This window comes from Streptomyces sp. NPDC055955, from assembly GCF_042270245.1.
Taxonomy (GTDB): Bacteria; Actinomycetota; Actinomycetes; order Streptomycetales; family Streptomycetaceae; genus Streptomyces.
Genome location: NZ_JBHJYS010000004.1, coordinates 225,786 through 282,404, shown reverse-complemented (window position 1 = coordinate 282,404; position 56,619 = coordinate 225,786). Strand labels below are relative to the sequence as shown.

Here is a 56,619-nt window from a genome sequence, read left to right as displayed (position 1 = left end):
AGAGCAACCCCGTCATGATCCTCTACAACAAGAAGCTCTTCGAAAAGGCCGGTCTGGATCCGGAACACCCGAAGCTCGCGACGTACAAGGAGTTCCTCGACACGTCGCGCAAGCTCGTGCACAGCGGCGCCGCGAAGGCGGCGATCTGGCCGTCTCCCAGCAGCGACTTCTTCCAGCCCTGGTACGACTTCTACCCGGCCTTCGCCGCGCAGAGCGGCGGCAAGCAGCTGATCGAGAGCGGCAAGCCGCAGTTCGACTCGTCCGCGGGCCGTCAGGTCGCGGCGTTCTGGCGCACGCTCTACGCCGAGAAACTGGCGCCGCAGGAGGCGTACCCGGGCGATTCGCTCAACGACGGCAAGGCCGCGATGGCCACGGTCGGTCCCTGGGCGCTCGCCGCGTACAAGAACAGCGTGGACATCGGTGTCGCGCCGGTGCCGACCGCGGACGGCGGCTCGGACAAGCACTCGTTCAGCGACGAGAAGTCCGCGGCGATGTTCAGCTCCTGCAAGAACCGGGCCACGGCCTGGGACGTGCTCAAGTTCGCGAGCTCCGCCGGCCAGGACGGGAAGTTCCTCGAGACGACCGGACAGATGCCGATGCGCGAGCACCTGACCGAGAAATACGCCGGCTACTTCAAGGCGCACCCGACGTACAAGGCCTTCGCCGACCAGGCGGAGCGCGTCGTCGAGGTGCCCAACGTGCCGGGATCCATCGACATCTGGCAGACCTTCCGCGACGAGTGGACGAAGTCGGTCGTGTTCGGCCGGGAGTCCACGCGCGCGGGGCTGCGCAACGCCTCGTCCGAGATCACCGACCTGCTGAACGAGTACGGGGACCCGTCATGAGCGTGCATCTCCAGTCAGCTCCCGCCGCCGTCAGGGACGACGCTCCCGCCCGGCGGGAGGGCCCGCGCAAGGCCCGTGGCCTGTCCCGTGTCGGCGCGCTGTTCGTGTCGCCCTACGTGCTGTTCCTCGTGGTGGTCTTCGCCGTCCCGCTGGTCTACACGGTGTGGATCTCCTTCCACCGCTTCTACTTCACGGCTCCGGGCACCGACGTCGACTCGCCCTGGGTGGGCCTGTCGAACTACAAGGACGTCTTCACCGATCCCGTGGTCGGCCGGGCGTTCGTCAACATCGTGATCTTCCTGGTCATCAACGTGCCGCTCACCGTGGGCGTGTCGCTGGTCCTCGCCACGGCGCTGAACGCGAAGATACGGGGCCGCGCGTTCTTCCGCGCCGCGTTCTACCTCCCGTACGTGACCGCGAGCGTCGCGCTGGTCGCGGTGTGGCAGTTCCTGTTCGGCTCGGACGGATTCGTCAACCACCTGCTGGGCTCGCACGCCCCCGACCCGTCGTGGCTGGTGAACTCGCATCTCGCGATGCCGATGATCGCCGTCTTCGTGACGTGGAAGCAGCTCGGCTTCTTCGTGATGCTGTACCTGGCGTCGCTGCAGAACGTCGGCAAGGAGCTGTACGAGGCGTCCGCCATGGACGGCGCGGGCCGCGTGCGGCAGTTCTTCTCGGTGACCGTGCCCGGCGTGCGCCCTGCGACGACGCTCGTCGTGATCTACGCGATCATCACCGGCGCCAACCTGTTCAGCGAGCCCTATCTGCTGACCGGGGGCGGCGGTCCCGACCACGCCTCCACCTCGCCGGTGCTGCTGATGTACCAGAAGGGCATCGAGCAGGGTCACCCCGACTTCGCGGCCGCGCTCGGCGTCGTCCTCGTCGCGTTCGTCATGGTCGTCTCGCTCGCCGCCCGCAAGCTCACCGAGAGGGGCAACTGACATGAGTGACACCCTGGAGACCCGCCACCGCGGCGGGAGCGCGGTCCGCTACATCCTGCTGTCACTCGGTGCGGTCGCCTTCCTGTTCCCCTTCTACTACATGGTCGTCGGCTCGCTGCGCGGGACGACGGTCGGTGATCTGTCCGCCGCGATCCCGTCCGGGCTGACCGGCGCCAACTACACGGCCGTCAACGGCGCGATCTCGCTGGGCCGTTCCCTGCTCAACTCGGGGATCATGACCATCGGCGTCCTGGTCTGCACGCTCGTCTTCGGCGTACTCGCCGGATACGCGCTCGCCCAGCTGCGCTTCCGCGGCAAGGGCGCGGTCTTCGCCGCGTTGCTTCTCGTGCAGATGATCCCGTTCCAGCTGCTCACTCTGCCGCTGTACGTGCTCGTCGTCCGCGACTACGGGCTCGGCGACAACTACCTCGGCATGATCCTGCCGTTCGCGATCAACTCGACGGCGGTGTTCCTCTTCCGCCAGTTCTTCTCCCAGCTGCCTCAGTCCCTCTTCGAGGCGGCGCGGATCGACGGAGCGAGCGAGCTGCGGATCCTGTGGCAGATCGCGCTGCCGATGGCGCGTCCGGCGGTGCTGACCGCGCTGCTGCTGACGTTCATCGGGCCGTGGAACGAGTTCCTGTGGCCGTTCCTCGTCACGAAGAACGCCGACATGCAGCCGCTGGCCGTCTCGCTGGCCAGCTTCCTCTCCAACCTCCAGGGCACGGTCGCCAACCCGGCCGGTGCCCTGCTGGCCGGCGCATGCGTGCTGGCCGTCCCCGCGGTGGCCCTGTTCCTCCTGTTCCAGCGCCACTTCACCTCTACCGACATCGACTCCGGAGTAAAGGGCTGATCGCCATGAGCAACACCACCGCCGCCACCGACATCCCCTACCGCATGGTGCGCAAGGGCGTGGTCATGTCCCCGCTGGCCGGTGAGGCGAACGAGGTCGAGGGCGTCCTGAACCCCGCCTCCGGCCGCACCCCGGACGGCACGCTGCACCTGCTGCCGCGCCTGGTGGCCGAGGGCAACGTCTCCCGCGTCGGCCTCGCCGAGGTCACCTTCGACGAGGCGGGCGTGCCCAGCGCCGTCGAGCGCCGCGGCGTCGTCCTCTCCCCCGACGAGGGCTGGGAGCGCGGCAAGAACAACGCCGGCGTCGAGGACCCCCGCATCACCTGGGTCCCCTCGCTCGGCCGGCACGTCATGAGTTACGTCGCCTACGGCCCGCTCGGCCCGAAGCCGGCACTCGCCGTCTCCGAGAACCTCACCGACTGGACCCGCCTCGGGCCGATCCAGTTCCAGTACCAGGCCGACCTGGACACCGACCTCAACCTCTTCCCGAACAAGGACGTCGTCCACTTCCCCGAGCCCGTCCCGGGCCCGGACGGCGAGATGGCCTACGCGATGCTGCACCGCCCGATGTGGGACCTGGGCTGGTTCCGTCCGGGCGAGGGCGTGCACCTGCCCGCCGGTGTCACCGACGAGCGTCCCGGCATCTGGATCTCGTACGTTCCGGTCGCCGAGGTCGAGGCCGACATCCGCGCCCTGACCCGGCCGCGCGACCACCGTCTGCTGGCTCTGTCCGAGTTCCCGTGGGAGTCCCTGAAGATCGGCGGCGGTCCGGCCCCGATCCGCGTGCCCGAGGGCTGGCTGCTCATCCACCACGGTGTCTCCGGATCCATCGAGGACCCGTGGGCGCAGAACCAGAAGGTGTCGTACGCCGCCGGCGCGATGATCCTCGACCCGGCCGACCCGTCCAAGGTGCTCGCGCGCTCCGACAAGCCGCTCATGGCCCCGGAGACCGAGGAGGAGATCTCGGGCACCGTCCCCAACGTCGTCTTCCCGACGGCGATCGAGGAGATCGACGGTCAGCTCTACGTCTTCTACGGCATGGCCGACGCGCACATCGGCGTCGCCCTCCTGGAGCGCACGGCATGACCGGCGGCGCCCCGGGGCAGGCCCCGACACCTCTGGGAGTCGGCCTGGTCGGCTGCGGCGGATTCGCCGAGTTCGTTCTGGACGCCGTCGCGGGCCTGCCCGGCCTGCGCCTCGCGGCCGTCGCCGACCCCTCGCGCGAGCGCGCCGAGCGGCTCGGCGCGCGGCACGGCGTTCCGGCGCTCGCCTCCCTCGACGAGCTCCTCGAACGGGACGACGTGGCGGCCGTGCTGATCGCCACGCCGCCCGCCACCCATGCCGCGATGGCCATCACCGCGCTGCGTGCGGGGCGCCATGTCTTCTGCGAGAAGCCTCTCGCCACCACGACCGAGGACGCCTCGGCGGTCGCCCACGAGGCGCGGCTCGCCGGGCGGGTCCTGGTCGTGGACCACGTGCTGCGCTACAACCCGCTGCTGCGGGCTGTGCAGCACCTCACCGAACGGGGGCTGCTCGCGCCCCCGCGCCGGTTCCTGTTCGAGAACGACGCCTCCGACGAGGACCTGGGCCCCGACCACTGGTTCTGGGACCCGGCGCACAGCGGCGGCATCTTCGTCGAGCACGGCGTCCACTTCTTCGACGCCGCCCGCGCGCTCCTGGGCTCGGACCCGGTGAGTGTGCGGGCGACCGCCGTGGCGCGGCCAGGGGGCCCGGTCGACATGGTGAGCGCCGACGTCGTCCACCCCGGCGGCGTCCTCGCTTCCCACCTGCACTCCTTCACGCACGCCCACCGTGCCGAGCGTCAGCTCATGCGGCTGGACCACGGGTTCGCCGAGACGCGGATCAGCGGCTGGATCCCCGTACGGGCGGAGATCTCGGCGTGGGCCGACGAGGCGGAAGCTCTCCGCTGGGAACAACTACCGTACGAACTGGGCGAGTTGTCGTCCGTGGACGGCTTCCGGCCGCACGGCGAGGAGCGGATCACCGTCAGCGTGGAACGGGACGCCGGCGCCGCCGCCCCGGCCCGCGGGCGTGGCGAGCGGCGCACGGTCCCGCACCACGTCACCGCCGTCATCGACCTCGGCGGCGAGGCCCGTAAGCCGTACGTGTACGCGCAGAGCGTGCGCGCCGCCGTGGCCGATCTGGTCCGGGCCGTCCGTGAGGGCACGCCGCCGGTCGCGGACGCGGTCAGCGGTCTCGCCGCGGTCGCCGTCGCCGAGGCGGCCACCCTCGCGGCCTCCACGGGCACCGAACAACAGGTCCCCTCACCCGAGCGGGCCGTCTCCCAGGGAGCCTCCGCATGAGCTGGTGGCAGGACATGGTCTGCTACGAGGTCTACCCGCGCGCCTTCGCCGACTCGGACGGCGACGGGACCGGCGACCTGCCGGGCCTGACCGAACACCTCGATCACATCAAGGACCTGGGCGCGGACGCCGTGTGGTGCACCCCGTTCTACCCGTCACCGCTGGCCGACGGGGGCTACGACATCGCCGACCACACCGGTGTGGCCGCGGATCTGGGAACGGACGACGACGCCACCCGACTGACCGTCCGCGCACATGAGCTGGGCCTCAGATTCATCATCGACCTGGTGCCGAACCACACCTCCGACCGGCACCCCTGGTTCCAGGAGGCTCTTGTCGCGGGGCCCCGCTCGGCGGCGCGCGAGATGTACCTGTTCCGGCCCGGCCGGGGAGCGGGCGGCGAACTGCCGCCCAACGACTGGCAGTCGGCGTTCGGCGGCCCGGCCTGGACCCGGGTCGCGGACGGCGAGTGGTACTGCCACCTCCACGCGCCGGAGCAGCCCGACCTCAACTGGCGCAACCCCAAGGTGCAGAGCGCCTTCACCGAGGTCCTGCGGTACTGGCTCGACCGCGGCGTGGACGGCTTCCGCGTGGACGTCGCCCACGCCCTGTTCAAGGCGGAAGGGCTGCCCGACGCGGGCCCCGGCCAGCACACCGACCCGCTGCGCAACCACCTGATGCCGTACTACGACCAGGAGGAGCTGCACCCGCTCTACCGCGAGTGGCGGGCCCTGCTCGACACCCATCCCGCGCCCGCCGGCGCGGTGGCGCCCCAGGACCGGGTGATGGTCGCCGAGTCCGCCGTCTTCGACCCGGACCGCCTCAGCCGCTACATCCGGCCCGGCGAGATGCACCAGGCCTTCAACTTCGCCTTCCTGGAAGCACCTTGGGAGGCGGCCGAGCTGCGCCGGGTCGTCGACGGCTCGTTCGCCGTGCCGGGCAGCGCGGTCACCTGGCTGCTCTCCAGCCACGACGCGGTCCGCCCGGTCACCCGCTACGGCTCCCTGGCGCGCGCCCGTGCGGCCGCGCTGCTGATGCTGGCGCTGCCCGGCTCCGCGTACCTCTTTCAGGGCGAGGAACTGGGACTGCCACAGGCCGACGTGCCCCTCGACCGCATCCTCGACCCGCTGTGGGAACGCTCGGGCCACACGGAGCGCGGCCGGGACGGCGCGCGTGTGCCGCTGCCGTGGAACGGTGAGCACGCGCCGTACGGATTCAGCACCGTGACGCCCGACCGCACCTGGCTGCCCCAGCCGGACGACTGGTCGCACCTGACCGTCGCGGCACAGCGGCGCGACCCCGATTCGACGCTGGCGCTGTACCGGGCGGCGCTGCGGATCCGCCGTACCCATCCGGCACCGGACCCGGCGACCCCGCCGACCTGGCTGTCCGCACCCGACGCCCCCTACCTCGCCTTCCGCCGCGGCGCGCTGGTCTGCGTCGTCAACCTGGGCGCCGAACCACTGCGCCTGACCTCACTCGGTGTGCCCGGCCGACCGGCGCTCGGCAGCGGACCGTTCGACGGCGACACGTTGCCGCCCGACACCGCGCTGTGGCTCCTCGACCCGACCGCCCCCGCCCATCTCGCCGAAAGCGACACCGATGACACGCGCGACTGACGCCACGCACCACACCGATCTGTCCGGACTCGTCAAGGCGTACGACGTGCGGGGCGTGGTCCCCGACCAGTGGGACGAGACGACGGCGGAGCTCTTCGGCGCCGCGTTCGTCCAGGTCACCGGCGCGGACGCGATCGTGACGGGGCATGACATGCGTCCCTCCTCCCCCGGCCTGGCCCGCGCCTTCGCCCGCGGCGCGACCGCTCAGGGCGCCGACGTCACCGAGATCGGCCTCTGCTCGACGGACCAGCTGTACTACGCCTCCGGCTCCTTCGGCCTGCCCGGCGCGATGTTCACGGCCTCGCACAACCCGGCCCGGTACAACGGCATCAAGCTGTGCCGCAGCGGCGCCGAACCGGTCGGCCAGGACACGGGCCTCGCCGAGATCCGTGCCCTGGTCGAAGGGTGGACGGACAACGGCGCCCCGGCGAGGGCCGACCGAACGGGCGTCGTCGCGACCCGGGACACTCTCGCCGACTACGCGACGTACCTGCGCTCCCTCGTGGACCTGTCGGCGATCCGCCCGCTGAAGGTCGTGGTCGACGCCGGCAACGGCATGGGCGGGCACACCGTGCCGACGGTCCTCGCCGGTCTGCCGCTGCACATCGTCCCGATGTACTTCGAGCTGGACGGTACGTTCCCGAACCACGAGGCCAATCCGCTGGACCCCGCCAACATCGTCGACCTGCAGGCACGCGTGCGCGCCGAGGGCGCCGACATCGGCCTCGCCTTCGACGGCGACGCGGACCGCTGCTTCGTCGTCGACGAGCACGGCGACCCGGTCTCGCCCTCCGCCGTCACCGCGCTCGTCGCCTCACGCGAACTTGCCCGGCATCCCGGAGCCACCGTCATCCACAACCTCATCACCTCCCGCACGGTTCCGGAGGTGATCCGCGAGGCGGGCGGAACCCCGGTCCGCACCCGCGTCGGCCACTCCTTCATCAAGCGGGAGATGGCCCGCACCGGCGCCGTCTTCGGCGGCGAGCACTCCGCGCACTACTACTTCCGCGACTTCTGGAACGCCGACACCGGCATGCTCGCGGCCCTCCACGTTCTCACCGCCCTGGGCACACAGAGCGCCCCGCTGTCCGAGCTGACCAGCGGCTTCGAGCGCTACGCCGCCTCCGGTGAGGTCAACTCCGCCGTCGCCGACCCGAGTTCGCGCACCGCAGCGGTGCGGGCGGCGTGGGCCGACCGCCCGGACGTCACACTCGACGACCTCGACGGCCTGACCGTCGCCGGAACCGACTGGTGGTTCAACGTCCGCCCCTCGAACACCGAGCCGCTCCTGCGACTCAACGTCGAAGCCCCGACCGAGTCGGCGATGCGCGCCCTCCGCGACGAGGTACTGGCGACGATCCGCACCCAGGAATGAACGGCTGAACGGGATCACGGCAGCCCGTCCGGGCGTCGTCCCTGCTCACCCCATCCCATGGAGGAGCTGTACCCGCCTCAGCTCGAGCACCTGCCGCGACATTGATCGTGCAGACTCCCAGATCTCCTCCCACTGTCACGCGGGGTCGGCCGCCGGCCCGGGGGCAGGCACCTCAGACCCCTGCGCCGCGAGGCTGACCCCGCATGTCCTGCACAGCTGGTGAGGAGAAGTCGCGGTCAGGCGGGCTGCCACAGCTCGACCCGATTGCCCTCAGGATCGGTGACCCAGCCGAATCGACCGACACCCTCCATGTCCTGCGTCTCTTCGGCCACGTCGGCGCCCTTCGCGCGCAATTGCGCGAGCATCGCGTCCAGGTCGCGGACCCGGAAGTTGAGCATGGTCTGCTGGGCACGGGACCCGAAGTAGTCGGTCCCGGAGTCGAACGCCGCGAACACCGTGGGCCCGGTTCCCTGACGCCACAGTCCGTTCTCATCGGCGTCCAGGCCCAGACAGTCGCGATACCACGCGCTCTGGGCCGCCGGGTCGTCGGCCCGCAGAAAATACCCACCGATACCAAGCACACGTTCCATGCCGCCATCTTGCCAGGACGGCGATCGGGCGGGACGGCACCACACCCGTGCCCGCTTCACCGCCGGACGGGCCTCACCTCTGGTTCCCAGGGCTCCTGCTCAGCGTGGTGCACGACGTCGGAGGTTCGCCAGGGGTCGGCGCAGCGAGGCACCGGCGGTCGGCCCATGACGATCGTCACTCCGCCCAGTGACGTCCGGGACAGCGGAATGCGGAGTAAGGGCATACGGATTCCGCCCTGTTTCCGGGCCATCCTGGATTCAGTGAGCGGGGGGATCGCATTCACCGGGAAACAGACAAACGGAGATCCCATGCACGCGTCCAGCGACATCGCCATTCTGTCCCGACATCCTCGCGCAGCCGCCGAGGCCCGCACCGCGCTGCACGACATAGCCCCGACAGGTTCCTCCGGGGCGGACACGGCGGCCCTCCTGCTGACCGAGGTGGTCTCGAACGCCGTCCGCCACGGCAAGGGGGCGGCGATCGAGGTAGCCGTCGGCTTCGACCCCTTCACCGACGTCATCACGGGCGCTGTCTTCGACAGGGAGCCCGGGCTGGGCGACGGCGACCGAGCCGGCCTCGCCGACGAGGGCCAGGACATGGAGTCCGGACGCGGGCTCGACCTGCTGGACGCAGCCTCACAGTCGTGGGGCGTCGCGACGGCGGGCGACCGCGGCAAGTGGGTGTGGTTCCAGGTCCCCGCGGCGTGACGCCCCAGGGCTGCCCTCGACCACCTCCGTACCTCCCGGCGAGGCGGGGAGACCGTCGCGTCGGAGCCGTCACTCGGTGCCGGGCGGGGCGAGGGGCAGGTGGAGTTCCACCCGGAAGCCCTCGCCGTGCGGACCGGCGGTCAGTTCGCCTCCGAGCAAGGACGCCCGTTCGTTCAGTCCGAGCAGGCCGTTGCCGCCGCTGGGGAGTTCATCGGCGGGCGGACCGGAAGCCGGACCGTTGCTCACCGTGAGGTCCACCGTGTCAGGACCGCACCTCAGCTCGATGCCCACCTCCGCTCCCGGGGCGTACTTGGCGGCATTGGTGAGCGACTCGTCAACGACCCGGGGCTGAAAGGTCCCGGGCTTGCACAACGGGCGCCACTGGCTGTGGCGCTGCGTTTGCGTCCTGTCCCGCGCCCGGTTTTCGGGGGCAGGTCTGGGGCGGTTGACTGCACCCCGCATCGCCACAACTCTTCCGCACGGTGACGGATGTTGCGGGAGCCGTTGCGGTCTGCGTGATCAACGAATCCGCAGGACCGGCACACGAAACGGACCTGGGAGACCCGGTTCGCCTTGTCGATGTGCCCGCACTCGGCGCAGGTGCGGGAGGTGTACGCCGGATCGACGTGCACCACCGGCACCCCCGCCTTGCGGGCCTTGTACGCGATGAAATCTCCGAGCTGGGCGAACGCCCAGGAGGAGTGGGTGGCCCGTTGGGGCTTGCGAAGCCGTACCCGTGCGCGGATGCCCGTGAGGTCTTCCAGGGCAATTCCGCGTCCGGTGCGTTCTGCCTCGGCCACCACATGCTTCGCGATCTTGTGGTTGATATCCCGTGCCCGCCGCGCCTCCTTACGACGCCGCTTCCTCAACCGGCGTTTGGCGGACGGGGTGTTCTTGCGCTGGAGTTTCTGCCGCAGGGTCCGCTCGCGCAGACGCCCACGATTCAGCCGGCGCCCGGCCATGACCTGACCGTCCGAGGTCGTCGCGATGTTCACGATCCCCAGATCGACCCCCAGGAACTCCACCACGTTGGTGTTGAGTTCGGCCTCGGGGACCTCACAGGTGGCGGTCAGGAACCACATCCCGTCGCGGAACAACAGATCCGACTCGCCCCTGCGATACAGGGCCAGACGGGCCAAATGTTCGGGAGCGGCGGTGAACGCCACCTCTTTCATCCGGCCCGACAGGGTCCAGATCGACACCGTGCGCTGCGTGTACTGCCAGGACAGCATCCGGTCGTCATACGGCTGCCCGCCCGTCGGGCGGAAAGCGATCGGTTTTTCAGTGGCCCGCCGGTAGCGCTGCGAGCCCGGCTTGCCGAGGTTTCCTGCCTTCAGGTTCGCCTTGAGCGTGGTGTACGCGTCGCAGGTCTTCTTGATGACGTGCTGGGCGGCCTGCGCTCCGAGCCCCCACCGGTCCTTGACCACCGTATAGGTGTGCTCACGCAGAGCGAAGTTGCGCTTGATGTCCTTCTCGAACGCCACCTGGGAGACCCAAGTAGCCGCTTCGTTGCAGGCATGCAGGGTTTCCTCAAGTGCCGCCGCCTGCAAGGGCGTCGGCAGCAGTTTCACCTGCACGGTCAACTTCACGACCGTGACGCTACCCGCCACCCGACGCACCGGCATTCGAACAGCGCACATTCCTCGCCGGGCGCTGCGGCCCGGCTTCTTGGCGGGCGCTCCCCGCCCGTTGCCGCGGCGATGCTACGCATCGCCACCACAGGACGCGATTCCTCCCGCGGGTGAACCCCCGGGGTTCCTCACAAGAGCACGCTGAAGAGTCCGGTAGAGGGCCTGCTGCACCAACGTGAGCAGCCGGCTCGGCTCACCCTCCACACTGAGGACAGCGTGCAGTCCGGCCCGCCGGGCACTGCGCACCAGGTCGTCGAGGTCACCGGCACCTCCATGTGGAGTGCGCGGTGCGGGCCGATCTGCGCGGTCGGGGGTGAGCACTCCAAGGATCGCGCGCAGTTCCTCAAGGGCACGACGCCCTTCGTGCCGGATCTGTTCCGCGTCGTCCGCGACCTTTTGGTCCGCCCGCCCGGCGCCCACGCGCAGCGCGGCGGCCAGCAGCACGATGTGCCCCACCCGGTGGGCCACCACGTCGTGCATGTCCCGGGCAATACAGCTCCGTTCGTTGACCCGCGCCTGCTCGACCAACAGCACGTGCTCGCGCTCCCGCGTGGCCAACTCGGTCTGGGCGGCCGCGGCCAGGTCGCGGCGGAGGGCGACGGCGTAGCCGACGACCAGGGGTCCGACGACCAGCGCCAGCGAGTACGCGGCTCCCCGGAAGTCCCACGCTCCACCGAGCCACAGTGCTCCTGCGTCCGACAGGCAACCCACGCCGGCGAACCAGGCGAGCAGCCTCCACCGGTTCGGGTACGTGGATCCGACCGTGTACAACGCGATGGCAAGGGCCGTGGGGGTGAAGAGGAGGAGGTGGCAGATGACGACGAGCCACCCGATCACGACAGTCCGCTTGTGCCTCCACCACAGCAGGAGTCCGACGGCGCCGGAGAGCACCGCGACCGTCACGGTGGGAGCCCCCGTGAGAAGGCCGTTCGAGGGCTTGACCCAGCTGTTGCCGAACCCGACGAGTGCGGCAGCTGCCGCCACCGCCGCGTCCGTCCGCCGCGAGGACGACGGCATCGCGTCCTGCCGCGCGGTCCTGGGCACAGGGCCTTTCTCCCTCCGTGCCACCCACCCGGACCTGCTGTTCAGCGCTCCAGTCCCGCCCGGTACGCCAGGCGTGCCGCCTGGACCCGGTTGTCCGCCCCGATTTTCGTCAGGAGGCGGCTCACCTGGTTCTTCACGGTGCCTTCGCTGGCGTGGAGTTCCTTGCCGATGTCCGCATTGGACATGCCCCGTCCGATGAGGGCGAGGATCTCCCGCTCCCGCTCGGTCAACGAGTCGAGGGCCTGCTGTTCCTGAGCCGTCAGCCGGATTGCGTGCTGGGCGAGCTGTTCCATCACGCGCCCTGTGACCGTGGGGTCGAGGGTGGACTTGCCGGCGGCCACGAGACGCACCGACCGCAGCAACTCCTCGGGAGGCGTGTCTTTGAGCAGGAATCCGCTGGCGCCCGCGCTCACCGCCTCGTCCACGTACTCGTCCTCCGCGAACATGGTGAGGATGAGAACCCGGGGCGGATCGGGGAGCGCCTGCAGCTCGCGGGTGGCCGCGATGCCGTCCATGCCCGGCATCCGAATGTCGACGAGCGCCACATCGGGGCGAAGGCGCCGCGCCGCGTCGACGGCGCTGCGTCCGTCCCACGCCTGATCGACCACGTGGATGTCGTCCGCGGAGGAGAGAATGTCGCTCAGTCCCCGGCGGACGATCTCGCTGTCGTCGGCGACCAGGACATGGATCACCATGGGTGACCACCTCTCACGCTCAGCGCCCTGTCGGCCACCGGCCATGTCAATAATGGGGACAGGTTAGCCCATTACGGATTTTCTTCATCGAAATCCCCCATCGCAATTCGGCGGTCGCGACATGACAGACGCTCAGGGGCGCCCCTGTGTGCCGTGGAGGACCCGAATCATGGGGAATTGACCGCACTGGTGCGGGGGAATTCCTCAGCTCCGTACGACACGGCGCAGTTGGGTGCGTTCAGGCCTCGTCGCGCCGGAGCGCCGCCAGCTCCCCGCGGGAGCGGATGCCGAGCTTCGTGTAGATGTGCGTCAGGTGGTACTGCACCGTCTTGACGGAGATGAACAGTTCGGCCGCTGCCTCGCGGTTGGTCACGCCGCGGGCGACGAGTTCGGCGACGTGCTGTTCCTGCGCTGTGAGGCGGCTGAAGTCGGCGGTGGTGCGGTCGGTGAGCTGGCCGGTGACACCGCCCGCCTTCAGCTCGCGGTCGCAGCGCTCGACATAGGCGGTCGCTCCGAGCACCTCGAACCCGTCCCTGGCCCGCCGCAGCACGGTGTCGGCGTCGCGGCGCTTGCCGACCCGGCGCAGGGTCTGGCCGTAGGCGAAGTTGACGCGGGCCCGGTCGTAGGGCATCGGCAGGGGTTCCAGCGCCGCCAGGGCCCGTTCGAAGTGCTCGCGTGCCTCGTCGATGTCTCCCCGGGCCGCCGCGATCCGGCCGCGCGGGTAGCCGAGCCGGGCCCGGGTGGAGCGGTGGCCGCGCTCGGCGGCGCGGGCTTCGAGCGGGGCGAGGAAGGCGTCGGCCTCTTCGGCGCGGTGGCACATCACCAGGGCGTTGGCGTAGATGTCGTGCCACGGCCACATGCCGGGCTCGTCGACGGCGTCGCGTGCCGCGAGGCGGGTGACGGGGGCGAGCGCCTCCACCACCTGCTCGTAGTCGGCGCGGATCTCGGCGAGGTGGGCGCGGGCGAGGCAGGCGGGGATGAGCATCATCGCGTAGTGGCGGCGGTCGGCCGCGGCATCTCTGACGTGCTGTTCGGCGCGGGCCCGATCGCCGCGCAGGGCGTGGATCTGGGCACCCGTCCAGTGAATGAGCGGCCGCAGCAGTTCCATGCGGGCCGCGGCGGCACGGCCCGCGGCCCGGTCGACCGTCTCCAGGGCCTCGTCCCAGTCGCCGAGGGTGAAACGGGTACGGGCGAGCCAGGCCTGCGCCCACAGCGAGATGCGGGTGGAGCCTTTGCGGTACTCGGTGGGCACGGCGCTCTCCAGGTCGTGCCAGGCGCCGTACAGATCGTCCTGGGACAGGGCGAGCCAGCCGCGGCACATCCGGACGCGCTGGCGCTGCGCGCTGTCGGCGACCTCGCCGACCAGCCGGTCGACGCCCTCCAGCGCCTCGGCCACCCGGCCCTGGCCGAGATAGCCGAGGCCGAGGACCGCACGGGTCTCGACGACGGCGGGCGAGCTCCTGGGGGCGAGTTCGAGCGCGGTCCCGGACCAGCGCACGAGGTCGTCGGCGCGCCAGTCGGCGAGGGCGTGCAGGACCTGGCGCTGGCAGATCAGCGCGGCGGTCTCCGGGTCGCGCCCCGGATCGACCCTGTGCCAGGCGCTGTCCAGGAGGCGCTGGGTCTCGGCCGGGCGTCCGCCCAGCAGGGTCAGGTAGCCGAGCACGGCGTCCCGCAGGGCGCCGGCCGGAAAGCTTTCCAGGACGGCCGAGAAGCTCTGTGCGCGCGGCAGGTCTCCCGCTCCGACCAGGGCGTCGACGGCCCGCAGCAGCCGGGCCTGCCGGTCGGCCGGGGACGGGCTGAGGTCGGCGGCCAGGAGCAGGGCCCGCGCGCAGGACGACCAGGCGCCGACAGCGGCCCGCCCGGCGGCGTGCGCTTCCAGGGCCGCGGCCAGTTCCTCGTTGGCGAGCGGTGGCTCGGCGGCGGCTCGATGGCGCAGCCGCTGCCCATCGTCCTCGACCACCTCGGCCGCACGGGCGTGGAGTTGGGCGCGCTGTCCCGGGCCGAGCGAGTGGTAGACGGCCGCAGCGGTGAGGCGGTCGCGGAAGGCGACGCGGCCCGCTCCTGGGCCCACGGGCGGACTGAGCAGGCCCGCGCGGCACGCCTCGTCGAGGGCGTCCAGGGGCGCGGTGAGCGCAGCCAGATGAGCCGCGTCCGCGAAGCGCGCGGGACTGCCGAGGACGGCGCACGCCTCGGCGAGCCGCCGCGCCTCGCCGCCGCAGGCGCTCAGGCTGCGATGGACGTCCGCTGCCCGGTCACGCGGGACGGGCAGCACGGTGGGGGGATCGGACCAGGTGTCGCGCGGCGCCTCGCGCAACAGGGCGGTGATGTCTCCGGCGACACCGGCCGTGTGAAGGCACAGCTCCTGCGCGGCGGTGGGTGACAGGTCCGCTCCGTGGAGCTCGGCCAGGCGTCGCACGTCGTGCGGCTGCAGCGGTTCGAGGTGGACGACGTCGCCCGGGAACTCAGCCAGGAACCGCGCGGTGTCCGCCTCGGCCGCCGCGTCGTCGTCCACCAGGTGCACGGCGAGCACGGCCACGTCCGTCATCCGCCGCAGCGCGGACGCGAGGCCTCGCAGGGAGGCGGCGTCGGCCCACTGGGTGTCCTCCACGACGATGAGCGCACACCGTCCACCGGTGCGCTCCTGGGCCAGGGCCGAAGCCAGCAGCTCGGCGAAGACCTGCGGGTCGGACACCCGCGCCGACTCGGACTGCGCCACGCCCTCAACGACGGCGTCCGGTCCACCGCACAGGCCCTCCGACGGACCGTCCACACCCCGCCGAAACGACCCCGCCACCCCCTCGCCCCCACCCTCCCGCCGGGCGCAGACCTGCGGGTCGGACACCCGCACCGACTCGGGCTGCGCCACGCCCTCAACGACGGCGTCCGGTCCCCCGCACAGGCCCTCCGACGGACCGTCCACACACCGCCGAAACGACCCCGCCACCCCCTCGCCCCCACCCTCCCGCCGAGCGCACACCTGCCGGTCGGACACCCGCGCCGACTCGGACTGCGCCACGTTTTCGGGGAAAGTGTCCGGCCCACCGGCGTACACGCCCCCGTGCGGCCTCGGACGTGACACGGCCCGTTCCACGCTCCGCAGCAGCTGACCCGCCACCCCGCCGGCCCGGTCCGCCTCCCAGCGCAGACCGCGCACGCGCACCGCCAGGATCTCCGGGTGCGCGGCGGCGAAGCGCTCGACCAGCGTCCGCTTGCCGCTGCCCCGCGGGCCCCGCACGAGGAGGGCCGCCGGGCCGTCCTCGGCGACGGCGGCGTACGCGGACTCCAGCTCGGCCCGTTCGCGCTCCCGGCCCACCGCGTCGGCGGGACCGTCCGGGCCGTCGGGGTGTGTCCGGTCGCGGCTGTGCATGGGGCGGACGCTACGCGACGCTCCGGTGCCGCCACCAGCGGGCGCATGCGTCACCCCAGATCGCCGCCCGCCACCGGGAGGACGGTTCCGGTGATGTACGACGCCTCGTCGGAGGCGAGGAACGTGATCGCCGCCGCCTGCTCGGCCAGCGTGCCGTAGCGCTTCATCAGCGACGACTCGACGGTCTGGTCGACGATCTGCTGGTACCAGCCCCGTTCCCGCTCGTCTCCCGCCGCGGGGCCACGGGCGACGCGGCGCGGCGGCGCCTCGGTGCCACCCGGCGCGGTGGCGACGACGCGCACTCCGTACGGTGCCGCCTCCAGGGCCAGCGCGGCGGTGAGGGCGTTGACGCCGCCCTTGGCCGCCGCGTACGGCACGCGGTTGATGCCCCGGGTCGCGACCGAGGAGACGTTCACGACGGTGCCGGAGCGCTGGGCGAACAGGTGCGGGAGGACGGCACGGCAGGTCCACAGCGTCGGGAGGAGGGAGCGGCGGATCTCGGTCTCGATCTCCTGCGGGGTGTAGTGCTCGTAGGGCTTGGCCCAGATGGTGCCGCCGACGTTGTTGACCAGGACGTCGATCCGGCCCAATCGGTCGAGCGCCCGGGCCACCGCTCCCTCCGCGCCCGTGTACTGCTCCAGGTCGGCGACGACGGACTCGGCCTTGCCGCCGGCCTCGGTGATCTCCCCCGCGACCTCGTGGACGAGTTCCGCGCGGTCGACGAGGACCACGCGGGCGGACTCGGCGGCGAGGCGGCGGGCCACGGCCTCGCCGATGCCCTGGGCCGCGCCGGTCACCACGGCGGTCCGCCCGGCGAACCGGCCCGCGTACACCTGGCCGCTCATCGGCCCGCCCCCACGAGGTCGGCCGCCGCGACGGCGGGCGTGAACTTCTCGTAGTGGAAGTGCGCGGGCTCGACGCCGAGCGCGTCGATGTGGGCGCGCACGGCCTCGACCATCGCGGGCGGCCCGCACAGGTACACGTCGCAGTCTCCGCCGTGCAGCTCGTCGGCGCGGAACAGGGCGGTCACATAACCCTTGTTGGCGGCGGTGCTCGCCGCGTCGGCGACGCAGTGGTCGAAGGTGAAACCGGGCAGGACGGCGGCGTAGTCGGCGAGGGTCTCGAGGTGGACGAGGTCCTGGTCGGTGGTGACTCCGTACAGCAGATGGACGGGGTGTGCGGGCGGGGACCCCGCCGTGGCGAGCGTCTCCAGCATGGACAGGAGCGGGGCGAGACCGGTCCCGCCCGCCAACAGCAGTGCGGGGCGGGCGAGTTCGCGCAGGAAGAAGCCACCCATGGGGCCCGTGAAGGTCACCCGGTCGCCGGCCTGCGCCCGTTCGGTCAGATACGTCGACATGGCTCCGCCCTCGACCACGCGCACCAGGAAGGAGACCTGCTCCTGGCCGGGCCCCGTGCTGAAGGAGTACGCACGGCTCTCGCCGTCCGCGCCGGGCACGCCGACATTGACGTACTGGCCGGGCAGGAAGCCGAGAGCGGCCCTGTCGTCGACGGCGAGGGTGATGCCGACGGTCGTCGGCGAGTGCCGGTCGACGACCGTCACGGTCGCGGTGTGCGTGGCCGGTCCCGTCTTGCAGGCGGCCGACGTCGTGGGGATGCGCAGGACGAGGTCGCTGTGCGGGGTCATCTGGCACGGCAGGCAGTAGCCGCGCGCCGCCTCGTCGTCGGTCAGCGCCTCGTCGATGTAGTCGCCGCCTTCGTAACTGCCGGACTCGCAGTACGACTTGCAGGTGCCGCAGGCGCCGTCGCGGCAGTCGAGCGGAATGTTGATGCGGGCCTTGTAGGCGGCGTCGGCGACGGTCTCGGCCGGTTCGCAGCTGATGAACCGGGTGGTGCCGTCCTCGAAGCCCAAGGCGACCTGGTAGCCCATGTACGTTCTCGATTCGGGGAGTTGACTGCGGGTAGCGAAGCCGATGCGGCCGGGCGCCGCTCAGAGGTGGTAGATGTCGACCACGTGGTGGATGAAGTCGTTCTTGAGGACGACCTTCTTGCGGCGGACGACCGGCTCAGGGCCCGACAGATCGAGCGTGTAGTACGAGGTGCCGAAGTACGTGTCGGTGTGCTGGTACCGGTAGTAGAGCGTGAACCAGTTGAAGCGCACGTCGAGCAGTTCGCCGTCCGCACCGCCGCGGCCGGTGATCTCCACATTGGTGATGTTGTGGCCGGTGCGCGGTTCGGGCAGGCTCGTGGCGCTGGACCGGTCGGTGCGGATACGGAAGACCCGGTCTTCCAGACCGGCCCGATTCGCGTAGTAGATCAGGGAGATCTCGGTCTGCGGGTCGCGGGTGAGTTCGTCGTCGTCGGCCCAGGCCGGCATCCAGAACTCGGCGTCGGGGTGGTAGCACTCCAGCCAGCGCTCGAACTCACGGTCGTCCAGATACCGGGCCTCCCGGTACAGGAACTGTCGTACGGATTCGAGGAGTCGGAACTCCCCGGCCCACGTCGCGGCGCTCCCGCCCGGCACGGTGGTCGTCGTCATCGCGCGTCGCCCCCTCGCACCTTGCGCGTCGTCCCGGCCGAGTCGTCCTCGGCGGCGAGCGCCGCCTTCATGGTGTCCAGCCAGTAGCCGTGCTGGACGGGGTAGAGGCCCTCGTCCTCGGTGCGGACGCCGCTCGCGATCGGGTCGATGCCGAGCCTGCGGGCCTCGTCGTCGGGCCCGTCGATCCAGTGGGCGGCGCCGCGGCTGAGGTCGTTCCAGGGGGCGGCGGTGGCCTGGTACGTCTTCTGGCAGGAGCGGAACTCCTCCAGGTCGTCGGGGGTGGCCATCCCGGTCGCGTTGAAGAAGTCCTCGTACTGGCGGATGCGGTTCGCGCGGGCCTCGGCGCTCTCGCCCTTTGGCGCGATGCAGTAGATGGTGACCTCGGTGCGGTCCACGGACAGCGGCCTCAGGTGCCGGATCTGCGAGCTGAACTGGTCCATCAGATAGACGTTCGGGTACAGGCACAGATTGCGTGACACCCCGATCATCCAGTCGGCGCGGGCCTGGCCGTACTTCTCGACGAGTTCGTCGCGCCGCTCGTTCAGGGGGCGGTTGGCGGGATCGAGCCACTCGGTCCACAACAGCAGGTGACCGTGGTCGAAGGAGTAGAAGCCGCCGCGCTGCTTGGACCAGCCCCCCGCGTCCATGTTCTTGGTGTCGTTCTTCGACTCGCCGGAGGTGCGCCGTGCGGTGGTGGCCGCGTAGTTCCAGTGGGTGGCGGAGACGTGGTAGCCGTCGGCGCCGTTCTCGGCCTGGAGCTTCCAGTTCCCGTCATAGGTGTACGTCGAGGAGCCGCGCAGCACCTCCAGGCCTTCCGGGGACTGGTCGACGATCATGTCGATGACCTTGGCGGCGTCGCCGAGGTGGTCCACGAGCGGCTTGACGTCCGGGTTGAGGCTGCCGAAGAGGAATCCGCGGTAGTTCTCGAAGCGGGCCACCTTCGTCAGGTCGTGCGAGCCGTCCTTGTTGAACTGCTCGGGGTAACCGGCGTCCCGCGGGTCCTTGACCTTGAGGAGCTTGCCGGCGTTGTTGAACGTCCAGCCGTGGAAGGGGCAGGTGAAGGTGGTGCGGTTGTCGGTCTTGCGGCGGCACAGCATCGCGCCGCGGTGGCTGCAGGCGTTGATCAGGGCGGTGAGTTCGCCGGTCTTGGTGCGGGAGACGACGACAGGCTGGCGGCCCATGTACGTCGTGAAGTAGTCGCCGATCATCGGGATCTGGCTCTCGTGCGCGAGATAGATCCAGTTGCCCTCGAAGACGTACTTCATCTCCAGTTCGAAGAGCTGCTCGTCGGTGAAGGCGCTGCGGCGCAGGCGGTACACCCCGTTTCCGGGATCCTCCACCAGTGCCTCGCTCAGCACGCTGCGGGCCGCTGCCCAGGTTTCGGTCATGGCTCCTCCTGATGCCCGGCGAGGTGCCGCCCGCCGGCACGGCTCATCGGGTGCTCAGCACCATGGCAGGGCCCGGGGCGGGCCACCCCGGACATTTGCCCAGTCCCCACCCAGGGTGCTTTTCATATGCAGCAGATATGGATCACGCTGAATTCGGTATTTGTGCCATCTGAATGAGGGCTCCTACGCTGTGCTGCACCGACGAAGGTACGGACGCCCCGAGCCCCCTGGCCCGGTGTCGTCAGTGCTGTCGGCGCACTCCGCGCCGTCCGCGTCTTCGCGTCGTCCGTGTTTCCGCGTCGTCCGCGTGTCCGCCTTGTTTGCACGTCCGCGTCGCCTGCGTGTCCCTTCGTCTGTGGAGGCCCTCATGGAACTGCGCCATCTCCGGTACTTCGCCGCCGTCGCGGAGACCCGGCACTTCGGGCGGGCTGCCGAGCGGCTGCGCATGGCACAGCCGCCGCTCTCCCAGGCGATCCGGCAGCTGGAGGCGGAACTGGGGGTCGCGCTGTTCCACCGCACCACCCGCCAGGTCGGCCTGACCGGTGCGGGCGAGGTGTTCCACACCGACGTCGTCCGCATCCTGCGCTCCGTCGACGAGGCGGCCGCCCGGGCCAGGCGGTTCGCGCAGGGCGCCGAGGGCATCCTGCGTATCGGCCTGACCGGCTCGGCCGGCTACCGGCATCTGCCTGAGCTCGCCCGGATCGTCAAGCGCGAACTGCCCGGGGTGGCACTCGAGGTCCACACCGAGATGTTCACCCCGGCCCAGGAGGCGGCGCTCTCCGAGTCGCGCCTGGACATCGGGGTACTGCGGCCTCCGGTGCGCGGCGAGGGCCTCACCTGCCGCGACATCGCGCAGGAGCCGCTCGTCCTGGTGCTGCCGGAGGACCACTGGCTCGCCGGGTCACCCGAGGTGCCGCTGGAGCGGCTGCGCGGCGAGGACTTCATCATGTACGCCGCCACGTCCCGCTCCATCGTCAGCGACGCGGTGATCAGCAGCTGTCTGAGCGCCGGCTTCCATCCGCACACCGCTCACGAGGTGACGGAGACGTCCACGGCTCTCGCCCTGGTCGCCGCGGGTCTGGGGGTGGCGCTGCTGCCCGACTCGGTGCGGTCCGTCAGCCGGGACGGGGTCGTGTTCCGGCCGGTCCCGGACGCCCAGCGGGTCCGCCTCGCCCTCGCCTGGCGCACGGGCGACACCTCACCACTGCTCGCGGCCGTCCTCGCGGCCCTCACGGCGGCCGACGCCTTCCCCACCGGCGACGCCTCCCCGGACGTCACCGCCCCCAGCGGGGGCGGTGCACACAGCACAGCAACAGCAATCACAGAGGAACCACTTGAAACCTCCCCCAGCTAGATCAGGGGGATTCCTAGCTCACGTGGCCTGATCCCCGGCGGGGATGCAGGTCTTACACGATCAGCACTAGCCGGGACAGAGACCAGCCCGGACGAGCATCACACGGGCTGAGTTTTTGTCCCGTGGCCGGGACATCCCGCATGTGGTGCACGTATACGTTCGTTGGGAGAGAGGCAGCGCGTGCTTGGTTCTCGCTCCGCAGTCTGCGCAGTCCATCGTGGTGTACGCCGGGTGCACCAGGTGCACCCACCGGCCGTGCTTACGGCCCATCTCGACCAGGGCCGTCTTGGTCGCGCCGATCGCCGCGTCAGCGGCCTTCTTCGCCAGGGTGGACTTCGCGAGGAACTTCGGCCGGAAGTCCTCCACGGCCAGGGCGTCATGGTCGCGGACGACCTTCTTGGCCCACTTGCGGGCGGTGTCCTGACGCTGCCGGGCCACCTTCTTGTGCAGCTTCGCCGTCTGCCGCTTCGCCTCGCGGTAGCCCTTCGACCCGGCTTGTCCACGCTTCGGCTTACGCCGGGACATCATCCGCTGATAATGCGCCAGGCGCTGGGCGGCACTCTTCCCGTGCTGCGGGTGGGCAAGGTCGTGGTCGTCGCTGGTGGTGGTCGCGATCTCCTTCACACCCCAGTCGATCCCGATCACCCGCCCGGTCCCCGGCAGGGCCTCACTCATGCCAGCGACGACGAAAGACGCGTACCAAGCTCCGGTGCTGTCGCGGTAGACGCGGACGCTGGAGGGCGGCGTGGGAAGGGCACGCGACCACACGACCGTCACGGCGATGCCGCCGGCCAGGTGCAGGCGGCCGTCGTTGAGTCGAAAACCCCGCTGGGTGTAGTTCAGCGACAGCTCGTCCTGGTGCTTCTTCTTGTACTGGGGCATCCCGGCCCGCTGCCGCACCGGCACAGCGGCCTTGATGTCCTTGAGCGCCTTCGCCCGCGACTTCGCGAAATCGCGTATCACCTGCTGCTGAGGAACGCTGGAGCCTTCGCGCAGCCAGCCCATACAGGTACGCGCCTGGGTCAGCATCTTATCCAGCCGGGCCGGACCGCACTCCTCGTTCTCGGCGTGCGCCTTCTTCGAGCGGGCGCAGCACTCGTTCCACAGCCACCGGCACCGCGCCCATTCCGCTTCAAGGGCGCCAGTTGCGGTGGACGACACGCGAAGACGGAAGGTGTAGCGGGCATGCCCGACACCTGCCGTCTCCTGCGCTGCGGTCGTCATGAACAGCAACCTATCCGGGAGGACTGACAGTTGAGAGCTCTGACCCAACGGGGGCTGCCTCACCACCACGACGGGAGCACGCCGATCCGCCCCGCCGGCCAATCAGCTTCCCCTGTCCCGCTCCGCAGGAGTCCGATTCCTCCCCGGCCTCAAGGCCGTGGCAGCCACGGAGGAAACCGGTGAAGATCACCGCAGTGGAGGCGATCCCCTTCGCCATCCCCTATCGAAAGCCGCTGAAGTTCGCGAGCGGCGAGGTGCACACCGCCGAGCACGTCCTGGTACGGGTGCACACCGACGCGGGCCTCACCGGCACGGCCGAGGCGCCGCCCCGGCCCTTCACCTACGGCGAGACCCAGCAGTCGATCGTCGCCGTGATCCGGCAGCTCTTCGAGCCGCAGCTGCTCGGCATGGCGCCCACCCGGCGCGAGGCCGTGCACGCCAAGCTGAACCGGACCGTCGGCAACCCGACGGCGAAGGCCGCCGTCGACATGGCCCTGTGGGACATCGTCGGCCAGGCGGCCGGCCTGCCGGTGACGGAACTCCTGGGCGGATACGGCGAGTTCATGGCCGTGTCGCACATGCTCGGCTTCGCTCCCCCGGCGGAGATGGTCGAAGAGGCGCGGCGTGTCCGCGACACCTACGGCATCACGACGTTCAAGGTGAAGGTCGGCCGCCGCCCCTACCGGCTCGACGTCGAGGTGTGCCGGGCTCTGCGCGAGGCGTTCGGCGACGGTGTCGAACTGTACGTCGACGGCAACCGCGGCTGGAGTGCCTCGGAGTCGGCCCGCGCCCTGCGCGCCATGGACGACCTCGATCTCACCCTGGCCGAGGAACTGTGCCCGGCCGACGACGTGCTCGGCAGGCGCTGGCTCGTCGAACGCTGCCCGGTCCCGTTCGTCGCCGACGAGAGCGCGACCCGCCCCGGTGAGGTCACCCGTGAACTCCTCGGCGGCTCGGCCACCGCCATCAGCATCAAGACGGCCCGCACCGGCTTCAGCCACTCCCAGCGCGTGCTGTTCGAGAGCGAGGGCCTCGGCGTCGAGGTGATGATGGGCAATCAGATCGACGGCCAGATCGGCTCGTTGTGCTCGGTCGCCTTCGGCGCGGCCTTCGAGGCCACCTCGCGCCGCGCGGGCGAACTCTCCAACTACCTCGACATGACCGACGACCTGCTCGCCGAGCCCCTGCAGATCCGTGACGGCACGCTGCGGGTGCGCGAGGGCGCGGGTCTGGGCATCGAACTCGATCCCGAGAAGCTGACGCGCTACCGCCAGGACAGCTGAACACCCGTTGTGCACGTTCGACTTGTCACACCCCTACCGATCGGAGCCGCATCATGACCACGTTCACCGACACCGAGCAGGAGCAGGCCACCGCCGCCGCGTCCGGCAACGCCGCCACCGCCGCGTTCGCCCAGAAGGCCCGCTCCGGCGCGGCCAGCAGCCAGGAGCGCGTCGACACCCTCGCCTCCGAACTCATCGCGTCCGTCCACGACATCATCCGCCGCCACAAGGTCACCTACGCCGAGTACGACGCCGTCAAGGCATGGCTGATCCAGGTCGGCCAGGACGGCGAGTGGCCGCTCTTCCTCGACGTGTGGATCGAGCACGTCGTCGAGGAGGTCGCCAACGAGAGCCGCGGGGGCTCCAAGGGCACCATCGAGGGCCCCTACTACGTGCCGGACTCCCCGGAGCTGCCCGCCGAGGCGGCCCTCCCCGTGCGCCCCGACGAGAAGGGCACACCCCTCCTCTTCCAGGGCCAGGTGACCTCGGTCGACGGGACTCCCCTGGCCGGCGCGACGATCGAGATGTGGCACGCCGACGACGACGGCTTCTACTCCCAGTACGCCCCCGGTCTGCCCGAGTGGAACCTGCGTGGCACCGTCGTCGCCGACGACCGGGGCCACTTCAAGATCCACACGATCGAGCCGGCCCCCTATCAGATCCCCACCGACGGCGCCTGCGGCAAGCTCATCTCCGCCGCCGGCTGGCACGCCTGGCGTCCGGCCCATCTGCACCTGAAGGTCGCGGCCGCGGGCCACCACCTCATCACCACGCAGCTCTACTTCAAGGGCGGCAGCCACGTGGAGGACGACATCGCACAGGCCGTCAAGCCGGAACTGGTCCTCGACCCGTCCCCGGCCACGACCGGCGAGGGCAACGAAGTGACGTACGACTTCGTGCTCGACCGCGCCTGACGCGCCTCTGCCCCGGGGGCCCGGCCTCCGGGGCGCGCGCCCGCCCCACCGCGTAACTCGAGGAGCCCGCCGTGCTGTTCGCCGTCAAGATGGACGTCCGCATACCCAACGATCTCGACCCTGACGTCCGCGCGGACACGATCGCCCGCGAGAAGGCGTACTCGCAGGAACTCCAGCGCAAGGGCGTCTGGCCGCACATCTGGCGCTGCGTGGGCCAGTACTCCAACCTCAGCGTCTTCGACGTCCGGGACAACGACGAGCTGCACGACATCCTGTGGGGCCTGCCGCTGTTCCCGTACATGGAGATCGAGGTCACGCCGCTGGCGCTGCATCCGTCGGACATCGCCGCGACGGGCGAGGCCGTCTGATGGACAAGGTGGTCGCGTCGGCCGGGGATGCCGTCGCCGATGTCGGGGACGGTGCGTCCCTGGCGGTCGGCGGGTTCGGACTGAGCGGGGTGCCGAACGTACTGATCAAGGCGCTGTACGAGCGGGGCACCACGGGCCTGTCCGTGGTGTCCAACAACTGCGGCGCGATGGACTCCGGACTCGCCGTCCTGCTCGCGGCGGGCCGCATCGCCCGGGTCACCGGCTCCTACATCGGCGCGAACAAGGAGTTCGCCCGTCAGTACCTGGCCGGCGAGATCGAGGTCGAGATGATCCCGCAGGGCACGCTCGCGGAGCGGCTGCGCGCGGGCGGCGCCGGAATCCCGGCGTTCTACACCCCGGCCGGGGTGGGCACCCAGGTCGCGGACGGCGGTCTGCCCTGGCGCTACGACGGCAGCGGCGGCGTCGCTCTCGCCTCCCCGCCCAAGGAGGTGCGCGTCTTCGACGGTGTCGAGTACGTGCTGGAGCGCGGCATCCGCACCGACTTCGCGCTGGTCCGCGCCGCGAAGGGCGACCGGCACGGGAATCTGGTCTTCAACAAGTCGTCCCGCAACTTCAACCCGCTCGCGGCGATGGCCGGGAAGGTCACGATCGCCGAGGTGGAGGAGCTGGTGGAGCCCGGTGTCCTCGACCCGGACCAGGTGCACCTGCCGGGCATCTTCGTGCAGCGCGTGGTCGAGCTGAGCCCGGAACAGGCCGTCGACAAAGACATAGAGCGGCGCACGGTCTCCGCGCCCGCGGCACAAGGACCGGTGAACGACTGACCATGGCCTGGACACGCGAACAGATGGCCGCCCGCGCCGCCCGTGAACTGCGCGACGGGCAGTACGTCAACCTCGGCATCGGCCTGCCGACCCTCATACCGAATCATCTTCCGGCCGGCGTCGAGGTGATCCTGGAGTCCGAGAACGGGATCCTCGGCACCGGTCCGTACCCGACCGACGACGCCGTCGACCCCGATCTGATCAACGCGGGCAAGGAGACCGTCACGGTCCTTCCCGGCGCCTCCTACTTCGACTCCGCGCTCTCCTTCGGGATGATCCGCGGCGGTCACATCGACGTCGCCGTGCTCGGCGCGATGCAGGTCTCCGCGACCGGTGACCTGGCCAACTGGGCCGTCCCCGGAAAGATGATCACCGGGATCGGCGGCGCCATGGACCTCGTCCACGGCGCCCGCACGGTGCTGGTCACCATGACCCACACGGCCAAGGACGGGTCGCCGAAGCTGGTCGACACCTGCACGCTCCCCCTGACCGGCAAGGGCTGCGTCGACCGGATCATCACCGACCTCGCTGTCCTCGACATCACTGAAGACGGCGTACGCCTGGTGGAGTTGGCGCCGGACGTGACGGTGAACGAGGTCGTCGCCAAGACCGGCGCCAAGGTCCACATCCCGGAGGTGGTCCGGTGAACAGCCGCACGGGCGTCCGCGCCGCCGACCCGATCCGCACCCCGATCGGCTGACGGTTCTCTACCGAAATCTCCTCTCCGCACCGCCTCCTCCGAAAGCTCTCCTCGAACAGCACCCAGGGATTGCGCGTGGCTCAGCCTCAGCTCCTGCACCATGTACTCGACGGCCCACCCGGCGCTCCCCCGCTCGTCCTCGGCCCGTCACTCGGCACGTCCGTGCACGTGTGGAGTCCCCAACTGGCCACTCTCACGCGGTCGCACCGCGTTCTGCGCTGGGACCTTCCAGGACACGGTGGGTCACGCGCGGATCTCCTTCCGCACGACGGCACGGCGAGCGTCGCCGCATTGGCGGCACAGGTGCTGCGGCTCGCGGACACCCAGGGCTGGGAGTCGTTCGCGTACGCCGGCATCTCGCTCGGCGGCGCGGTCGGGGCCCATCTCGCGGTCCACCACCCGGAACGTGTCGCCGCGCTGGGGCTGGTCTGCTCCTCGGCCCGCTTCGGGCCACCGGAGCCTTGGCAGGAGCGTGCCGCCCTCGTGCGGCGCGAGGGGGTCGGGCCCGTGGCGGAGACCAGCCCGGGCCGCTGGTTCGGCGATGCGGGAGCCGCCGAAACCCCGCTCGGGCGTGCTCTGTTGCGGGACCTCGCCGAAACCGATCCGGTCGGCTACGCGGCCTGCTGCGACGCACTCGCCGCCTACGACCTGCGACCCGGCCTGGGCCGCATCAGCGCTCCCACTCTCGTCGTCGGCGGCTCCCTCGACATCGCCACCCCTCTCGATCACGCCCGGGAACTCGCGGACGGCATCCCCGATGCCACGCTGAAGGAATACGCCATCGGGCATCTCGCGGTCGAGCAGCCCGAGGCCGTCGGCGCCGCGCTGAGCACCCATCTCCACACCGCGAAAGGGCCGCAATATTGAATGTGCACCGTGGGCGAATTCACGCCCTGAAAACGGCGAAGCAGGATTTCGGATTGGTGGTAGTAATTCGATTCCGATATACCGATACCTTCCGAATCACTACCGAGATCGGCTCAATGAGTGCCTTTCCCGAAGCGGACCGGCGCGCTGCGTCCACGGCCCTGACCAGCCCTGTATCTCTTCAACGTCACGCGAGGCGACGAAGGGCTGAAGACGATGGTTGGGCGACGCAGATTCCTCATGGCCGGCGCCATGGGCGGTGCGGCCATGCTTCCACGGGGCGCGGAAGGTAAAACGTACGCATCGGACGGTCACGGTCATGGGTCGATGTCTGCGGGCACACCGATTCCGCACACCCCCAAACTGAAGAAGTACGTCGACCCGCTGCCCATCCCGAGGACAGCCGTCTCGGATCCCTCCGTCTATCCGGGCGCCGACTACTACGAGATCACGATGAGGCCGGGCACGTGGCGCTTCCACCGGGACCTCGGGCCGGCCAAGGTGTGGGGCTACTGGGCCACGAACCCGCACGACCCTCGCAAGCCGATCGGCATGGGCTACCTGGGGCCGACCCTCAACGTGACCAGGGACCACCCGACGGTCGTCAAGTACCGCAACGAACTGCCGACCACCCACCTGTTCCAGTTCGTGATCGACAAGATTCGCAACGGGGACCCTCAGCTCACCCCGACCCCTCCGCCTCCCTACAAGCCCATGCAGCCGTTTCCCGCGAATGTCAACGTGTGGAACGTCGTACACCAGCACGGCGGTTTCACGGCGCCACAGTCCGACGGCATGCCGCTGCAGTCGTTCAGCCCGGACGGCATCCACGCCGAGTCCTACAGCAGCCTGGACCCGAGCCGGGTCAAACCCAACGAGTCGATCTGCGCCTACACCAACCACGACCGTTCGTGCATGCTCTGGTATCACGACCACGGTATGGGAATGACCAGCGTCAACGTCTACGCGGGCCTCGCAGGTCTCTACCGCGTCGGTGATCCCGCCGACGATCGGCTCGGGCTGCCGCGAGGCGAATTCGAGGTTCCCCTCATCCTGCAGGACCGGACCTTCCACCCGGACGGCTCGCTCGCCTACACCATGACCCTGCGGGAAGGCGAGGACACCCCGGTCGTCAACGGGAAGGCGTATCCCTTCCTGGCCGTCGAGCAGCGACGCTACCGACTGCGCGTTCTCAACGCTTCGAACGAGCGCTTCTGGCGGCTGAGGTTCGACGTTCCCGAGGACGTACTGCCTCAGCCCGTCCTGCCGTTCTGGCTGATCGGCACCGACGGCGGCCTCCGCACCCCGCTGCAGATGCTGAACTTCCTGATCTCGCCGGCCGAACGGTACGACCTGATCGTCGACTTCACCCATATGCCCATGGGCACGAAGATCAAGCTGACGAACTACAACGCGCCCGTGCACTTCCCCGGCGGCGGCGGACCGGACATCTCCGAAGTCATGGAATTCCATGTCATCAAGCGACCGTCCGGCGGTGGAGACAGGTCAACGCCGCCCAAGAGGCTCGAGCTGCCGAAGGCCGCCCCCATCAAGGTGACGGCGCGCACCCGCCGCCGGGAATGGGTTCTGTACCAGCACAAGCTCTTCACCACCATGACGTTCAACGCGGTGCCGTTCATGGAGCCGTCCGAGGACTTCATCAAGGCGGGCTCGACCGAGATCTGGGAGTACATCAATCCCAACCACGACGCCCACCCGATGCATGTCCACCTCGTCAACTTCCAGGTGTTGAACAGGCAGCCGATCGACGCGGCCGGCTACCAGGAACAATACGAGAAGTGGATCGACGGTGGCCGCAAACCGGAGGACAGGCCGGTGCTGGCCAGCTATCTCACCGGTCCGCCGATTCCGCCGGAGCCGGACGAAGCACTGTCCCGCAAGGACACGGTCAAGTCCTATCCGGAGACGGTGACCAGAATCGTCATCAATGAATTCGACCCGCCGACGGAAAGGATCGCGGGGTTGCCGGGAAGCGGCACCGAGCTGCCGGCGACGTACGTCCAGCACTGCCACATCCTTGAACACGAAGACGACGACCTGATGCGCCCGTGGACGATCGTCGGCGACGACCACCACGGTGGTGGTGACCACGCCGGCAGCCACGGCGACGGCCGCTGACCGGATCGACCGAACGACGGCCGGCCTCCCCGAACACCGTGGCGGCCGACCGTCGTTGGTGATCACGACGGCCGGTTCGGGCTCGACTCAAGCACGTACAGGAGCCGGGAGTCAGCCCGTAGGCAAACGGGGCACCCAGGGTGCCGCTCTCGGCCGGGGCCCCGAAGGTGTCCGGCCTCGGCTCGGCTACCCTCGGCGTCACTGGTGATCACTCTGCCATCCGACGATCCGGACAAAGGTGCCACCGCCTCGTACTCAGGAGACGCCGGCCCATGAATACGCCACCATCGCCCGCTGCCGCGGAACGGACTGACGGAACATCGGTCCGGATCGGCGCCCTTGTTCCGCTGAGCCGGCCCGGCTGGGTCGAGGCAGGCCAACACCTGCTCGCCGGGATCGAGTTGGCCACTCGCGAAGTCAATGACGCCGGAGGGATCGGCGGACGACCGCTCGAGCTGGTGGTCCGGGACACCGCAGCCGATCCACTGAGGGCCGCGGAGACCGTCGATGAATTGGCTCGCACGGGCGTGGCCGCTCTGGCGGGCGAGTATCACAGCGTCGTCGCTCGCGCCGCCGCTGCCCGGGCCGACGCCCTCGGCCTGCCGTTCCTCTGCTCGTCAGCGGTTCTCGACGCGCTCACCGACCAACCGACGGAATGGGTCGCGCGCCTCGCCCCGGCGCAGTCCCACGGCTGGCGGATCTACGCGGACTTCCTCTTCGGCGCGGGCCACCGTCGCATCGCCGTAGCCGCGCAGCCGAGCGTCTACTGGACATCCGGCATCCGCATCCTGCGGGACTGCCTCGCTGCGCGCGGTGGCAGCGTCATCGAACTCGACATGGTCGACCTCGACCCGGCGGACGTGTGCGACCAGCTCGTCGAGAATCGCGCGACAGCCCTCCTTCTCCTGGTCGGCCACCCGGAACCCGCGGTGTCGATCGTCAAGTCCGTCCGCCGCGACCAGCGTCTCGCCGAGATCTTGATCGGCGCTCCGGCCGGGCAACCGGAGTGCACCGAATGGGAGAAGCTGCTGGGCGACGACGGCACCGCGATCCCGTTCCTCCGCTACCTGCCCGAGCGTCTCGGCCCACTCGGTGCACGGGTCGAGACAGCGCTGCGTGAGCGGCTGGGCGGAGCGCCCTCGTTCGTCGCCTTCGAGGGCTACGACACGGTCACCGTCCTCGCCGATCTGCTGCGCTCCCACGGCGCGGACCGGGCACGCATCGCCGCGTCCTGGCCGCGGGTCGCAGTCGAAGGCACCCGCGGGCAGATCCGGTTCTCCCGCACACCGGGCATCAGCGTCCGGCAATGGGCCTGGGCTCCCGTGCAAGTCGTCGACCGGGACCCGGCGGAACCCGGCCGCTTCCGGATCCTTCACACCGGCTGAAAGAAGACGGCGGTTTCGCCGCGTGACGCGGTCACCCGCCACGTCACGCCGATCTCGTCGTACTGCTGCACAGTCATGTGCTTCCCCCATCTGCGCTTCGACCTGTACGTGGCAACGCCTGCCCTCGGATTGCAGCGGCTCGCCGGGGCGCCGTCGTGGCAGCGAGTATCCTCCGCCCTGTGCCGGCCGCCGTACTGGCAGATGACACGAAGAAGGTGGCCGGGCGACCCCTCAATCACCCGACGTCGTCTCGGGAGTTCAGCCCATTCACCATCGAGCGCTGTCTCCCGGGGGGCCGGGCCAGGCATGTAAGGTCCCGGTCACGAGGTGGGAGGGGGGTTCGGGATGCGGCGATGGCGTGCGGCAACTGCGGCGCTGGTGATGGCACTTGCGGTGGCCGGTTGCGGAGGCGGAAGCGGAGGCGGCGGGCCCGCCGCGGCTCGCAGCGCGCGCCCCGCGGGGTGGACCTACAGTCATCTGACCAAGGATCTCTCCTCCTCCGTCGTCAATGTTGCCGCCGTATCAGCGCATGACGCCTGGGCGCTCGCTGTGACGCCGGTCGTGGGGAACGTCGACGAACAGCAGGTGACGCTGTTGCGCTATGACGGCTCCTCCTGGCGTCCGCAGACGCTGCCGCCGGGGATGGGGGCGGCCCCCATCGCCGACTATCGCCTCGAGGCATCCTCACCACGCGACGTGTGGCTTTTTCGCGGCGGCCCCAACACCGGCATGTACGCCGCGCACTTCGACGGGACGCGGTGGACGCGGACACCTGCCCCCGGCGACGACAGGGATGTCGCCGTCCTCGGCCCGGCAGACGTCTGGGCTGTGGGCGAAGGCACCACCGCCTGGCACTGGGACGGCTCCCGCTGGACTTCGATGGCGCTGCCTGCCCATGTGTCGCAGCTCGCGGCAGTGGCCGGGGACGACGTGTGGGCGTACGGGGTGACGAGGGGCGAGGAGAACGGCCTCGTCAATGGCGCCCCGATGATGCTCCATTGGGACGGAGAGACCTGGAAGCGGGAACAGCTCCCCGTCGTCGGACTCCCTTCGGCCTATGAGTCGAACTCGATGGGTGCGAGTCCCATGGCGCTCTACGCGCCGGCCGCGGACGACATCTGGGCCATCAGCCGCCTCGTCGGGGACGACGACAACGGGGATGCCGTGTACGCCGCATCCTTCGCTTTCCACTGGAACGGCACCAGTTGGAGCAAGACGTCGCCCGATGCCTGCCGCCGCTGCGGGATTCCTGCCGGTGACGGCGTCATCACGGCCGCCGGGATGGAGGGGGACAACGCCGGCGGCAGCACGCTGCTCAGCTCGATCCGCCACCGCCCCATGCACGGCGCGCCTCGTAAGATCGGCTCCCCGCCGGCCGTTGCGGGCCGAAGCGGCGAAGTCACCGCCACCGACCGCAAGCAGAAGCTACGACTGGCGGAGGTCACATCCATCCCCGGTACCGACCGGGTCTGGGGCGTCGGCTCCGTGACACTGGAGGCACACGGCGACGCGAACTTCAGCCGCGGCGCCATCGTCCAGTACGACCCGCACCCCAGAGACTGAACGCATCGAACGGGTTGAAAGCGTGGAAAGGGTACGCAGGTGGCTTCCGCGTCCTTCGATCCGAGAGCATCTCCCCCGCTGCCGAGGGGAGTTGTCAGTGGTTCTGCGTGCCGAGCGCTGCCAGCATGTGTCGCTGGTGACGGTGACCGATCGTCTCGTAGCCGACCACGGTGACGAAAGGGGCCAGCATCACGATGAGGAGGCACGCCGCGGTGGCGACGCCGGCCACGGACAGGAGCACCGCCGTGAGCAGTACCGCCAGCGTGAGTGAGATCAGCAGCACGTGGAAGGCGTCGGCCGCGGACAGCAACAGCGTGTGCAGGAGATACACCATCAGCAGGTACAGGCCGACCGGGACGGCCAGGGACAGCACGACGGCGACGTCGCTGATCTCCGAGTGGTGCTCGAGGTGCACGCCGGCCACGTGCAGACCGGCTCCGGCCCCTGCCACTCCGATGAAGAGCGGGATGTGCCCGTAGCCGAAGAGGTAACCGCGGCTGCGGCGGTGCACGAGGATGTCGCCGAAGGGGGTGGAGAAGTACACCCACCACATGCCGAAGGTCAGTCCCACGCCGGCGACGACCACGGCGATCGCGTTGCCGCTCCATTCGGTTCCGGCCGCACCGCCCAGAAGGTCGCCCGAGGACGCGACGGTCCCGACGACGCCCTCCCCGAGAACGATGATGGCGAACAGGCCGTACCGCTCGGCGACATGGTGGGGGTGCCAGGGGGTGCCGCCCGCGCCGCCCTGGGTGAGGACCGGCAGTGCCAGTTCGAGCGCGCCCAGCACGATGAAGGCGACGAACGCCGCGTCGAGCGGCAGATGCGCGAACGCGACCGCGACCCAACCGGCCTGGACGATCACCGTCCAGCGGATGTTCGCCCTCCCGACGTCCCGGAATTCGGGGGACTCGCGCGTCGCGCGCCGCCACTGCAGCACCATCGCGATGCGCATCACGACATACCCGATCACCGTCACCCTCAGTTCGAGGTGGTCGCCCTCGTCGACCGAGTGGAACATCGCGGGCAGGCCGAGCGAGAACACGACGACGCCGATCATCTGCAGCATCGTCAGCGCCCGGTAGAGCCAGTCATCCGTGGCGAACGCCGACGCGAACCAGCTGAAGCTGATCCACGCGACACTGATGGCGAACATCGCCAGCACGAACGCGGTGACGGCCTGTCCGGGATGCCCCTCGGCGACCATGTCGGCGAACTGGGAGGCGGCGGTTCCCACCGCGACCACGAACGTCAGGTCGAACAGCAGCTCCAGCGGTGAAGAGACCCGACCGGGTTCTTCCGGATCGCGGCCGGTCATCGGCACCCGACTGTGCGCCAGGTTGCCGCCGGCACCGTGGGTGTGGTGGGAGTTGCTCATGCTGAGCATGATGCCGCATGGGTGCGCGTCGAGCCGAGTGACGCGGGACCGGCGCGCGAGGTGCGGCGATCACGGTCGCCGTGACTGTTGCCTTCTTCGTCCCTGTCGCTGTTGCTCAGCCGGCCAGAGCCTTGCCGAAGGCTCCGGAACTCTGTTGCACACCACTGCAGTTGCTGAGCGCGTCGTCCGCCGAAGAGTCCGCAGAGGAGCACTGGTGGTCGCGGAACGTGGACCACATGGAGACCCATGCAAGGCCGTTCTTCTCCGCGAAGGAACGCAGTTGGGCCGCGTCGGAAAGGGTGAACGTCTCGTTGTCGACGTCATTCGTGCCGAGCATCGGGGTCAGGGCGAGTCCGCGCCACGCATTCCTGTCCGACAGCCCGAAGATGTCCTTGAGTTGGTCATGGGTGGCCTTGGCCGACGTGATGGCGTAATCGCCCATGTCGCCGGTGTAGGACGTGCCGTAGTTCATCGTCATGACGTTGACACTGGACACCTTCACGCCTTGGTCGTTGGCCGACTCCAGGAGCGCCACACTGTCCGTGTCCAGGCCCGAGGGCATCACCGGGAGAGTGAAGGACACCGTGAGGTCGGTGCGCTTCTTCTGCAGCAGGGCGATCGCCTTCGAGCGCAGGGTCACCGAGTCGGAGTCCTTGAGCGCATCGCCCTCGATGTCGAAGTCGGCCTGGGTGGCGCCGGCGGCGTCGAGCGTGGCCGCGTAGGCGTCGGCCAGAGCGGACGCGCTGGCGCACGTCTCGGCCAGTTCCTTGCCGGACGCCCCGCCGAAGGAGACGCGCACGGTCGCGCCGGACGACTTGAGCGCCGAGATCCGCTTCTTCACCGTCGCGTCGCCGATGGCGTGGGTGCCGTTCCACGCGGGTGTGCAGGAGCTGCCGTCCGCGATGGTGAAAGCGAGGTTGTACGTGGCGGGGGAGCCGGCCGAGTCCAGGTCCGAAGCGTCCGTGGCACTGACGTAGGGGGCGAACGGACTGGAGGACGAAGGTGCCGTCGCGGTCGGCGACGGTGCCCCGTGCGGTGACGCGTCCGCCGCGTCAGAGCCCGGTCCCGGGCTCCCCGATGAGCACCCCGCGCAGGTCGCTGCCGCCACCAGCGACACGATCGCGGCGGCCGGCCTGCCCAGAATGTTCCTCATCGCGCATGCACCCATTTCTTGTCGGTCCTGTCCCGGAACTGAAACACGGAAGCCTGTGTTCCAGGTGTCATCCGGAGAATCACAGCGAACTGAGGGCCTTCTCAGGGTGCGCACAGGAATGACTGTGAGTGGCCACATAAAGATCCCTTAGCGTCCGGGGAATGCATTTCGATTCCTCCGTCGAAAACCGTGCCCGTGGGCGCGGAAGCCACCGCAAGCGTGGAAAAGGGGCCGATGAAGGCCCTGTCTTCGTCGACAGCTCCGGGCGGCGGGCCAAGCTGCTGCGCAGGTTCGGCCTTGCCGTGGTCGTCGCCTGCCTGGGCTACGCGGTCGTCCTCGGCCTGTCGTTCATGGGGTGGGGCGTGTCCGTGAGCACGACCGATCTGCTGCCCTTCGGCGGTGGAGGTGGCGGCGCCGGCACCGGTCGTGGTCCGGCCGACGCCGGATACGTCGCCCCTGGCGGCGTCGGTCGGCAGGGAACGCCTCCGGCCACCCTGCCCTCCCTCTCGCCGAGCCCTTCGCTGCCCGCCCCTTCTGCGTCAGCGACGGCCGACGTCAGTGACGCGCGGTAAGGGAAGACATGACGCGCAACACCTCCGCGCGGCGACGCCGCCGCGCCGCTCCCTCCCGCTTCGAACGCGCCGGGCGCCGAGCCGCCGCTCTGCAGCGGCCACGCGTCGTCCTCGCGCTCGTTCTCGTCCTGGGACTCGTCAGCGTGATGCTGCTCGACGGATATCTGCGGGCCGAGGTCCTGGGCGACCGCCGTGTCCGCACCGACGCGGCCTACGACAAGGTGCCGCAGCGCATCCTCGACGGCGGCCCCATTCTGACGTCCGCCAACGGTTCCATGCGGACGCAGTCCGTTCCCAGGAAGACCATCGTGCTCACCTTCGACGACGGTCCCGACGCCACGTACACCGAGAAGGTCCTCAAGATCCTCGCGGACAACGATGTGCACGGCACGTTCTTCCTCGTGGGTTCCATGATCGCCCGGCACCCCGGCATCGTGAAGGACATGGTCGGCCAGGGGAACGAGGTCGGCCTGCACACCTTCACCCACGTCGACCTCTCCTACCAGAGCGACGCCCGGGTCAAGCGTGAACTCACACAGACCCAGCTGGCCCTGGCGGGAGCGGCCGGCATCACCACGAAGCTGGTGCGCGCGCCCTACTCGTCCGAGGCATCCGCGATCGACAACTACAGCTGGCCGGTCTACAAGAAGCTCGGCGCCATGGGCTACACCAGTGTCTTCGTCGACACCGACAGCGACGACTGGAAGAAGCCGGGCGTCTCGAAGATCGTCCAGTGGGCGACGCCGAAGAAGAACAAGGGCGCGTCGGTGCTCTTCCACGACGCCGGCGGCGACCGTGCCCAGACACTCAAAGCGCTGCCGAAGTACATCAAGAAGATGAAGGCGAAGGGCTACACCTTCACGACGGTCAGCGGCGCTATGGCCAAGTCCGCGGCGCGGGGAGGCTCCGCACAGAACGGCTCCGCCCAGAACGGAGCCTCGCAGAACGGATCCACACAGGGCAGCAGCGCGCAGGCCGACGGGACGCAGTCCGGCGAGACACAGGACTCGGGCGCTCGGGCCGGAGGCGCGCAGAGGTCAGGTCAGGTCCCGGGTGGCGCCCCGGCCCCGCAGGGGACCGCTCCTTCCTCCGGCACGAACGCTTCGGGCCGCGCGTGGAGCGTCGACCAGGCCGCCCACTCCAAAGCCACCGGCACCACCCTCTATGAGGGAAAGGCGCTCATCGCGGCGGTCGCGATCGCCGAGTGGACCGTGCCGACGCTGGCCGTCTTCCTCGCGGTCGTCGGAGTCGCGGTCATGGCGCGATTCGCGATGATGCTCGTCCTCGCACGGCGCCACTACCGGCAGCGCAACAAGCGCCGCTTCAGCTGGGGGCCGCCCGTCACCAGGCCCGTGAGTGTGATCGTGCCCGCGTACAACGAGAAGGAATGCATCGCCAACACGCTCAACTCTCTCGCGCAGAGCACACATCCCATCGAGATCATCGTCGTGGACGACGGTTCCACGGACGGCACGAAGGAGATCGCCGAGTCCCTCGGCCTGCCCAACGTGCGGGTGATCCGCCAGGAGAACGCGGGCAAGCCGGCGGCGCTCAACAACGGTGTGCGAAACGCCAGTTACGACATCGTCGTGATGATGGACGGGGACACGGTCTTCGAGCCGGACACGGTCCGGCAGCTGGTGCAGCCCTTCGCCGCCTCGGAGATCGGCGCGGTCGCGGGCAACGCCAAGGTCGGCAACCGCGACACGGTCATCGGTGCCTGGCAGCACATCGAGTACGTGATGGGCTTCAACCTGGATCGCCGCATGTACGACCTGCTCCGCTGCATGCCCACCATCCCCGGAGCGATCGGAGCGTTCCGGCGCCAGGCCGTCCTCGAGGTCGGCGGCATGAGCGAGGACACCCTCGCCGAGGACACCGACATCACCGTCGCGATGCACCGTGCCGGATGGCGCGTGGTGTACCAGGAGCATGCGCGGGCGTGGACGGAGGCGCCGGCCTCGCTCAAGCAGCTGTGGAGCCAGCGCTACCGCTGGTCGTACGGCACCATGCAGGCATTGTGGAAGCACCGCAAGTCCTTGGTGGACAAGGGGCCTTCGGGCCGCTTCGGGCGAGTGGGCATGCCGCTCGTGGTGCTCTTCCAGATCGTCACGCCGGTCTTCGCACCGTTGATCGACCTCTTCACCGTCTACTCGATGATCTTCGTGGACCTCAAGGCGTCCCTGCTCGCATGGCTGGCCGTGCTCGGCGTCCAACTCGTGTGTGCCGCCTACGCGTTCCGCCTCGACGGCGAGAAGTACCGTTACCTGTGGATGCTCCCGCTCCAGCAGATCGCGTACCGCCAGATGATGTATCTGGTCCTCATCCACTCCTCGATCACCGCCCTCACGGGCGGCCGGCTGCGCTGGCAGAAACTCAAGCGCACCGGCGAGGTCGGGACGCCGACGGGGGTGGGGCGGTGACCTCGGAGACACGGGGAAATCGTCACCGCGCCGCCCGGCGAACGCGCAGAACGCCTGGGACGCTTGCAATGCCTGGGACACCTGCAACGCCTGCAACGCCAAGTGCGTCAGGTACACCAGGCACGCCGGGTACGCCGGCCCTGGATCAGGACACCACACCACTCCGGGTGATCGGGCTCGACAGAGAACCCGCGCCCGAGGCGCCGGCAGCCCGGACAGGCGGTCGCGACCGGTACTTCGACACGCTTCGCGCCCTCGCACTTGTTCGCGTCGTGGCCTACCACACGTTCGGCTGGATGTGGGCGGGCCTCGTCTTCCCCTCCATGGGCGTCATGTTCGCGCTCGCCGGGTCGCTGATGGCCAAGTCCCTTGAACGGCCCGCCGTTTCGGTGATCAGAAGCAGGATTCGGCGGCTGCTGCCGCCCTTCTGGCTCTGGGGAGTGTTCGTCGTCCTCGCGATGCTGCTGCACGGCTGGATGCCGGGGTGGCAGGTCGTGTACTGGGTGGTCCCCCTCGGCGACCCGCCGGGCAACAGCTGGGGCATGCAGGCATGGGAGATCCTCTGGTACCTGCGCGCCTACCTGTGGTTCGTGCTTCTGTCGCCTCTGCTCCTCAAGGTGTTCCGGCTGGCGCCGCTCGCGGTGCTTCTCGCTTCGCTCGCGCCGATCGTGGTGCTCCAGTACGTGTGGCAGGCGCCGGACAACCGGTTCGGCAGCTGCCTCCTCGACTTCGCCACGTTCCTGTTCTGCTGGCTCGTCGGCATCGCGCACCGCGAAGGCGTCCTGGCACGGCTGCGTCCGGGACCCGTCGTCGTGCTCTCTCTCGTCGCGCTGGCCTACGGCGCCTGGTTCACCCTCACCCACCAGGCGGAGTACGGGAGTTACGACCTGGACGACATCCCGCTGGCGCAGGCTTTCTGGTCGGCCGGGTTCGTGACCCTGCTGATGTACTCGAAGGCGTTCTTCAAGGTCGACTTCGCGTGGCTGGCCCGCTTCAGACGGCTCGACCGGATCGTGTCGGTCTTCAACGCGCGGGCGATGACGGTCTATCTCTGGCACGAGATCGCGCTGATCCTCGCGGTGCCGCTGATCGACCAGTTCTGGAACGTGCCCGCGTTCGCGCAGTACCTGCCGCTGGAGAGCCAGTGGTTCATGTTCGGTGTCGGCTGGGTGCTGATCGCGGTGGCGATCCCGCTGGTGGGGTGGGTGGAGGACGTCGCGGCGAAACGACGGCCTCGGCTGCTGCCGTGAGCCCCAGCTCTGTCTCCCCCACGACGTGAACCCTCTGTTCGCGGTTCCGGCCTCCGGGCGCCATGGCGCCCGGAGGCCGGAAGCAGTACGGCCGGCCGGCTGAACGAACCGATCCGAGTGCCGTGCCGTTGGTGTCGGTCAGTCGCCGATGCGCAGCAGCAGCTTGCCCGTTGAGCTGCGTGAGCCGACGAGCCGGTGAGCGCCGGCGGCGTCAGCGAGCGGAAACTCCGCGGTGACGGGGAGCTTCACCGTGCCGTCGGCGACCGTGCGCAAGGCGCGCTCGGTCAGTGCGCGCACCACCTGGGGGGCGGTCTGCGCGAGCCCCAGAATGGAGAACCCCGCGACCGTGCGGCCCCTCGCGTACAGATCGGACTGCCCGACCTGCCACGGCTGCTGCCCGCCGGCGTTGCCGAAGGACACCAGGCGCCCGAAGACCGCCAGTGCGTCGAGACCGCGCCGCAATGTGTCGCCGCCCACCGGGTCGAGGATCAGGTCGACGCCCTTGCCGCCGGTGGCACTTCGGACGTCCTCGTCGAAGGTCTCGGTCGGAAAGACCTGGTCGTAGCCGTACTGGAGGGCGTACTCGGCCTTGGCGCCCGTGGACGCCACGCCGTACACCGCGCCGGCGCCGGCCGCCCGGGCCAGTTGCCCGGCCACCGTGCCGATGCCTCCCGCCGCACCGTGCACCAGGACGCTCTCTCCCGCCTGGAGACGCCCCACCTCGTGGATCAGGCCGTACGCGGTCGGCAGCACCGTGGGCAGCGTGGCCGCGGTACGCAGGTCCAGCCCGCCGGGCAGCGGGAAGACGGCCGCGGCCTCGGCGAGCACGACCTCGGCGTAGCCACCGCCGTCGACGAGAGCGGCGACCTCCTGCCCGATGGTCAGCCCTTCGACTCCCTCACCGACCGCCCTGACCCGGCCGGACACTTCCAGGCCGGGGCGGTGGGGCAGCGAGGCCACCCGGTACCCCTCCGCGCGCGCCTTGATGTCCGCGAAGTTCACTCCCGCCCACGCGGCATCGATGCTCACCTGGCCCGGCCCCGGCTCGGGGGCGACGGCCTGTACGAGCCGCAGCACTTCGGCGCCGCCGTACTCCTGGAACTCCACCGCACGCATAAGTGAACCCGTCTCTCCATGAGTGTTCAACGAGAAGCGAACACTGGGACTGTAAGATGAACATCGAACACTTGGCAAACGGATACGCGGGACGCCGGGAAGGAATCGGGATGGCGACGAGGTCAGAGCGTGCGAGTGCGGGGTACCGTCCGGCGCCCGTGCACACGCATCCCGACGACGTTCCGCTCCTGACCGCCCTGTCCGCGTTGGCGGACCCCGTACGCATCCAGCTGATCCGCGATCTTGCCGATCAACCTGACTGGACGCTCAGCTGCAGCAACTTCGACGTGCCGGTCGGCCGGGCCGCCAAGAGCCACCATTTCTCCGTCCTGCGCGACGCAGGCCTGGTGGAACAGCGCGATCAGGGCCCCAAGCGGCTCAACCGGCTACGCCGGGAGGAGTTCGACGACCGCTTCCCCGGCCTTCTCGACCTCGCACTTCGCGCCGACTCCGTCACCTGAGCCGCGAGAGCAGCGGACGCGATCGCTCGCTGCCACCGCTCGTGGAAACCCGTCCGCCGAAGCCCACGTCGGAGAAGCTGCCGCCCCGGTCACCGCAGATCGGGGCCCCGTACCTGGCCGTCGACGGCCCCGGCGAGGAGCGGGCGATGATCCTGGCGCGGCAGCCGTCACAGATGAACGCTTCTGCCCGTCCGGTACAGGTGGGCGCCGCGGTCGGGCCGGGCCCCTGGCTTGCGGAAACGTGGGCAGTGACAGCGGCGTCCCACCTGTTGGGCATCGAAGGTCAAGCCCAGCGCCCTGCGGGCCGATTGCCGTAGTGTCGATCTGGATCAACGCCGATGAGGCGACCGTCGACTCATCCCGGCGCCACGCATCGCCGCCAAGTGGGCCGCATGGCACTGCGTACCACTTCGGCCCTTCCCTCTTGACCAGACACCACGTAACCGTGCCGTCCGATTCCTCCCTACCAAGTCCGCTCCCCCGCCAGAGGAAGATGATGACCACCGTTTCGCCCTCAGCCGTTCCCTCCCATCTGGACGACGTCCTCGACGCGGTCCGACGTCGCAGCGCAGGCGAAGTCGTGTTTCAACAAGCCGTCGAGGAGGTCCTGCACACGCTCGGCCCGGTTCTCGACCGGCATCCCGAGTACGCCGACGCGCACGTTCTGGAGCGCCTCTGCGAACCCGAACGCCAGATCATGTTCCGGGTCCCCTGGGTCGACGATCGCGGTCGGATTCAGGTCAACCGCGGCTACCGCGTGGAGTTCTCCAGCGCCCTCGGCCCCTACAAGGGCGGCCTGCGCTTCCACCCGACCGTCGATCTGTCGGTCATCAAGTTCCTCGGGTTCGAGCAGATCTTCAAGAACGCGCTCACCGGCCAGGGCATCGGGGCGGGCAAGGGCGGCGCGGACTTCGACCCCGCCGGCCGCAGCGACGCCGAAGTCATGCGCTTCTGCCAGTCGTTCATCACCGAGCTCTACCGGCATCTCGGCGAACACACGGATGTGCCGGCCGGTGACATCGGCGTGGGTGGCCGCGAGATCGGCTACATGTTCGGCCAGTACAAGCGGATCGTGAACCGCCACGAGGCGGGGGTGCTGACCGGGAAGGGCGTCGGATGGGGCGGCTCGCAGGGCCGGACCGAAGCGACCGGGTACGGCACGGTGTTCTTCGCTCGGGACATGCTCGCCACCCGCGGCCAGGACCTGACAGGCCGCACCGTCGTGGTGTCCGGTTCGGGCAATGTGGCGATCTACGCGATCGAGCAGGCCCACCGCCTCGGCGCGAAGGTCGTCGCCTGCTCGGACTCCGCCGGCCATGTCGTCGATCCGGACGGCATCGACGTCGCCCTCCTGCGCGAGATCAAGGAGGTGCGACGGGAGCGGCTGAGCGCCTACGCCGCCGAGCGGCCGTCCGCCGAACACCATGCCTTCGGATCGGTCTTCGATGTGCCCTGCGACGTGGTGCTTCCCTGCGCCACCCAGAACGAGTTGGGCGAGGACCACGCCTCCGCGCTGATCCGTAACGGCGTGCTGGCGGTCGCGGAGGGCGCCAACATGCCCTGTACCCCTGGTGCGGTGGCCCGCTTCCGTGAGGCCGGGGTGCTGTTCGGACCCGGCAAGGCCGCGAACGCGGGTGGTGTCGCGACCTCGGCCCTGGAGATGAGCCAGAACGCCGCGCGGGCGACGTGGAGCCGGGACGAGGTGACGGGCCGGCTGGAGAGCATCATGAGCGACATCCACGCCCACAGTCGCGCAACCGCCGAGGCGTACACCGGTGACCCGGACGACTACGTCGCCGGAGCGGCCATCGCGGGATTCATCCGCGTCGCCGACGCGATGCTCGCCCAGGGCATTGTCTGATCCGCACGGCCGTCAGGCACGTCGCCGTCTCGCTGCGAGTCGGCGACGTGCCTGACGGCGGCCGGCCGCCACACGAGGCGTGCTCTGAGCAGGGCGAGCCGGTCTCGCGCCGCAGTCACACGTGGTGAGACGCGGTCTTCGAGGACGGGAACGGGACGTGCGGGTCCCCGTGCGGGAGTGGTCATGGCACTCCTCGACGGAGAGCGGACGCGGCACGGTCCGGGTACGACGCTCCGGAGCGCTGCGCAGAGCTGGACAGCGCGCTCAGCCGCGGGACCGATCGGTGCACGTGATCGAGGCCCGACGGAAATCCGTCTGCCACACGTCGATCACCTCACCTGCCTTGTCGGTGACGAAGTAGTCGGGCCAGCGGTCGAAGGCGGAACAGGGGTGTGAGATTCCGACATCGACCAGGTCGGCGACCTCGAGGCCGGTCACTCCGGTGAGGACGGCGTGGTGGTCGTACAGACGGCTGACGTGCCCTGAGATGTCGTGCCTGGGAGATCCGCCGGGACTGTGGGCACCGAGGAGCACGGGCAGGTCGGCGTCGTAGGGCAGGTCACGTTTGCCGGCTCCGACGACAGCCGTCCCTGCCTCGGGAACGGACAGGACGACGGCTCGGATCGACACGGCCGGAACGAGCTGCGGGAGGGGGCTCACCCGCTGATAAGTGCCGTGATCGTGGGTCACGTAGCAGCCGGAACGAAGGAGCCGCACGGTGCCGGGGACGTCGCCCGCGGTCGGCAGGAACTCGACCACTCGATCCGGGAAAGCCGATCCTCCCATCGAGTACACAGGGGTGTCGGTCTCGAAGAGATCGGCGACGTCGAGATAGACATCGCGCACCCGGCGGCAGTGTTCGTCGACCGCTGCGATCGTGCCGTCGCTCCGCGTGTTGGGAGCGACGCCTTCGTATCCGGCCACTCCGGCCAGAATCAGGCCTGGCGCCTGGCTGACCAGCCTTGCCAGTTGTCGGGCCTCCTCGCCATTGCGGATCCCGGTCCGACCGCCAGGCGTCCCGACGTCGAGCAGAACCTCGAGGCCGGGCCCGTGCCCGGTGAAGACCCGCTCCGCCGCGATGACGCCTTCCGGCGAGTCCACGAAGCATCGGATCTCTCTGGTCGGATCCTCCTCCAGCAAGGACCTCAGACGCCGAAGCCCGAAACGGTCGACAACCTGGTTCGCGATGAGCACCGCGCCGTGCCCCCAGCTCAGGACCGTCTGCGCCTGGTCCACCGTCGCGACCGTGACACCTGAAGCACCCGCGGCGAGTTGGCGCTCGATGACGGGTGCGGACATCGTTGTTTTGACGTGGGGGGCGAGTTCCACATCCAGGGAACTGCACCAGGCTGCCATGACGCGAATGTTGTGATCGACGGCGTCCACGTCGAGGCGCAATTGAGGGTACGCGGCTGAGAACACGAGAATTCCTTGAGATCGATGCGCTGTCCCGCGTGCGGCCAGGCCAGCCACTCGGTGACGCGTGCGCATACCGCCGGAGTTCGGTCACATCGAAACTCCGACGGCAATCGTCGTGCACCGCACCTGGAAATGCATCGTCATTCCGTACCAGTTCCAGCCCGTCACTTTGTTCAGAAGTGCGAACATATTCGGGATAGGGTGAGGCCGAGGATGTGGCGCACGCCCGTTCTCCCGCTCGCCGACCTAGCTGAACGGTTTCGACGATGAATGGCCACGGAGCCCGGCTCGACAGCATCCTGAGCCACCTGGGCGGCACACTGCTGGAGGAAGTGGCAGGGCTCACCGATCCGGCAGTCGTCGTCACCGACGTCGTCATCGATGAGCCCCACGGGGACGATCCACTTCGCCCCGGGGCCATGCTGCTGTGCGCCGGCGCCGGCGCGGGAGACATTCCGGCGGTGATCGAGCGAGCGGCCGCGGGCGGGGCCGCCGCCGTGGTCCTGCGTGGACCGCTCGACCTGGACGGAGGAGCCCGCACCGCTGTCGAGAACAGCGGGCTCGTCCTGCTCGCCCTGACGCGTGGGGCGAGCTGGGCACAACTCGTGGTGCTCCTGAGGTCGTTGCTGGCCGGCAGCAGTATCGGCGGGGCCGGCGAGGAACTGCTCGCGGGGTTTCCCGCAGGGGATTCATTCGCCCTGGCCAACGCGATCGGTGCACTGCTCGAAGCCCCGATCACCATCGAGGACAGGGACTCTCAGGTGTTGGCGTTCTCGGGCCGCCAGGACGAAGCCGATCGAACCCGTATCCAGACAGTCCTGGGTCGCGCCGTGCCCCAGCACGCTCGGCATGCCCAGGAGCGTGCCGGGGTGTTCAAACGCCTCTACGCCAGCGACAAGCCGATATTCGTCGACACACCGCTCATCGAAGGAGTGGCGGGGCTGCCACGCGTGGCCATGGCCGTGCGTGCCGGTGATCAGGTGCTGGGTTCGATCTGGGTGGCGGTGCCGGGCCCTCTCAGTCCCGAGAAGGAGCACATGCTCGTTGACGCGGCCAAAGTCGTGGCGCTTCATCTGCTCCGTCATCGGGTGGGTGTCGATGTGGATCGGCAGGTTCGCGCCGATCTCGTCGCCACCGCTCTCGCCGAGGGTCCCGCGGCGCCGGAGGCGATCGAGCGTCTTCGGCTGGCGCACCGGCCGGTCACCGTGATGGCCATGGCCGTCTCCGATACGGCCGCCACCTCCACACCGGGCGCACCGACGAGCCGCCAGCTGCTGGAGCGAACTGCCGACGCGCTCTCGTTCCATCTCTCGGTCGTGATCCCGGGATCCGTAGCAGCCTTGGTCGGCGACGTGTGCTACGCGATCGTCCCGGGTTCCGCACCGGACACCGACGATCTGCCCGAGAAGGCGCAGTCGGCTGCGCGAGACTTCCTGCACCGGGCCTCGGACGGGCTGACCGGTGTGGTTCTCGGCATCGGTCGCGCCGTCGATTCGGCCGGCCCCGCTGACCTGGCGCGGTCTCGACGCGACGCCGACCGGACGCTGCGAGCGCTCCGTCAACGCCCCGGACGTCGTGTCGCCCGGTACTTCGAAGTCCAGGTCGACGCGCTGCTGTTGGACATCGGAGATCTGCTGCACAACGAGGGCGGCCTTCTCGACGGACCGATCCAGCAGCTGCGCACGTACGACCAAGGGAACGGGACCGCCCTGGTCGACACACTGACCGCTTGGCTGGACAGTCTCGGAAATGTTCTGAGCGCCTCCGCCTCGCTCGATGTGCATCCGAATACGTTCCGGTACCGGCTGCGGCGGGCCGCGGAGATTGCCGGGATGGACCTGAACGACCCCGAGAAGCGCTTCGCCGCGATGCTCGAACTCCGCACCATGCGAGCGGACTCTCCATGAGTTCACGTCCTCCCAGGTCAACCGCGCGGGCCCGCTCGACCGTGGACGGGACAGCTGGTCGAGCGGCCCCTTGCGCCTCGCGCAGCCGGAGGCGCCGGCCGCGAACCGGTCCGGACACCTTCAGAGCCTCGCGCACCCCGTAGTGCACGCAGGCACCACGACCATGTGGGCGCGAAGACCGAGGGGCGGGCTGATGAGGCCGGTTTCGGTGGCGGTCTCACCGGAACCGACTGACACGAGTCGCGGAACCCGCCTGCCCACCGGTCACCGCGCGAAGACGGTGCTCGCGAGGATCACATGGACCGCGGTGCCGCCGAGGATGCTCAGCAAGGCGTTGCGTCGCCACAGGTGCAGGCCGATGGTGACCGCCAGGGCTGCGAGGGGGGCGATGGCGCGTGACTGGGTCACGGGAAGGTCGCGCAGGCAGTAGGCGAGCAGGATGACCATCACGCCGGCCGGCATGCGGGTGCTGAGGTACTGGACCGTGGCGCTGGCGCGCAGGGGGGCCAGCGCCGCGAAGGGCAGGGCGCGCAGGGCCCAGGTGACGGCGGTCGAGACGGCGACCGCGGCGAGCAGGTAGGGAGTGTCAGGCATGGCTGGTCCTCGTGCGGGCGGTGATATGCCGGGCCAGGAGGCCGGCCGTGAAGAAGGCGAACGCGGCCAGCAGCATTTCGGCGGGGAAGAGAAGGCGGGCGGCGAGTGCGCTCAGCAGTGCCAGGACGGGGGTCGGCAGGTCATCGTGCCGGTCGCGGATCGCGTCGAGGGCCAGGACGGTGAACAGGGCGGTCAGAGCGAAGTCCAGGCCGGTGACGCGATCAGGGATGAGCGAGCCGAGCAGTCCGCCCGCGGTGGCGCCGCCGACCCAGTACAGATGCATGAACAGTTGGAGCCACAGGATGCGTCGGCCTGACCAGGACCGGGCGTGTTCGCCGGTGGTCAGGGCGTATGCCTCGTCCGTCAGGGCGAAGGTGCTGTAGCTCTTCGCGAGGCGCCCGTTCACACGGTGCAACGGAAAGGACAGCGTGTAGAAGACGTGGCGGATGTTGACCAGGAAGGCCGTCAGGGCGACGGTCCCCAGCGGTGCGACCGCGGCGAGCAGGCCGACGAGCACGAATTCGAACGACCCGGCGTAGATGAGCGCGGTGAACGCGCTCGCCCACCACCACGCCAAGCCGGACTGGGTGACGACAACTCCGAAGGCGACACCCAGCGGCACCAGCCCCAGGCCCACGGAGGCGGAATCCTTGAACGCGGCCGACGCCGCGGATCTCCGGGGCGGAGCCGGCCGCGATGCAGGGGACGGGGGCGCAACGGAGGCTGAGCTTTCGGCGGCAGGCCGAAGAGCGTCGTCGACAGCGGACGGAGGTATTCCCATGGGGAAATATTAGGACAGAAATGACCTAATATGGTTGCTGATAATGACTCATGGATTTAGCAGAGGGCAATCAAATGCATGTCGACCGGATCGACCGTGAAATTTTGTTTCATCTGAGTCAGGACGGTCGACTCACCAACGTCGAACTCGCCAAGCGGGTCGGCCTGACCCCACCCCCGTGCCTGCGCCGGGTCAAGCGACTGGAGGAGGCCGGCGTCATCAGCGGATACCGGGCCGTCATCGACCCCGTAGCCCTCGGCCGAGGCCTGGAGGTCCTCGTCGACGTGGAGGTCAGCGCCACCGACCGCAAGACGTTCGAGGAGTTCGAGGAGACCGTCTCCTCCTACGAGGAAGTCGTCGAGTTCCGGCGCCTGTTCGGCCGCCCCGACTACTTCATCCGCGTCGCCGTCGCCGACCACGCCGCCTACGAAGCCTTCCTCACCGGCAAACTCAGCGGCCTGCCCTGCGTTCTCCGGCTCGAGTCCCACCTCACCATGAAAGACATCAAGACCAACCCCTGACGCCCGCCTACAGAGTGCGCTCCCAGGTCTGGCCGACCAGATCCCGGCCGAAGCTGTGATGGGACTCTTCTGCGACGAGTTCGAAGCCGTGCTTCTGGTAGATGCGCCGGGCCGACCCGAGCACGTCGTTGGTCCACAGGGTGATCGCCTCGTACCCGGCTTCCCGCGCGAACTGCAGGCATTCCTCGACCAGGCGGGCCCCCAGACCCAGGCCGCGCGCGTCCGGGTCGACGAGCAACAGACGGAGCTTCGCCGTCCGGTCGTCATGGCGGACGCAGAACACGCAGCCGGCCCGCGCTCCGTCGACCTCGGCGATCCAGCCCGCCTGCGGACCGGATTCCTTCCCCTCGGCGTAGTCGGCGACGATCCTGCTGACCAGCGCCTCGAAGTCGGTGTCCCAGCCGAACTCCCGCTCGTAGAACTCACCGTGCGCCATCACCACCCAGCCCAGATCGCCGGCTCGGCCCAGCCGCCGGACAGCCACTTCCCGTTCTGCCATGTCGACCCCGACTCCCGTATTCCCACGCACATCTTCACGCACTGAAACGACTGTTTCAGTAGACTAGCGCGGTGAGCCGATCCGAACCAACCCCCTCCCCCCGCCGGCAGGAACTGCTGGAAGCGGCGTACGCCCATGCCCTGCGCAGCGGCCTGGGCGAGCTGTCCCTGCGCCCGCTGGCCGAGGAGATCCACTCCAGCCCGCGCGTACTGCTCTACCTGTTCGGCAGCAAGGACGGTCTGATCCGCGCCCTGCTCGCGCGGGCCAGAGCAGACGAACTCGCGCACATGCAGCAGGTCGCCGAATCGCGGGACGAGGCCGAGGGGCTCCAGCCGATCGCCCTGGAGCTGTGGCGATGGCTTTCCGCCGAGGCCCACCGAGGACTCCTGACGCTGTGGGTCGAGAGCTACGCCCGTTCCCTCATCGAACCCGAAGGGCCGTGGGCCGGGTTCGCCCGCGACACCGTCAGCGACTGGCTGGCACTGCTCGCCTCCGGCCAACCCGCCGCGCTGCGTGACACCGAGGCCGCTGTCACCCAGCGCACCCTCGTACTCGCCGTCCTGCGAGGCGCGATGATGGACCTGCTCGCCACGGGCGAGACCGCGCGCACCACCGCGGCGGTACGTCATCAGCTGTCCACACTGGGGTGACGCGGGCCCTTCCCGGTCACGCGGGTCGCCGGGACGGCTTCGCCTTCAGGGCCACGTCCTTCTGGCGCCGGCTCTGCGTGACATGAGCCGGGTCATGCGGGCGGCCGCGCGGAGACAACGCCTGGCCGGGGCGCGCTCGCTGTGCGCGCCCCGGCCGTCAGCAGATCGTGCCCGGCGCGGCCGCGGTGGCCCTCAGCACGTCTCGCACCAGCTCGAAATCAATGCTCTCCGGCTTACGGAACCGCAGGCACCCCTTGCCCATGTCCTGCGCGGCCAGCCGCCCCGAGAACGCCTCCCGGACATCGCTGCGCATGAGGTAGAAGGAGATGTACTGCTTCTGGCTCGCGAAGGCGATCTCGGCTACGCCGTCCCGCTCGTACGCGGGCATGCCGTACGCCATGACCTCGTCGAACCCGTTGAGCTCCGACCGGCACAACTGGCGCAGCCTGGTCAGGACACCCCTGCGCTCCTCCGCCACCTCGGCCAGGTACCCGTCGACGTCTTCCGCGCTGCTCTGCACCATGGAGCGAGCATATTTCCCACCCGGCGACAAGGGACGGGAAGCCAGGTCGGCGCACGGCCTCGGCTTCCCGCCCTCTGTCATTCGCCGGATTTCCTGCGGCGGCGCCGGCGCCAGTGCCACACCGCGCCGACCACGACGGAGGCGATCAACAGGACGATGCCCACGACCGGCCATCTGCTGTCGGCGATCCGCGCGCCCGTCAAGAGGGTGATCACGACCAGGACGACCGGCAGCAGCAGGGAAAGAAGGGTGCGGGCGGCGCCGGCCAGCAGGGAAGGGTCGAGGTGCGGCCGCCGCCGGGAGACCGGCGCGGAATCGGTGAAGTAGAACGCTGTGGCCCGGTCTGTCAGCCGGGTGGTGGCCTGGTGGTACGAGTGTGCCATGTAGGGCATCCAGATCAGGGGGGCGACGATCCCCACGAGGAACACCAGCCCCAACAGGACCCATCGGCATGCCTGTACCAGCCTGTGTGACCAGCCGGTGCGCTCGGACGTGGTGAGCAGCCCCAGCACGCGCGCCATGCGCAGGGTCAGGTACCACAGCACAGCGGGACGCCGTAGCGCGGATCGCGTGCCGGTGGCCGCGGACTTCTGATGGCAGGCCGCGAGGGCGTCCCGGGCCTGGCCGACGTTGTCGTGCACGCCTTGGAGGACGAGGAGTTCGGCGGCGCGGTCGCCGGCCGTGGGGTCGCCGCCTTTCAGGGCGGCCAGCTCCAGGACCGTACGGGCCTGGCGGAGCAGCGCGGCACAGAACGCGACCGGAATGAAGAGCAGGAACGGGCCGCCGACGAAGGCGCCCTCGGACACCGTGGCACGCCACCCCCTGGCGATCACCAGTGCGCGGAGCCCGGTCGCATCCATGTCCGGGTGGTCCTTCTTGATGCGGGCGACCGAGCGGGCGGCGGTCGGCCCGAACCGCCTGACCGCGAACGCGGCCAGGGTCTCGGGAAGGCACTGCGGATCGTGGAGTGTCGACCTGAGCAGCCACCGTGCGGGCGACAGCCCCGGAGCGGTGTCAGGGGGTACTGATCGCGAGTCTGGCACGGGGTGGCTTCGGTTTCATCGCGTCCCGCGGCCGGGTGACGACCGCCGCGTCTCGGACCTCGATCAGTTCATGCTTCTGCAACGGGAGCAGCGTGGCCTCGACTGCTCCGGGCCTGCGGGACGCGTCGAACGTCGAAGCGGTCAGCGTGGCCACGCTCGTCCTCCAGCGATCAGCCGGTCCTGGGGCAGTGCACATCAGTAAACGCCGGAGGCCGAAAAGGTGCATCTTGGGGCTGCGGCCCTCCCGATCTCTCCGTCGCGGTCCGCGCCTGGGGCTCGGGCCGTGTCCGCGTCCACCGCGTCGACGGTCTCGATGCTCAGGCGGTGTGCGTCTCCACCGCGTCGATGATCTCGGGCCAGAGTTCGCGCGGGCGGTCGTGGCCCATGTCGGGGATCAGCAAGAGCTTCGCTGCGGGGACGAGTTCCGCGGTGCGTTCACCTCCGCTCGGGTTGATCAGCGTGTCGTCCAAGCCGTGGATCACCAGAGTCGGCACCCCCAGGGTCCGGAGCGCCTCCGCACGTGAGCCGTCGAGGATCATCGCTCCGAGTTGACGTCCGACTCCCGCCGGGCGGTGGGCCCGGTCGTAACTGTCGGCAGCCAGCTGGCGAAGGAGCGCGGCGTCGCCGTATCGCCTGGACGCCCAGACCAGTTCGCGGTCAGCCGCTGCGATGTGTCCCTCGCGGTCGGCCGGCTTCGGGCTCAGGAGTACCGCCTGGGCCTCGGGGTCGGACCGGCCGTATTCGGGTTCGCCCGTCGAGGACATCATCGACGTCAGGGTCAGAACGCGCGCGGGCTGGGTGATGGCCATTTTCTGGGCGATCATTCCGCCCATCGAGGTCCCGACCACGTGAGCTCTTTCGATGCCGAGAGCGGTGAGCAGGTCGAGGCCGTCGGCTGCCATGTCCGTCAACGTGTACGGGATCATGGCGAGCGCGGTGGCGATGTCTCCCGAGCTCACCGCCGCGATGAACCGGGCCATGTCGACGGGGTGCTCGTCGAACTTGGTGGACAGCCCACTGTCGCGGTTGTCGTAGCGGATCACGTAGCGGCCGCGGTCGGCCAGTGCACGGCAGAAGTCCTCGTGCCAGGCGATCATCTGGGCGCCGAACCCCATCACCAGCAGGACGGGCGGGTCGGCGGGATCACCGAACGTCTCGTACGCGAGGGACATTCCGGGCGAGACTTCGACAAGTGGCATGCCGGGATCTTGCCAGGACCGGCTGTCCTCGCGCATGTGGAATATCGTCCGCCGGATGTTGGTGGTGTCGATGCCCTCCCCACCTCACACGGACCCCATGGGCCCATGGGGTCCAGCGCCCCTGGCCCGTGGCCGGGGGCGCGGCATGTCCCCCGGCCACGGGCCCAGGCCGTGCGGTCGGTGATGTGTGTCCTCAGGCCTTCGTGGTGCTCGCCTGGTGTGTCGTCAGGATGCGGTGGATCAGGCGGGCCCCCGCTCGGGCGGTGCGGTGGTCGGTATCGAGGTCGGGGTTGAGTTCCGCGACATCGACCACGAGCGGCTTTCCGCTCGCCGCCACCTTGGCGCAGACGTGCTCGATGATCTCCATCTGCACGCCGTGGGCGGCCGGGGCGCTGACGCCGGGGGCCACTGCGGCCGGGAGCACGTCGAGGTCGATGCTCAGGTGCAGGACGTCATGGCTGTCGATGAACTCGCCCGTGAAGGCGTCGACCGCCGGGAGGTTGAGCACACCGCACTCGGTGTCCGGCAGGTAGCGCACACCGAGGCGGTCCGCGGTGCGGAACAGATGCGCGGTGTTGCTCGGCTGGCTGACCCCGAGCACCCGGTAGTCGAGCCGGTGCCCGCGCCGCTCCTCGCTCCGCGCCATCTGCAGGAAGGGCGTACCCGAGCTCGCGCGCACGTCGTCCCGGAGGTCGAAGTGCGCGTCGAGGTTGAGCACCCCGAGCCGGGCGCCGGCCTGGACGGCCCGCGTGGAGACGAGCCCCAGGTAGGTGCCGTACGCCACCTCGTGGCCGCCGCCGAGGACCACGACGGGAACACCTCGGTCGACGAGCGGGCCGACGACCTGCCCGAGCCGGTGGTGCCCCGACTCCAGTTCTCCGCCGGTGACTTCGATGTCTCCGGCGTCGAGCGCGGTCAGCGGGGCGGGCAGGGCCATCGAGGCGAGGGCGGCGCGCAGTTCGCGCGGACCGTTCGCCGCGCCCTGGCGTCCCTTGTTTCGGCGTACGCCCTCGTCGCTGCGGAAGCCGACGAACGCGGCGTCCCACGGCCCCGGGTCGCCGGTGTCGGTGCTGATCGCGTGGTGCCAGCGCAGGTGCTCGTCCCCGGGACCGTCGTCCCGGCCGTGCCAGCGTCCGGGGGCCGCGTCCACGGTGAGTTCGATCGTGGCGGCGGCGCTCATCGGGAGTCGTCCCCCTCGGTCATCGGGATGCGTACGCCGCGGTCCTGTGCCACGGAGGCCGCGTGCTCGTAACCGGCGTCGGCATGGCGGATGACGCCCATGCCGGGGTCGTTGGTGAGCACCCGCGACAGCTTCTGCGCGGCGAGTTCGGTGCCGTCGGCGATGCAGACCTGGCCGGCGTGGAGGGAGCGGCCCATGCCGACGCCGCCGCCGTGGTGGATGGACACCCAGGAGGCGCCGGAGGAGGTGTTCACCAGGGCGTTGAGCAGTGGCCAGTCGGCGATGGCGTCGGAGCCGTCGAGCATCGACTCGGTCTCGCGGTACGGCGAGGCGACGGAGCCGGAGTCGAGGTGGTCGCGGCCGATGGCGAGCGGGGCGGACAGCTCGCCGCTCGCGACCATCTCGTTGAACTTGACGCCGGCGCGGTGGCGTTCGCCGTAGCCGAGCCAGCAGATACGGGCGGGCAGGCCCTCGAACTCGACGCGCTCGGCGGCCATCTTGAGCCAGCGGTGCAGGTGCTCGTTCTCCGGGAAGAGTTCCATGATCGCGCGGTCGGTGGCCTCGATGTCCTTGGGGTCGCCGGACAGGGCCGCCCACCGGAAGGGGCCGAGGCCCTCTTCGAACAGCGGCCGGATGTGGGCGGGGACGAAGCCGGGGAAGTCGAAGGCGCGCTGGTAGCCGGCCTTGCGGGCCTCGTCGCGGATCGAGTTGCCGTAGTCGAAGACCTCGGCCCCGGCGTCGAGGAAGCCGACCATGGCCTCGACGTGGCGGGCCATCGACTCGCGGGAGCGGCGGGTGAAGTCGGCGGGGTCCTTGCGGGCCTGCTCGTGCCACTCCTCGACGCTCACGCCGACGGGGAGGTAGGCCAGCGGGTCGTGGGCGGAGGTCTGGTCGGTCACGATGTCGATCGGCGCGCCCATGTCGAGGAGCCGCGGGAAGATCTCGGCGGCGTTGCCGGTGAGGCCGATGGACAGCGGGCGGCGGGCTTCCTTGGCCTCGATGGCGAGGCTCAGCGCGTGGTCGAGGTCGTCGGCGGCGACGTCGAGGTAGCGGTGGGCGATGCGGCGCTCGATGCGGGTGGGGTCGACGTCGACGCAGATCGCGACGCCGTCGTTCATGGTCACGGCGAGGGGCTGGGCGCCGCCCATGCCGCCGAGGCCGGCGGTGAGGGTGATGGTGCCCGCGAGGGTGCCGTCGAACTTCTTGCGGGCGACCGCACCGAAGGTCTCGTACGTGCCCTGCAGGATGCCCTGCGAGCCGATGTAGATCCACGAACCGGCGGTCATCTGCCCGTACATGGTCAGGCCGCGGGCCTCGAGGGAGCGGAACTCCTCCCAGTTGGCCCAGTCGCCCACCAGGTTGGAGTTGGCGAGCAGCACGCGCGGCGCCCACTCGCTGGTGCGCATGACGCCGACGGGCTTGCCGGACTGCACCAGCATCGTCTCGTCGTCCTTGAGCGTCTTGAGGGTGCGCACGATCGCGTCGAAGGAAGCCCAGTCGCGTGCGGCCTTGCCGGTTCCGCCGTAGACGACCAGGTCTTCGGGGTGCTCGGCGACCTCGGGGTCGAGGTTGTTCATGAGCATGCGCAGGGCGCCCTCCTGCTGCCAGCCGAGGCAGTTGAGTTCACTGCCACGGGGGGCGCGGATGTGGCGGGACTCGGGGGAAACGCCGGTCATGTTCTCTCCTGGTCGGTGGCGGTGCGGTTGCGTGTCCCATGACAGGCGAGGCTCCGGACACCTTCCAGCGGCGGCCGCCGAGATTCTCGGATCCGAGAACGTCACCGGCTCCCGGTGAGGTGGGGGCACTCAGGGTCGCGGGTTCCGTGCGGGCCGCCTCGCCTAGGGCCTGTCGTCACATTCCCGTCGTCCGCCCGAGGGCGGGCCCGGCGGCGTCTGGTGCGTGCGATCGCAAGGCGCCGGAGAGTCCTTGTAGCGGAGCTACCAGGGCTTTTCGGCAACGCCGCGAGCGTGCGTGCCAGACGCCGCCGGGCAGACGGGAATTTGACGACAGGTCCTAGGATTGCCGTGGTGTTCGCGAATGTGGCGCGACGGTTCCATGGGGACGAGGACGGTGGACGGCTTGGTCGTGGACGCTGCGGAGATCGCCCGGCTCTATGCGCGGCAGACACCCGGTTCCGCCCCGGCCTACCAGCGGATCAAGGATCTCGTGGCCGGGGAGATCCTGGGTGGGCGCTGGCGCGAGGGCGAGGCGCTTCCCTCGGAGAGCCAGTTCGTCGAGTCGCTGGGCCTGTCCCGTATGACGGTCAACCGCGCCCTGCGCGAGCTGAGCGCCGACGGGCTGCTCCGGCGCGTCATGGGCGTGGGCACGTTCGTGGCGCGGCGCAAGAGCAGTTCGGCGCTGGCCGGGGTGCACAACATCGCCGACGAGGTCCGGGACCGGGGGCACGGCTACTCGGCCAAGGTGCTGTCCCTGGGCGAGGAGCTCCCCGACCCAGAGATCAGCGCACAGCTCGGCCTCGACGGGCGGCGCAATGCGTTCCGCTCACGTGTCGTGCACCTGGAGGACGGTGCGGCGGTCCAGTTGGAGGACCGCTACGTGCACCCGGACTTCGCCCCCGGCTATCTCGACCAGGACTTCACCGCGGGTACGCCGTTCACGTTCCTGTCCGAGGTCGCCCCGCTGGGCAAGGGTGAGCACATCGTCGAGGCGGTGCTGCCGTCCCCGGAGGAGTGCGAGATCCTCGGCATCGGCCCGTCCGAGCCGTGTCTGCTCATCCAGCGCCGCACCTGGTCCGGGGATGCTGTCGTGAGCGTCGCGCGGCTGATCCATCCCGGGTCCCGGTACCGCCTGGTCGGGACGTTCGACGCCCACTGAGCCGGGCTGCCGTCAGCGTGTCCGCGTGGGGCCGGGTTTCGCGGTCGGGCGTCGGCCGGACATCGCGGCCGTCAGCCGGGACGCCCCCTGCTCCAGGACCTCACGGACGTGGTCGACGTCGTGCCGGCTGTAGTGCAGCTGCCAGGTGCTGCTGAGTGCGGCGACGGGCCGTTCGTTGTGGTCGAAGGCCGCGACGCCCAGCGAGCGGAAGCCCTCGGAGACCAGCTCGACCTCCTCCGACCAGCCGCGCGCGCGGTCACGGGCCAGCAGGTCGAGGAGTTCCGGCAGCGAGCGGGGGCCTTTGCCGGTGCGCGTGATGAGATCCGCCTGCCGGGGCAGGAGGGCCCGCACCTGCGCCGGGGACACATGGGCGAGAAGGGCGCGCCCGTTGGCCGTCAGGTGGGCGGGCAGCCGGACGCCGACGTCGGTGACGAGGGAGATGTCCGCGTCGCCGGACCGGTTCGACGGGGGTCGTTCCTTGAGCAGGTAGACGGTCTCCGCGCCGTGGACGATGCCCAGGTGCACGGTCTGGCCCAGACGTGCCGAGGCGCTGCGCAGGATGGGACGCGCGAGGCGCTCCAGCGGTTCGTGGCGCAGATAGGCCGAGCCGATCTCGAAGGAGGCGACCCCGAGACCGTACGCCTGCTCCTTGGGGAGGTAGGTGACGAAGCCGCGGTCCACCAAAACCGAGAGGACGTGGTACGCGGACGATCTGGGGATGCCGAGTTCGCGGGCCAGGGCCGCGGCCTGGACGGGGCCCGAGCGTCCGGCGAGGTGCAGCAGGATGTCCAGCGCGCGGCCG

At 69.7% G+C, this 56,619-nt stretch carries 51 protein-coding genes and 1 pseudogene (2 of these 52 running past the window's edge); 27 read left to right on the top strand and 25 right to left on the bottom strand.

Annotation, left to right across the window (positions count from 1 at the left end; genetic code table 11):
- The 7 genes in view from ACFC96_RS09950 to ACFC96_RS09920 are tightly spaced (at most 5 nt apart) and all read left to right on the top strand, a layout consistent with a single transcriptional unit that may run on beyond the window.
- Nucleotides 1-845 carry the 3' portion of an extracellular solute-binding protein gene (locus ACFC96_RS09950; RefSeq protein ID WP_376611290.1) on the top strand. 448 nt of this gene lie to the left of the window's left edge, so only the last 845 of its 1,293 coding nucleotides appear in the window; the start codon falls outside the window, past its left edge; the stop codon is at nucleotides 843-845.
- Nucleotides 842-1,786 carry a carbohydrate ABC transporter permease gene (locus ACFC96_RS09945; protein ID WP_376611288.1) on the top strand — a complete coding sequence of 315 codons (945 nt, stop codon included), beginning with the start codon at nucleotides 842-844 and terminating at the stop codon, nucleotides 1,784-1,786. Before ACFC96_RS09950 ends, ACFC96_RS09945 begins: the two co-directional genes overlap by 4 nt.
- 1 nt (nucleotide 1,787) lies before the next feature.
- Nucleotides 1,788-2,636: a carbohydrate ABC transporter permease gene (locus ACFC96_RS09940; protein ID WP_340458949.1), complete on the top strand. Its 849-nt coding sequence runs from the start codon at nucleotides 1,788-1,790 to the stop codon at nucleotides 2,634-2,636.
- A gap of 5 nt (nucleotides 2,637-2,641) precedes the next feature.
- Entirely contained in the window at nucleotides 2,642-3,721 is a 1,080-nt protein-coding gene (locus tag ACFC96_RS09935; protein ID WP_340458948.1) for a glycosidase, read from the top strand.
- Complete coding sequence (locus ACFC96_RS09930; protein ID WP_376611286.1) at nucleotides 3,718-4,959, top strand: Gfo/Idh/MocA family protein; 1,242 nt, start codon at nucleotides 3,718-3,720, stop codon at nucleotides 4,957-4,959. The genes ACFC96_RS09935 and ACFC96_RS09930 overlap by 4 nt, the downstream gene beginning before the upstream one ends.
- On the top strand, nucleotides 4,956-6,578 hold the full coding sequence (locus ACFC96_RS09925; protein ID WP_376611284.1) for an alpha-amylase family glycosyl hydrolase: 1,623 nt from the start codon (nucleotides 4,956-4,958) through the stop codon (nucleotides 6,576-6,578). Before ACFC96_RS09930 ends, ACFC96_RS09925 begins: the two co-directional genes overlap by 4 nt.
- Complete coding sequence (locus ACFC96_RS09920) at nucleotides 6,562-7,953, top strand: phosphomannomutase/phosphoglucomutase (protein WP_376611282.1); 1,392 nt, start codon at nucleotides 6,562-6,564, stop codon at nucleotides 7,951-7,953. The genes ACFC96_RS09925 and ACFC96_RS09920 overlap by 17 nt, the downstream gene beginning before the upstream one ends.
- A gap of 236 nt (nucleotides 7,954-8,189) precedes the next feature.
- Here ACFC96_RS09920 and ACFC96_RS09915 read toward each other — a convergent pair whose 3' ends face one another.
- A complete protein-coding gene (locus tag ACFC96_RS09915; protein WP_376611281.1) occupies nucleotides 8,190-8,543 on the bottom strand; it encodes a VOC family protein in 354 nt (117 codons plus the stop codon).
- Nucleotides 8,544-8,852: 309 nt separating this feature from the next.
- On the opposite strand from ACFC96_RS09915, the gene ACFC96_RS09910 reads away from it, so the two are divergent.
- A complete protein-coding gene (locus ACFC96_RS09910) occupies nucleotides 8,853-9,251 on the top strand; it encodes an ATP-binding protein (protein ID WP_376261450.1) in 399 nt (132 codons plus the stop codon).
- Between the two features lie 69 nt (nucleotides 9,252-9,320).
- Here the strand turns inward: ACFC96_RS09910 and ACFC96_RS09905 are convergent, their stop codons facing one another.
- The 9 genes from ACFC96_RS09905 to benA form a co-directional block, all read right to left on the bottom strand.
- The gene (locus ACFC96_RS09905; protein ID WP_376261452.1) at nucleotides 9,321-9,542 is read right to left on the bottom strand and encodes a hypothetical protein; all 222 of its coding nucleotides are present in this window, start codon (nucleotides 9,540-9,542) and stop codon (nucleotides 9,321-9,323) included.
- Entirely contained in the window at nucleotides 9,527-10,840 is a 1,314-nt protein-coding gene (locus ACFC96_RS09900; protein ID WP_376261454.1) for an RNA-guided endonuclease InsQ/TnpB family protein, read from the bottom strand. Before ACFC96_RS09900 ends, ACFC96_RS09905 begins: the two co-directional genes overlap by 16 nt.
- A 114-nt stretch (nucleotides 10,841-10,954) precedes the next feature.
- Entirely contained in the window at nucleotides 10,955-11,926 is a 972-nt protein-coding gene (locus tag ACFC96_RS09895) for a sensor histidine kinase (RefSeq protein ID WP_376611279.1), read from the bottom strand.
- Nucleotides 11,927-11,967: 41 nt separating this feature from the next.
- Complete coding sequence (locus ACFC96_RS09890; protein WP_376261458.1) at nucleotides 11,968-12,621, bottom strand: response regulator; 654 nt, start codon at nucleotides 12,619-12,621, stop codon at nucleotides 11,968-11,970.
- 238 nt (nucleotides 12,622-12,859) lie between these two features.
- Entirely contained in the window at nucleotides 12,860-15,988 is a 3,129-nt protein-coding gene (locus ACFC96_RS09885; protein WP_376611277.1) for a LuxR C-terminal-related transcriptional regulator, read from the bottom strand.
- A 50-nt stretch (nucleotides 15,989-16,038) separates the two neighbouring features.
- A complete protein-coding gene (locus ACFC96_RS09880; RefSeq protein WP_340459163.1) occupies nucleotides 16,039-16,833 on the bottom strand; it encodes a 1,6-dihydroxycyclohexa-2,4-diene-1-carboxylate dehydrogenase in 795 nt (264 codons plus the stop codon).
- Nucleotides 16,830-17,876 carry a benzoate 1,2-dioxygenase electron transfer component BenC gene (benC, locus tag ACFC96_RS09875; protein ID WP_376611275.1) on the bottom strand — a complete coding sequence of 349 codons (1,047 nt, stop codon included), beginning with the start codon at nucleotides 17,874-17,876 and terminating at the stop codon, nucleotides 16,830-16,832. The genes ACFC96_RS09880 and benC overlap by 4 nt, the downstream gene beginning before the upstream one ends.
- Nucleotides 17,877-17,936: 60 nt before the next feature.
- Entirely contained in the window at nucleotides 17,937-18,485 is a 549-nt protein-coding gene (benB, locus tag ACFC96_RS09870) for a benzoate 1,2-dioxygenase small subunit (RefSeq protein ID WP_340459165.1), read from the bottom strand.
- Entirely contained in the window at nucleotides 18,482-19,873 is a 1,392-nt protein-coding gene (gene benA / locus ACFC96_RS09865) for a benzoate 1,2-dioxygenase large subunit (protein WP_376261466.1), read from the bottom strand. Before benA ends, benB begins: the two co-directional genes overlap by 4 nt.
- A gap of 367 nt (nucleotides 19,874-20,240) precedes the next feature.
- Between benA and ACFC96_RS09860 the strand changes: the two genes are divergently transcribed.
- Nucleotides 20,241-21,227 (top strand): LysR family transcriptional regulator, encoded by a 987-nt coding sequence (locus ACFC96_RS09860; RefSeq protein ID WP_376225843.1) that lies wholly within the window; start codon nucleotides 20,241-20,243, stop codon nucleotides 21,225-21,227.
- On the opposite strand, the pseudogene ACFC96_RS09855 reads toward ACFC96_RS09860, so the two are convergent.
- A pseudogene (locus ACFC96_RS09855) lies at nucleotides 21,224-22,451 on the bottom strand (RNA-guided endonuclease InsQ/TnpB family protein). The gene ACFC96_RS09860 and the pseudogene ACFC96_RS09855 overlap by 4 nt on opposite strands.
- A 179-nt stretch (nucleotides 22,452-22,630) precedes the next feature.
- Between ACFC96_RS09855 and ACFC96_RS09850 the strand changes: the two are divergent.
- The 9 genes from ACFC96_RS09850 (at nucleotide 22,631) to ACFC96_RS09810 (ending at nucleotide 32,452) form a co-directional block, all read left to right on the top strand.
- Nucleotides 22,631-23,734 carry a mandelate racemase/muconate lactonizing enzyme family protein gene (locus ACFC96_RS09850; RefSeq protein WP_376611274.1) on the top strand — a complete coding sequence of 368 codons (1,104 nt, stop codon included), beginning with the start codon at nucleotides 22,631-22,633 and terminating at the stop codon, nucleotides 23,732-23,734.
- 53 nt (nucleotides 23,735-23,787) lie between these two features.
- Entirely contained in the window at nucleotides 23,788-24,648 is an 861-nt protein-coding gene (gene catA / locus ACFC96_RS09845) for a catechol 1,2-dioxygenase (RefSeq protein WP_376611272.1), read from the top strand.
- A 71-nt stretch (nucleotides 24,649-24,719) separates the two neighbouring features.
- Nucleotides 24,720-25,016 carry a muconolactone Delta-isomerase gene (gene catC / locus ACFC96_RS09840; RefSeq protein ID WP_376261472.1) on the top strand — a complete coding sequence of 99 codons (297 nt, stop codon included), beginning with the start codon at nucleotides 24,720-24,722 and terminating at the stop codon, nucleotides 25,014-25,016.
- The gene (locus ACFC96_RS09835; protein ID WP_376611271.1) at nucleotides 25,016-25,798 is read left to right on the top strand and encodes a CoA transferase subunit A; all 783 of its coding nucleotides are present in this window, start codon (nucleotides 25,016-25,018) and stop codon (nucleotides 25,796-25,798) included. Before catC ends, ACFC96_RS09835 begins: the two co-directional genes overlap by 1 nt.
- A 2-nt stretch (nucleotides 25,799-25,800) precedes the next feature.
- Complete coding sequence (locus ACFC96_RS09830) at nucleotides 25,801-26,445, top strand: CoA transferase subunit B (RefSeq protein WP_376611270.1); 645 nt, start codon at nucleotides 25,801-25,803, stop codon at nucleotides 26,443-26,445.
- Between the two features lie 128 nt (nucleotides 26,446-26,573).
- Nucleotides 26,574-27,365, top strand: a complete 792-nt coding sequence (locus ACFC96_RS09825) for an alpha/beta fold hydrolase (protein WP_376611269.1) — start codon at nucleotides 26,574-26,576, stop codon at nucleotides 27,363-27,365.
- A 327-nt stretch (nucleotides 27,366-27,692) separates the two neighbouring features.
- The gene (locus ACFC96_RS09820) at nucleotides 27,693-29,504 is read left to right on the top strand and encodes a multicopper oxidase family protein (RefSeq protein ID WP_376611267.1); all 1,812 of its coding nucleotides are present in this window, start codon (nucleotides 27,693-27,695) and stop codon (nucleotides 29,502-29,504) included.
- A gap of 272 nt (nucleotides 29,505-29,776) precedes the next feature.
- Nucleotides 29,777-30,889, top strand: a complete 1,113-nt coding sequence (locus ACFC96_RS09815; protein WP_376611266.1) for an ABC transporter substrate-binding protein — start codon at nucleotides 29,777-29,779, stop codon at nucleotides 30,887-30,889.
- 549 nt (nucleotides 30,890-31,438) lie between these two features.
- Nucleotides 31,439-32,452, top strand: coding sequence for a hypothetical protein (locus tag ACFC96_RS09810; protein WP_376611264.1), 1,014 nt, complete (start codon nucleotides 31,439-31,441; stop codon nucleotides 32,450-32,452).
- A 94-nt stretch (nucleotides 32,453-32,546) separates the two neighbouring features.
- On the opposite strand, the gene ACFC96_RS09805 is transcribed toward ACFC96_RS09810, so the two are convergent.
- Nucleotides 32,547-33,830 carry a low temperature requirement protein A gene (locus ACFC96_RS09805; protein WP_376611262.1) on the bottom strand — a complete coding sequence of 428 codons (1,284 nt, stop codon included), beginning with the start codon at nucleotides 33,828-33,830 and terminating at the stop codon, nucleotides 32,547-32,549.
- 115 nt (nucleotides 33,831-33,945) lie between these two features.
- The gene (locus ACFC96_RS09800) at nucleotides 33,946-34,983 is read right to left on the bottom strand and encodes a chitinase (protein WP_376611260.1); all 1,038 of its coding nucleotides are present in this window, start codon (nucleotides 34,981-34,983) and stop codon (nucleotides 33,946-33,948) included.
- A 161-nt stretch (nucleotides 34,984-35,144) separates the two neighbouring features.
- Between ACFC96_RS09800 and ACFC96_RS09795 the strand changes: the two genes are divergently transcribed.
- From ACFC96_RS09795 to ACFC96_RS09785, 3 genes are all read left to right on the top strand, one after another.
- Nucleotides 35,145-35,555 carry a hypothetical protein gene (locus tag ACFC96_RS09795; protein WP_376611258.1) on the top strand — a complete coding sequence of 137 codons (411 nt, stop codon included), beginning with the start codon at nucleotides 35,145-35,147 and terminating at the stop codon, nucleotides 35,553-35,555.
- Between the two features lie 8 nt (nucleotides 35,556-35,563).
- Nucleotides 35,564-37,978 (top strand): glycosyltransferase, encoded by a 2,415-nt coding sequence (locus ACFC96_RS09790; protein WP_376611256.1) that lies wholly within the window; start codon nucleotides 35,564-35,566, stop codon nucleotides 37,976-37,978.
- A gap of 68 nt (nucleotides 37,979-38,046) precedes the next feature.
- Entirely contained in the window at nucleotides 38,047-39,228 is a 1,182-nt protein-coding gene (locus ACFC96_RS09785; RefSeq protein WP_376611254.1) for an acyltransferase, read from the top strand.
- 138 nt (nucleotides 39,229-39,366) lie between these two features.
- Here the strand turns inward: ACFC96_RS09785 and ACFC96_RS09780 are convergent, their stop codons facing one another.
- Nucleotides 39,367-40,344, bottom strand: coding sequence for a zinc-binding alcohol dehydrogenase family protein (locus ACFC96_RS09780; RefSeq protein WP_376611252.1), 978 nt, complete (start codon nucleotides 40,342-40,344; stop codon nucleotides 39,367-39,369).
- A gap of 110 nt (nucleotides 40,345-40,454) precedes the next feature.
- Here ACFC96_RS09780 and ACFC96_RS09775 point away from each other — a divergent pair, with 110 nt between their 5' ends.
- Both ACFC96_RS09775 and gdhA read left to right on the top strand, forming a co-directional pair.
- Entirely contained in the window at nucleotides 40,455-40,805 is a 351-nt protein-coding gene (locus tag ACFC96_RS09775) for an ArsR/SmtB family transcription factor (protein WP_376261497.1), read from the top strand.
- A gap of 496 nt (nucleotides 40,806-41,301) precedes the next feature.
- On the top strand, nucleotides 41,302-42,666 hold the full coding sequence (gdhA, locus tag ACFC96_RS09770; RefSeq protein ID WP_376261499.1) for an NADP-specific glutamate dehydrogenase: 1,365 nt from the start codon (nucleotides 41,302-41,304) through the stop codon (nucleotides 42,664-42,666).
- 264 nt (nucleotides 42,667-42,930) lie between these two features.
- Here the strand turns inward: gdhA and ACFC96_RS09765 are convergent, their stop codons facing one another.
- Nucleotides 42,931-44,088 (bottom strand): alanine racemase, encoded by a 1,158-nt coding sequence (locus tag ACFC96_RS09765; protein WP_376611250.1) that lies wholly within the window; start codon nucleotides 44,086-44,088, stop codon nucleotides 42,931-42,933.
- Between the two features lie 263 nt (nucleotides 44,089-44,351).
- Here ACFC96_RS09765 and ACFC96_RS09760 point away from each other — a divergent pair, with 263 nt between their 5' ends.
- Nucleotides 44,352-45,992 carry a PucR family transcriptional regulator gene (locus ACFC96_RS09760; protein ID WP_376611248.1) on the top strand — a complete coding sequence of 547 codons (1,641 nt, stop codon included), beginning with the start codon at nucleotides 44,352-44,354 and terminating at the stop codon, nucleotides 45,990-45,992.
- Nucleotides 45,993-46,256: 264 nt separating this feature from the next.
- Here ACFC96_RS09760 and ACFC96_RS09755 read toward each other — a convergent pair whose 3' ends face one another.
- Together ACFC96_RS09755 and ACFC96_RS09750 are read right to left on the bottom strand one after the other, a co-directional pair.
- The gene (locus tag ACFC96_RS09755) at nucleotides 46,257-46,586 is read right to left on the bottom strand and encodes a branched-chain amino acid transporter permease (RefSeq protein WP_376227751.1); all 330 of its coding nucleotides are present in this window, start codon (nucleotides 46,584-46,586) and stop codon (nucleotides 46,257-46,259) included.
- Complete coding sequence (locus tag ACFC96_RS09750; RefSeq protein WP_376611246.1) at nucleotides 46,579-47,223, bottom strand: AzlC family ABC transporter permease; 645 nt, start codon at nucleotides 47,221-47,223, stop codon at nucleotides 46,579-46,581. The genes ACFC96_RS09755 and ACFC96_RS09750 overlap by 8 nt, the downstream gene beginning before the upstream one ends.
- A gap of 218 nt (nucleotides 47,224-47,441) precedes the next feature.
- Between ACFC96_RS09750 and ACFC96_RS09745 the strand changes: the two genes are divergently transcribed.
- Complete coding sequence (locus tag ACFC96_RS09745; RefSeq protein WP_376261507.1) at nucleotides 47,442-47,888, top strand: Lrp/AsnC family transcriptional regulator; 447 nt, start codon at nucleotides 47,442-47,444, stop codon at nucleotides 47,886-47,888.
- 7 nt (nucleotides 47,889-47,895) lie between these two features.
- Here ACFC96_RS09745 and ACFC96_RS09740 read toward each other — a convergent pair whose 3' ends face one another.
- Nucleotides 47,896-48,387: a GNAT family N-acetyltransferase gene (locus tag ACFC96_RS09740; RefSeq protein WP_376611244.1), complete on the bottom strand. Its 492-nt coding sequence runs from the start codon at nucleotides 48,385-48,387 to the stop codon at nucleotides 47,896-47,898.
- Nucleotides 48,388-48,458: 71 nt separating this feature from the next.
- On the opposite strand from ACFC96_RS09740, the gene ACFC96_RS09735 reads away from it, so the two are divergent.
- The gene (locus ACFC96_RS09735; RefSeq protein WP_376261510.1) at nucleotides 48,459-49,037 is read left to right on the top strand and encodes a TetR/AcrR family transcriptional regulator; all 579 of its coding nucleotides are present in this window, start codon (nucleotides 48,459-48,461) and stop codon (nucleotides 49,035-49,037) included.
- A 157-nt stretch (nucleotides 49,038-49,194) separates the two neighbouring features.
- Here ACFC96_RS09735 and ACFC96_RS09730 read toward each other — a convergent pair whose 3' ends face one another.
- The 6 genes from ACFC96_RS09730 to hutU form a co-directional block, all read right to left on the bottom strand.
- Nucleotides 49,195-49,560, bottom strand: coding sequence for an iron chaperone (locus ACFC96_RS09730; RefSeq protein WP_376611242.1), 366 nt, complete (start codon nucleotides 49,558-49,560; stop codon nucleotides 49,195-49,197).
- Between the two features lie 77 nt (nucleotides 49,561-49,637).
- The gene (locus ACFC96_RS09725; protein WP_376611241.1) at nucleotides 49,638-50,603 is read right to left on the bottom strand and encodes a hypothetical protein; all 966 of its coding nucleotides are present in this window, start codon (nucleotides 50,601-50,603) and stop codon (nucleotides 49,638-49,640) included.
- The gene (locus tag ACFC96_RS09720) at nucleotides 50,575-50,757 is read right to left on the bottom strand and encodes a hypothetical protein (protein ID WP_376611239.1); all 183 of its coding nucleotides are present in this window, start codon (nucleotides 50,755-50,757) and stop codon (nucleotides 50,575-50,577) included. Before ACFC96_RS09720 ends, ACFC96_RS09725 begins: the two co-directional genes overlap by 29 nt.
- 163 nt (nucleotides 50,758-50,920) lie before the next feature.
- Nucleotides 50,921-51,802 carry an alpha/beta fold hydrolase gene (locus ACFC96_RS09715; RefSeq protein WP_376611237.1) on the bottom strand — a complete coding sequence of 294 codons (882 nt, stop codon included), beginning with the start codon at nucleotides 51,800-51,802 and terminating at the stop codon, nucleotides 50,921-50,923.
- Nucleotides 51,803-51,995: 193 nt separating this feature from the next.
- On the bottom strand, nucleotides 51,996-52,982 hold the full coding sequence (gene hutG, locus ACFC96_RS09710) for a formimidoylglutamase (RefSeq protein ID WP_376611236.1): 987 nt from the start codon (nucleotides 52,980-52,982) through the stop codon (nucleotides 51,996-51,998).
- Nucleotides 52,979-54,658 carry a urocanate hydratase gene (hutU, locus tag ACFC96_RS09705; protein WP_376611234.1) on the bottom strand — a complete coding sequence of 560 codons (1,680 nt, stop codon included), beginning with the start codon at nucleotides 54,656-54,658 and terminating at the stop codon, nucleotides 52,979-52,981. Before hutU ends, hutG begins: the two co-directional genes overlap by 4 nt.
- Before the next feature lie 409 nt (nucleotides 54,659-55,067).
- Between hutU and hutC the strand changes: the two genes are divergently transcribed.
- Complete coding sequence (gene hutC / locus ACFC96_RS09700) at nucleotides 55,068-55,817, top strand: histidine utilization repressor (RefSeq protein WP_376261605.1); 750 nt, start codon at nucleotides 55,068-55,070, stop codon at nucleotides 55,815-55,817.
- Between the two features lie 12 nt (nucleotides 55,818-55,829).
- On the opposite strand, the gene ACFC96_RS09695 is transcribed toward hutC, so the two are convergent.
- Nucleotides 55,830-56,619 carry the 3' portion of an IclR family transcriptional regulator gene (locus ACFC96_RS09695; RefSeq protein ID WP_376261526.1) on the bottom strand. Its footprint extends 41 nt past the window's final position, so the window shows 790 of its 831 coding nt (coding positions 42-831); the start codon falls outside the window, past its right edge; it ends in the stop codon at nucleotides 55,830-55,832.

Excerpts from the sequence above, each read along its gene's own strand:
- ACFC96_RS09945 (WP_376611288.1), top strand. The coding sequence starts at position 842 with ATGAGCGTGCATCTCCAGTCAGCTCCCGCCGCCGTCAGGGACGACGCT.
- ACFC96_RS09940 (WP_340458949.1), top strand. The coding sequence starts at position 1,788 with ATGAGTGACACCCTGGAGACCCGCCACCGCGGCGGGAGCGCGGTCCGC.
- ACFC96_RS09935 (WP_340458948.1), top strand. The coding sequence starts at position 2,642 with ATGAGCAACACCACCGCCGCCACCGACATCCCCTACCGCATGGTGCGC.
- ACFC96_RS09930 (WP_376611286.1), top strand. The coding sequence starts at position 3,718 with ATGACCGGCGGCGCCCCGGGGCAGGCCCCGACACCTCTGGGAGTCGGC.
- ACFC96_RS09925 (WP_376611284.1), top strand. The coding sequence starts at position 4,956 with ATGAGCTGGTGGCAGGACATGGTCTGCTACGAGGTCTACCCGCGCGCC.
- ACFC96_RS09920 (WP_376611282.1), top strand. The coding sequence starts at position 6,562 with ATGACACGCGCGACTGACGCCACGCACCACACCGATCTGTCCGGACTC.
- ACFC96_RS09915 (WP_376611281.1), bottom strand. The coding sequence starts at position 8,543 with ATGGAACGTGTGCTTGGTATCGGTGGGTATTTTCTGCGGGCCGACGAC.
- ACFC96_RS09910 (WP_376261450.1), top strand. The coding sequence starts at position 8,853 with ATGCACGCGTCCAGCGACATCGCCATTCTGTCCCGACATCCTCGCGCA.
- ACFC96_RS09890 (WP_376261458.1), bottom strand. The coding sequence starts at position 12,621 with ATGGTGATCCATGTCCTGGTCGCCGACGACAGCGAGATCGTCCGCCGG.
- ACFC96_RS09885 (WP_376611277.1), bottom strand. The coding sequence starts at position 15,988 with ATGCACAGCCGCGACCGGACACACCCCGACGGCCCGGACGGTCCCGCC.
- ACFC96_RS09880 (WP_340459163.1), bottom strand. The coding sequence starts at position 16,833 with ATGAGCGGCCAGGTGTACGCGGGCCGGTTCGCCGGGCGGACCGCCGTG.
- benC (WP_376611275.1), bottom strand. The coding sequence starts at position 17,876 with ATGGGCTACCAGGTCGCCTTGGGCTTCGAGGACGGCACCACCCGGTTC.
- benB (WP_340459165.1), bottom strand. The coding sequence starts at position 18,485 with ATGACGACGACCACCGTGCCGGGCGGGAGCGCCGCGACGTGGGCCGGG.
- benA (WP_376261466.1), bottom strand. The coding sequence starts at position 19,873 with ATGACCGAAACCTGGGCAGCGGCCCGCAGCGTGCTGAGCGAGGCACTG.
- ACFC96_RS09860 (WP_376225843.1), top strand. The coding sequence starts at position 20,241 with ATGGAACTGCGCCATCTCCGGTACTTCGCCGCCGTCGCGGAGACCCGG.
- catA (WP_376611272.1), top strand. The coding sequence starts at position 23,788 with ATGACCACGTTCACCGACACCGAGCAGGAGCAGGCCACCGCCGCCGCG.
- ACFC96_RS09835 (WP_376611271.1), top strand. The coding sequence starts at position 25,016 with ATGGACAAGGTGGTCGCGTCGGCCGGGGATGCCGTCGCCGATGTCGGG.
- ACFC96_RS09830 (WP_376611270.1), top strand. The coding sequence starts at position 25,801 with ATGGCCTGGACACGCGAACAGATGGCCGCCCGCGCCGCCCGTGAACTG.
- ACFC96_RS09820 (WP_376611267.1), top strand. The coding sequence starts at position 27,693 with ATGTCTGCGGGCACACCGATTCCGCACACCCCCAAACTGAAGAAGTAC.
- ACFC96_RS09815 (WP_376611266.1), top strand. The coding sequence starts at position 29,777 with ATGAATACGCCACCATCGCCCGCTGCCGCGGAACGGACTGACGGAACA.
- ACFC96_RS09805 (WP_376611262.1), bottom strand. The coding sequence starts at position 33,830 with ATGAGCAACTCCCACCACACCCACGGTGCCGGCGGCAACCTGGCGCAC.
- ACFC96_RS09800 (WP_376611260.1), bottom strand. The coding sequence starts at position 34,983 with ATGAGGAACATTCTGGGCAGGCCGGCCGCCGCGATCGTGTCGCTGGTG.
- ACFC96_RS09795 (WP_376611258.1), top strand. The coding sequence starts at position 35,145 with ATGCATTTCGATTCCTCCGTCGAAAACCGTGCCCGTGGGCGCGGAAGC.
- ACFC96_RS09790 (WP_376611256.1), top strand. The coding sequence starts at position 35,564 with ATGACGCGCAACACCTCCGCGCGGCGACGCCGCCGCGCCGCTCCCTCC.
- ACFC96_RS09785 (WP_376611254.1), top strand. The coding sequence starts at position 38,047 with ATGCCTGGGACACCTGCAACGCCTGCAACGCCAAGTGCGTCAGGTACA.
- ACFC96_RS09780 (WP_376611252.1), bottom strand. The coding sequence starts at position 40,344 with ATGCGTGCGGTGGAGTTCCAGGAGTACGGCGGCGCCGAAGTGCTGCGG.
- ACFC96_RS09775 (WP_376261497.1), top strand. The coding sequence starts at position 40,455 with ATGGCGACGAGGTCAGAGCGTGCGAGTGCGGGGTACCGTCCGGCGCCC.
- gdhA (WP_376261499.1), top strand. The coding sequence starts at position 41,302 with ATGACCACCGTTTCGCCCTCAGCCGTTCCCTCCCATCTGGACGACGTC.
- ACFC96_RS09760 (WP_376611248.1), top strand. The coding sequence starts at position 44,352 with ATGAATGGCCACGGAGCCCGGCTCGACAGCATCCTGAGCCACCTGGGC.
- ACFC96_RS09755 (WP_376227751.1), bottom strand. The coding sequence starts at position 46,586 with ATGCCTGACACTCCCTACCTGCTCGCCGCGGTCGCCGTCTCGACCGCC.
- ACFC96_RS09745 (WP_376261507.1), top strand. The coding sequence starts at position 47,442 with ATGCATGTCGACCGGATCGACCGTGAAATTTTGTTTCATCTGAGTCAG.
- ACFC96_RS09740 (WP_376611244.1), bottom strand. The coding sequence starts at position 48,387 with ATGGCAGAACGGGAAGTGGCTGTCCGGCGGCTGGGCCGAGCCGGCGAT.
- ACFC96_RS09730 (WP_376611242.1), bottom strand. The coding sequence starts at position 49,560 with ATGGTGCAGAGCAGCGCGGAAGACGTCGACGGGTACCTGGCCGAGGTG.
- ACFC96_RS09715 (WP_376611237.1), bottom strand. The coding sequence starts at position 51,802 with ATGCCACTTGTCGAAGTCTCGCCCGGAATGTCCCTCGCGTACGAGACG.
- hutG (WP_376611236.1), bottom strand. The coding sequence starts at position 52,982 with ATGAGCGCCGCCGCCACGATCGAACTCACCGTGGACGCGGCCCCCGGA.
- hutU (WP_376611234.1), bottom strand. The coding sequence starts at position 54,658 with ATGACCGGCGTTTCCCCCGAGTCCCGCCACATCCGCGCCCCCCGTGGC.